This window comes from Butyricicoccus porcorum, assembly GCF_002157465.1.
In the GTDB taxonomy this organism is placed as follows: domain Bacteria; phylum Bacillota; class Clostridia; order Oscillospirales; family Butyricicoccaceae; genus Butyricicoccus_A; species Butyricicoccus_A porcorum.
On the sequence record NZ_NHOC01000003.1, the window covers coordinates 57,672 to 115,342 of the forward strand.

54 protein-coding genes and 1 pseudogene (2 of these 55 cut by a window edge) are annotated in these 57,671 nt (G+C 49.9%); 52 read left to right on the top strand and 3 right to left on the bottom strand.

Annotated elements, in window-relative coordinates:
* The 8 genes from CBW42_RS03735 to CBW42_RS03770 form a co-directional block, all read left to right on the top strand.
* Positions 1 to 1,687, top strand: the 3' portion of a protein-coding gene (locus tag CBW42_RS03735) for a DNA polymerase (RefSeq protein WP_087017920.1). The gene continues 305 nt to the left of window position 1, outside the view; the window shows 1,687 of its 1,992 coding nt (coding positions 306–1,992); the start codon falls outside the window, past its left edge; the stop codon is at positions 1,685 to 1,687.
* Between the two features lie 15 nt (positions 1,688 to 1,702).
* A complete protein-coding gene (locus CBW42_RS03740; protein WP_133058251.1) occupies positions 1,703 to 1,921 on the top strand; it encodes a hypothetical protein in 219 nt (72 codons plus the stop codon).
* On the top strand, positions 1,908 to 2,210 hold the full coding sequence (locus tag CBW42_RS03745; protein WP_087017924.1) for a VRR-NUC domain-containing protein: 303 nt from the start codon (positions 1,908 to 1,910) through the stop codon (positions 2,208 to 2,210). Before CBW42_RS03740 ends, CBW42_RS03745 begins: the two co-directional genes overlap by 14 nt.
* Positions 2,207 to 3,577, top strand: coding sequence for an SNF2-related protein (locus tag CBW42_RS03750; RefSeq protein ID WP_087017926.1), 1,371 nt, complete (start codon positions 2,207 to 2,209; stop codon positions 3,575 to 3,577). The genes CBW42_RS03745 and CBW42_RS03750 overlap by 4 nt, the downstream gene beginning before the upstream one ends.
* Positions 3,578 to 3,608: 31 nt before the next feature.
* Positions 3,609 to 4,151 (top strand): hypothetical protein, encoded by a 543-nt coding sequence (locus CBW42_RS03755; protein WP_087017928.1) that lies wholly within the window; start codon positions 3,609 to 3,611, stop codon positions 4,149 to 4,151.
* 175 nt (positions 4,152 to 4,326) lie between these two features.
* On the top strand, positions 4,327 to 4,851 hold the full coding sequence (locus CBW42_RS03760) for a type II toxin-antitoxin system PemK/MazF family toxin (protein WP_087017930.1): 525 nt from the start codon (positions 4,327 to 4,329) through the stop codon (positions 4,849 to 4,851).
* Positions 4,848 to 7,385: a phage/plasmid primase, P4 family gene (locus CBW42_RS03765; protein WP_242969776.1), complete on the top strand. Its 2,538-nt coding sequence runs from the start codon at positions 4,848 to 4,850 to the stop codon at positions 7,383 to 7,385. The genes CBW42_RS03760 and CBW42_RS03765 overlap by 4 nt, the downstream gene beginning before the upstream one ends.
* 140 nt (positions 7,386 to 7,525) lie before the next feature.
* The gene (locus tag CBW42_RS03770) at positions 7,526 to 7,885 is read left to right on the top strand and encodes an HNH endonuclease (RefSeq protein ID WP_087017932.1); all 360 of its coding nucleotides are present in this window, start codon (positions 7,526 to 7,528) and stop codon (positions 7,883 to 7,885) included.
* Positions 7,886 to 7,950: 65 nt separating this feature from the next.
* On the opposite strand, the gene CBW42_RS14430 is transcribed toward CBW42_RS03770, so the two are convergent.
* Complete coding sequence (locus CBW42_RS14430; protein ID WP_133058252.1) at positions 7,951 to 8,640, bottom strand: hypothetical protein; 690 nt, start codon at positions 8,638 to 8,640, stop codon at positions 7,951 to 7,953.
* Here CBW42_RS14430 and CBW42_RS03780 point away from each other — a divergent pair.
* From CBW42_RS03780 to CBW42_RS03925, 33 genes and pseudogenes are all read left to right on the top strand, one after another.
* The gene (locus CBW42_RS03780; RefSeq protein WP_087017936.1) at positions 8,602 to 9,858 is read left to right on the top strand and encodes a site-specific DNA-methyltransferase; all 1,257 of its coding nucleotides are present in this window, start codon (positions 8,602 to 8,604) and stop codon (positions 9,856 to 9,858) included. The two genes, CBW42_RS14430 and CBW42_RS03780, sit on opposite strands and share 39 nt — an antisense overlap.
* Positions 9,859 to 10,000: 142 nt before the next feature.
* On the top strand, positions 10,001 to 10,696 hold the full coding sequence (locus tag CBW42_RS03785) for a hypothetical protein (RefSeq protein WP_087017938.1): 696 nt from the start codon (positions 10,001 to 10,003) through the stop codon (positions 10,694 to 10,696).
* 114 nt (positions 10,697 to 10,810) lie between these two features.
* Positions 10,811 to 11,731: an amidoligase family protein gene (locus tag CBW42_RS03790; protein WP_087017940.1), complete on the top strand. Its 921-nt coding sequence runs from the start codon at positions 10,811 to 10,813 to the stop codon at positions 11,729 to 11,731.
* A 35-nt stretch (positions 11,732 to 11,766) separates the two neighbouring features.
* Positions 11,767 to 12,252, top strand: coding sequence for a gamma-glutamylcyclotransferase family protein (locus tag CBW42_RS03795; RefSeq protein WP_087017942.1), 486 nt, complete (start codon positions 11,767 to 11,769; stop codon positions 12,250 to 12,252).
* 176 nt (positions 12,253 to 12,428) lie between these two features.
* A complete protein-coding gene (locus tag CBW42_RS03800; protein WP_087017943.1) occupies positions 12,429 to 12,629 on the top strand; it encodes a hypothetical protein in 201 nt (66 codons plus the stop codon).
* A 37-nt stretch (positions 12,630 to 12,666) separates the two neighbouring features.
* Positions 12,667 to 13,140, top strand: a complete 474-nt coding sequence (locus CBW42_RS03805) for a phage terminase small subunit P27 family (RefSeq protein ID WP_087017945.1) — start codon at positions 12,667 to 12,669, stop codon at positions 13,138 to 13,140.
* A gap of 1 nt (position 13,141) precedes the next feature.
* Positions 13,142 to 14,770 carry a terminase large subunit gene (locus tag CBW42_RS03810; protein ID WP_205703608.1) on the top strand — a complete coding sequence of 543 codons (1,629 nt, stop codon included), beginning with the start codon at positions 13,142 to 13,144 and terminating at the stop codon, positions 14,768 to 14,770.
* A gap of 15 nt (positions 14,771 to 14,785) precedes the next feature.
* Positions 14,786 to 16,057, top strand: coding sequence for a phage portal protein (locus tag CBW42_RS03815; RefSeq protein WP_087017947.1), 1,272 nt, complete (start codon positions 14,786 to 14,788; stop codon positions 16,055 to 16,057).
* A gap of 1 nt (position 16,058) precedes the next feature.
* A pseudogene (locus tag CBW42_RS03820) lies at positions 16,059 to 16,391 on the top strand (ATP-dependent Clp protease proteolytic subunit); the annotation flags it as partial.
* A gap of 550 nt (positions 16,392 to 16,941) precedes the next feature.
* Positions 16,942 to 18,738 carry a reverse transcriptase/maturase family protein gene (locus CBW42_RS03825; RefSeq protein WP_087017951.1) on the top strand — a complete coding sequence of 599 codons (1,797 nt, stop codon included), beginning with the start codon at positions 16,942 to 16,944 and terminating at the stop codon, positions 18,736 to 18,738.
* A gap of 148 nt (positions 18,739 to 18,886) precedes the next feature.
* Positions 18,887 to 19,345: an ATP-dependent Clp protease proteolytic subunit gene (locus tag CBW42_RS03830; protein WP_242969777.1), complete on the top strand. Its 459-nt coding sequence runs from the start codon at positions 18,887 to 18,889 to the stop codon at positions 19,343 to 19,345.
* A 54-nt stretch (positions 19,346 to 19,399) separates the two neighbouring features.
* Positions 19,400 to 20,605 (top strand): phage major capsid protein, encoded by a 1,206-nt coding sequence (locus CBW42_RS03835; RefSeq protein WP_087017955.1) that lies wholly within the window; start codon positions 19,400 to 19,402, stop codon positions 20,603 to 20,605.
* A gap of 24 nt (positions 20,606 to 20,629) precedes the next feature.
* Entirely contained in the window at positions 20,630 to 20,944 is a 315-nt protein-coding gene (locus tag CBW42_RS03840) for a head-tail connector protein (RefSeq protein ID WP_087017957.1), read from the top strand.
* Position 20,945: 1 nt separating this feature from the next.
* Entirely contained in the window at positions 20,946 to 21,272 is a 327-nt protein-coding gene (locus tag CBW42_RS03845; protein ID WP_087017959.1) for a phage head closure protein, read from the top strand.
* 4 nt (positions 21,273 to 21,276) lie between these two features.
* Positions 21,277 to 21,654, top strand: coding sequence for an HK97 gp10 family phage protein (locus tag CBW42_RS03850; protein ID WP_087017961.1), 378 nt, complete (start codon positions 21,277 to 21,279; stop codon positions 21,652 to 21,654).
* A gap of 1 nt (position 21,655) precedes the next feature.
* Complete coding sequence (locus tag CBW42_RS03855) at positions 21,656 to 21,976, top strand: hypothetical protein (protein ID WP_087017963.1); 321 nt, start codon at positions 21,656 to 21,658, stop codon at positions 21,974 to 21,976.
* Positions 21,977 to 21,979: 3 nt separating this feature from the next.
* Positions 21,980 to 22,561, top strand: a complete 582-nt coding sequence (locus tag CBW42_RS03860; protein WP_087017964.1) for a major tail protein — start codon at positions 21,980 to 21,982, stop codon at positions 22,559 to 22,561.
* Positions 22,558 to 22,932 (top strand): hypothetical protein, encoded by a 375-nt coding sequence (locus CBW42_RS03865; RefSeq protein WP_087017966.1) that lies wholly within the window; start codon positions 22,558 to 22,560, stop codon positions 22,930 to 22,932. The genes CBW42_RS03860 and CBW42_RS03865 overlap by 4 nt, the downstream gene beginning before the upstream one ends.
* Complete coding sequence (locus CBW42_RS14610; RefSeq protein WP_165761044.1) at positions 22,929 to 23,093, top strand: hypothetical protein; 165 nt, start codon at positions 22,929 to 22,931, stop codon at positions 23,091 to 23,093. Before CBW42_RS03865 ends, CBW42_RS14610 begins: the two co-directional genes overlap by 4 nt.
* A gap of 91 nt (positions 23,094 to 23,184) precedes the next feature.
* Positions 23,185 to 23,424 carry a heavy-metal-associated domain-containing protein gene (locus CBW42_RS03870; protein WP_087017968.1) on the top strand — a complete coding sequence of 80 codons (240 nt, stop codon included), beginning with the start codon at positions 23,185 to 23,187 and terminating at the stop codon, positions 23,422 to 23,424.
* A 140-nt stretch (positions 23,425 to 23,564) separates the two neighbouring features.
* Positions 23,565 to 23,699 (top strand): hypothetical protein, encoded by a 135-nt coding sequence (locus CBW42_RS15145; protein WP_278308576.1) that lies wholly within the window; start codon positions 23,565 to 23,567, stop codon positions 23,697 to 23,699.
* A gap of 45 nt (positions 23,700 to 23,744) precedes the next feature.
* The gene (locus tag CBW42_RS03875) at positions 23,745 to 24,668 is read left to right on the top strand and encodes a tocopherol cyclase family protein (protein ID WP_087017970.1); all 924 of its coding nucleotides are present in this window, start codon (positions 23,745 to 23,747) and stop codon (positions 24,666 to 24,668) included.
* Positions 24,646 to 26,631 carry a thioredoxin domain-containing protein gene (locus CBW42_RS03880; protein ID WP_087017972.1) on the top strand — a complete coding sequence of 662 codons (1,986 nt, stop codon included), beginning with the start codon at positions 24,646 to 24,648 and terminating at the stop codon, positions 26,629 to 26,631. The genes CBW42_RS03875 and CBW42_RS03880 overlap by 23 nt, the downstream gene beginning before the upstream one ends.
* 149 nt (positions 26,632 to 26,780) lie before the next feature.
* Positions 26,781 to 29,933 carry a phage tail tape measure protein gene (locus CBW42_RS03885; protein WP_087017974.1) on the top strand — a complete coding sequence of 1,051 codons (3,153 nt, stop codon included), beginning with the start codon at positions 26,781 to 26,783 and terminating at the stop codon, positions 29,931 to 29,933.
* Entirely contained in the window at positions 29,930 to 30,580 is a 651-nt protein-coding gene (locus CBW42_RS03890; RefSeq protein ID WP_087017976.1) for a hypothetical protein, read from the top strand. The genes CBW42_RS03885 and CBW42_RS03890 overlap by 4 nt, the downstream gene beginning before the upstream one ends.
* Positions 30,577 to 32,016, top strand: a complete 1,440-nt coding sequence (locus CBW42_RS03895; protein ID WP_087017978.1) for a phage tail spike protein — start codon at positions 30,577 to 30,579, stop codon at positions 32,014 to 32,016. Before CBW42_RS03890 ends, CBW42_RS03895 begins: the two co-directional genes overlap by 4 nt.
* 4 nt (positions 32,017 to 32,020) lie before the next feature.
* A complete protein-coding gene (locus CBW42_RS03900) occupies positions 32,021 to 33,844 on the top strand; it encodes an autotransporter outer membrane beta-barrel domain-containing protein (protein ID WP_087017980.1) in 1,824 nt (607 codons plus the stop codon).
* A gap of 9 nt (positions 33,845 to 33,853) precedes the next feature.
* Positions 33,854 to 34,825 carry a hypothetical protein gene (locus CBW42_RS14615; protein ID WP_165761045.1) on the top strand — a complete coding sequence of 324 codons (972 nt, stop codon included), beginning with the start codon at positions 33,854 to 33,856 and terminating at the stop codon, positions 34,823 to 34,825.
* 5 nt (positions 34,826 to 34,830) lie between these two features.
* Positions 34,831 to 36,693 carry a DUF859 family phage minor structural protein gene (locus tag CBW42_RS03905; protein ID WP_165761046.1) on the top strand — a complete coding sequence of 621 codons (1,863 nt, stop codon included), beginning with the start codon at positions 34,831 to 34,833 and terminating at the stop codon, positions 36,691 to 36,693.
* A 69-nt stretch (positions 36,694 to 36,762) separates the two neighbouring features.
* Positions 36,763 to 37,185, top strand: coding sequence for a phage holin family protein (locus CBW42_RS03910; RefSeq protein WP_087017984.1), 423 nt, complete (start codon positions 36,763 to 36,765; stop codon positions 37,183 to 37,185).
* The gene (locus CBW42_RS03915) at positions 37,178 to 37,969 is read left to right on the top strand and encodes an N-acetylmuramoyl-L-alanine amidase (RefSeq protein WP_165761047.1); all 792 of its coding nucleotides are present in this window, start codon (positions 37,178 to 37,180) and stop codon (positions 37,967 to 37,969) included. Before CBW42_RS03910 ends, CBW42_RS03915 begins: the two co-directional genes overlap by 8 nt.
* A 146-nt stretch (positions 37,970 to 38,115) precedes the next feature.
* Positions 38,116 to 39,384: a recombinase family protein gene (locus CBW42_RS03920; RefSeq protein WP_242969778.1), complete on the top strand. Its 1,269-nt coding sequence runs from the start codon at positions 38,116 to 38,118 to the stop codon at positions 39,382 to 39,384.
* Entirely contained in the window at positions 39,347 to 40,654 is a 1,308-nt protein-coding gene (locus tag CBW42_RS03925; protein WP_242969779.1) for a recombinase family protein, read from the top strand. Before CBW42_RS03920 ends, CBW42_RS03925 begins: the two co-directional genes overlap by 38 nt.
* Positions 40,655 to 41,127: 473 nt before the next feature.
* Here the strand turns inward: CBW42_RS03925 and CBW42_RS03930 are convergent, their stop codons facing one another.
* Positions 41,128 to 41,331, bottom strand: a complete 204-nt coding sequence (locus tag CBW42_RS03930) for a helix-turn-helix domain-containing protein (RefSeq protein WP_330395839.1) — start codon at positions 41,329 to 41,331, stop codon at positions 41,128 to 41,130.
* Between the two features lie 191 nt (positions 41,332 to 41,522).
* On the opposite strand from CBW42_RS03930, the gene CBW42_RS03935 reads away from it, so the two are divergent.
* The 9 genes from CBW42_RS03935 (at position 41,523) to CBW42_RS03975 (ending at position 50,825) form a co-directional block, all read left to right on the top strand.
* On the top strand, positions 41,523 to 41,885 hold the full coding sequence (locus CBW42_RS03935; protein WP_087017990.1) for a DUF6809 family protein: 363 nt from the start codon (positions 41,523 to 41,525) through the stop codon (positions 41,883 to 41,885).
* 33 nt (positions 41,886 to 41,918) lie between these two features.
* Positions 41,919 to 42,452 carry a hypothetical protein gene (locus CBW42_RS03940; protein ID WP_087017992.1) on the top strand — a complete coding sequence of 178 codons (534 nt, stop codon included), beginning with the start codon at positions 41,919 to 41,921 and terminating at the stop codon, positions 42,450 to 42,452.
* Positions 42,453 to 42,733: 281 nt separating this feature from the next.
* The gene (locus tag CBW42_RS03945; RefSeq protein WP_087017994.1) at positions 42,734 to 44,986 is read left to right on the top strand and encodes a DEAD/DEAH box helicase family protein; all 2,253 of its coding nucleotides are present in this window, start codon (positions 42,734 to 42,736) and stop codon (positions 44,984 to 44,986) included.
* A 1-nt stretch (position 44,987) separates the two neighbouring features.
* Complete coding sequence (locus CBW42_RS03950; RefSeq protein WP_087017996.1) at positions 44,988 to 45,590, top strand: class I SAM-dependent methyltransferase; 603 nt, start codon at positions 44,988 to 44,990, stop codon at positions 45,588 to 45,590.
* A 68-nt stretch (positions 45,591 to 45,658) separates the two neighbouring features.
* Positions 45,659 to 46,381, top strand: coding sequence for an HNH endonuclease (locus tag CBW42_RS03955; protein ID WP_087017998.1), 723 nt, complete (start codon positions 45,659 to 45,661; stop codon positions 46,379 to 46,381).
* 82 nt (positions 46,382 to 46,463) lie between these two features.
* Entirely contained in the window at positions 46,464 to 47,966 is a 1,503-nt protein-coding gene (locus tag CBW42_RS03960) for a class I SAM-dependent DNA methyltransferase (protein WP_087018000.1), read from the top strand.
* Positions 47,956 to 49,164 carry a restriction endonuclease subunit S gene (locus CBW42_RS03965; RefSeq protein ID WP_087018002.1) on the top strand — a complete coding sequence of 403 codons (1,209 nt, stop codon included), beginning with the start codon at positions 47,956 to 47,958 and terminating at the stop codon, positions 49,162 to 49,164. Before CBW42_RS03960 ends, CBW42_RS03965 begins: the two co-directional genes overlap by 11 nt.
* Before the next feature lie 110 nt (positions 49,165 to 49,274).
* Positions 49,275 to 50,258, top strand: coding sequence for a site-specific tyrosine recombinase/integron integrase (xerA, locus tag CBW42_RS03970; RefSeq protein WP_087018004.1), 984 nt, complete (start codon positions 49,275 to 49,277; stop codon positions 50,256 to 50,258).
* 12 nt (positions 50,259 to 50,270) lie between these two features.
* The gene (locus CBW42_RS03975) at positions 50,271 to 50,825 is read left to right on the top strand and encodes a restriction endonuclease subunit S (protein WP_087018006.1); all 555 of its coding nucleotides are present in this window, start codon (positions 50,271 to 50,273) and stop codon (positions 50,823 to 50,825) included.
* Here the strand turns inward: CBW42_RS03975 and CBW42_RS03980 are convergent.
* Entirely contained in the window at positions 50,822 to 51,475 is a 654-nt protein-coding gene (locus CBW42_RS03980) for a restriction endonuclease subunit S (RefSeq protein ID WP_087018008.1), read from the bottom strand. The genes CBW42_RS03975 and CBW42_RS03980 overlap by 4 nt on opposite strands.
* Positions 51,476 to 51,499: 24 nt before the next feature.
* Between CBW42_RS03980 and CBW42_RS03985 the strand changes: the two genes are divergently transcribed.
* Both CBW42_RS03985 and CBW42_RS03990 read left to right on the top strand, forming a co-directional pair.
* Entirely contained in the window at positions 51,500 to 54,577 is a 3,078-nt protein-coding gene (locus CBW42_RS03985) for a type I restriction endonuclease subunit R (protein WP_087018010.1), read from the top strand.
* 363 nt (positions 54,578 to 54,940) lie between these two features.
* Positions 54,941 to 57,671, top strand: partial view of an AAA domain-containing protein gene (locus tag CBW42_RS03990; RefSeq protein ID WP_087018012.1) — the 5' portion only. Its footprint extends 188 nt past the window's final position; 2,731 of the gene's 2,919 nt are visible here — the first part of the coding sequence; the start codon lies at positions 54,941 to 54,943; its stop codon lies off the right edge, out of view.

Genomic DNA, 57,671 nt, shown 5'->3' on the forward strand with positions numbered 1-57,671 from the left:
TTTGAACCCGGACGGTTGGTACTGCACGATGGTGCAGGCGGCTGAGCTGGGGTTGCCGTTTTCGCTGGACGGTGTGGCAACCGTGCTGAAAACCGGGGAACAGAAGGACAAACGGGGCAAAGACCTGATCCGGTACTTTTGTGTTCCGTGCAGGCCGACAAAAGCCAATGGAGGCAGAACCAGAAACCTGCCGGAGCATGATCCGCAGAAGTGGTCAGAGTTTAAAGCCTACTGCGTGCAGGATGTTGCGACTGAGCGGGACATTCACCGGAGGATGCAGCATTTTCCGCTGTCAGAAGCGGAACTTGCGTTCTATCATATGGATCAGCGCATCAATGACCGCGGCTGGAAAATAGACCTTCCGTTTGTCCGGCAGGCGATTGCCTGCGACATGCTGCACAGCGAGCAGATGACTGCCCGGGCATATGAGCTGACCGGATTGGAAAATCCAAACTCGGTGTCCCAGCTCAAGGGCTGGCTGGAAGTGCGGGGCATCCAGATGGACAGTCTGTCCAAAAAAGCGGTTGCGCAGGCGGTAAAGGAACTGGACAGCGGCGGGTGCGATGCGGAGGTACTGGAAATGCTCAAGCTCCGGCAGAAGCTGGCAAAATCGTCTGTAAAGAAATATGAAGCCTGCGAGCGGGCGGTCTGTCAGGACGGCAGGGCAAGAGGGCTGTTCCTGTTCTACGGTGCCAATCACACGGGACGGTTTACCTCCCGCCTGATTCAGGTGCAGAATCTGCCGCAAAACCATCTGGAACCGCTGGAAATCGCGCGCAATCTCGTGAAAACAGGACAGTTTGGCGCGCTGGAGTATTTTTTTGGCAATACGCCGCAGGTGCTTTCCGAGCTCATCCGCACGGCGTTTGTGCCGAAGGAGGGTTGCCGCTTTATCGTCGCGGACTTCTCTGCGATTGAAGCGCGGGGACTCAGCTGGCTGGCGGGAGAGGAATGGCGTATGGAGGTTTTTCGGACGCATGGCAAGATTTACGAAGCGACCGCCGCCAATATGTTCCATATTCCCATAGAATCCATCACCAAAACCAGCCCGGAGCGGCAGAAAGGCAAGCAGGCGGAACTGGGATGCGGATACGGCGGTTCGGTCGGCGCTCTGATCAGCATGGGCGCACTGGAAAACGGTCTGAAGGAATCCGAACTGCAGGACATTATCGACGCATGGCGGCAGGCAAATCCGAAGATTGTACGGCTCTGGTACGATATTGACCGCGCGGCACACAAGGCAATTCGCACCGGACAGCCGCAGACCGTCGGCAAAATCTGTATCGCGTATCAGGGCGGTATGATGCTGATCCGCCTGCCGTCCGGCAGAAGACTGGTGTATATCCGTCCGAGACTGGAGCCCAACCGGTTCGGGCACATGTCAATTACCTATGAGGGCATCGGTATCGGAAACAAGTGGGAGCGGCTGGAAACCTACGGGGCAAAGCTGGTGGAGAACATTACGCAGGGCATGTGCCGGGATATTCTGGTCGAAGCCATGCGGCGCGTGGAACAGGCGGGCTTTGATATTGTAGCCCATGTGCACGATGAAATGATTGTAGAGGTTCCAAACGGCGTGAGCAGTGTGGAGGAGATCTGCGGTATTATGTCGGTTCCGCTGGAATGGTGCGCAGACCTGCCGCTGCGGGCGGACGGCTATGAATGCCGGTTTTACAGGAAGGATTAGGGTGAGGATATGACAATGTTAGAAAAAGACAGCTGTGGATATATTCAGATCGAAACCGATGCCGTACAGTATACGCCCTGCTGTGGGCGCAGTGACCCGACCGCGTGCATGGCAATTGCGCATGTTATCCGGGAAGAAAAACAGAGAAAGCAGCGGTCGGCAAAGCACCGATATCCCAGAGTCGGTGTCTGGCGTGCGCCGGAGCTTCGAGGTGGCAGATATGCGGGAAAGTAAGATTGAGAGAGCCCTTGTAAATGCCGTGAGAAAACAGGGCGGCATTGCGTTCAAGTTCACCAGCCAGACCATGAACGGCATACCGGACAGGCTGGTTCTGCTGCCCGGCGGACAGATCGGCTTTGTGGAGCTGAAAGCGCCGGGAAAACAGCTGCGGCTCTTGCAGAAAAAGCGCAAAGCACAACTGGAAGCGCTCGGCTTTCCGGTGTTTGTCGTGGACAGGCTGGAGCTGATCGATAAGACCATACACGCCATTGCGCATGGGAGAAAGAGAGGGGATGTCCCGTGATATTTGAGCCGCATGCGTATCAGCAGTTCTGCATTGAATATCTCAAACAGCATGAGACTGCCGCTCTGTTTCTGGATATGGGACTGGGAAAGACAATTATTACGCTGACTGCAATCCATGATCTGATGCTGGATTCCTTCGATGTGAGCCGGGTGCTGGTTGTGGCACCTGTCCGAGTAGCAAAAGATACCTGGCCGAAGGAGTTGGAAAAGTGGGATCATCTGCGGCATCTTACCATAGCGGTGGCGGTCGGAACACCAAAACAGCGAGAAGCCGCCGTCCGGCAAGATGCAATGATTACCGTCATCAACCGCGAAAACCTGAAATGGCTGGTAGAATTTCTGCATCAAAACCGCATGCCATTCCGCTATGACATGCTTGTGATTGACGAACTGTCCGGCTTCAAATCCTACAAAAGCCAGCGCTTCAAAATCATGCGGCAGTTGCGGGCAAAGGTGCGTCGGATTGTGGGGCTGACCGGAACGCCCGCCCCGAATGGTCTGATGGATTTATGGTCGGAAATTGGGCTGTTGGACAGGGGTGAGCGGCTCGGCAGGTTTATCAGCCCGTACCGGGAACGGTATTTTACGGCATCCTCCTATAATCCGCAGACCGGAATCGTCTATCGCTACGAACCGAAGCCGAATGCGGAGCAGGAAATCTATGACCGGATTTCTGATATCAGCATTTCCATGAAAGCCCTCGACTATCTGGACATGCCCGCGTGCGTCATGAACACCGTGCCAGTGTATCTGGATGACAGAGAGCACCGGGTGTATGAACGGCTGAAAAAGGAATATATTCTCCCGATGGCAGAAGGCGGGGATGTGGATGCCGCCAATGCCGCGGCGCTGTCCGGAAAACTCCTGCAACTGGCGGGCGGCGCGGTGTATGATGAATGCCACCATGTGAGGGAATTCCACAGTAGGAAGCTGGACGCGCTGGAGGATTTGATCGAAGCGGCGAACGGACAGCCGGTGCTGGTCGCGTATTGGTATCAGCACGAGCATGACCGTATCCATGCCCGGTTTGCGAAAGCCAGGGTGCGAGATCTTCGGGCGGAAGCAGACATCAGCGACTGGAACGCCGGAAAAATACCGGTGGCGCTGATCCATCCCGCCGCGGCTGGACACGGATTAAATTTGCAGGAGGGCGGGCATATTCTGGTCTGGTACAGCATGATCTGGAATCTGGAGCTGTATCAACAGACGAACGGCAGGCTCTGGCGGCAGGGACAGACGGAACGGGTATCAATTCACCACATTGTCACGGCGGATACGATGGATGAGGATGTGATGGAAGCGCTCAGGCAAAAGAACATGACACAGGAAAAGCTGATGGCTGCCGTCCGGGCGCGGGTCATCTGAGGAAAAACGTCAGCCGGAGGAGGAACAACATATGGGCAGACCAAAGAAGCAAAAAGTTGAGATTTATGAGGGTTATATGCAAAAAGCCCGCCATCTGGCTGACATTTATCCTGATTTGCTGCAACAGCGGGAGGAATACCGGCAGGCATTTCTGGACAGGCCCGTGTGTACATGGGAGGATGCCTTTACTATTCTGACCAGTGCCGGAAACAATAATGCCGGGCGAGTGCAGACCAGCGGGACATCCGACCATACGGCGCGCATTGCCCTGAACATTGACTCCGTCATGGAACGGGAGAACCGGGATATTGTTCGAGCGTATCTGGCACCGTATCAGAGGGTGTCAGACGAAATTGAGATGTTTGAGCTGGGCATGAACCGGCTGAACGGGCGAACGCTGTGTGTCGCCCGGCAGCTTTTTGTGGAACGGAAACGCTGGAATGATATTACAGATGAGGAAGGCTATCTGTTGGGGCGTTCCTCTGTGCAGTTCGAACGAAACCGGGCGCTGGAGACCATTGCCGCTGCCATTGCCGACTGGACGGAACGCAGGCTGTATGCCATATACGGGTAAAAACAACTGTACTGTCAGGCATTTTACTGTACTAAAACTGTGGTGGAAGTGTACGGAAATGTGTGCTATGATTATCATGCGAAAAACAGATAAAAACAGCTGTGAGAAACGGAGCAGGAGCAATCCTGACTCCGTTTTTTGATGCAAAAAATCATCCGAAGGGAGGAAACAGTTCGTGGGCAGAAAGAACAGGGCAAGGAGAAAGCCCAATGGAAAGAGATATAAGCGGATACATCGCATTCCGTATCTGGAAGGTGCGGCGTGCCAGCGCTGGCTCGACCGGAGACAGCACAAAGCAAACAGCTATGAAGAGGAACAGATTGTTTTTCGCGGCGAAGTGTGGTATGCAGATTTGGGCGCGCATCCGGATACCAGCATTCAGGAGGGTTGCCGCCCGGTGCTGGTCGTCAGCAACAACGCCAACAACAGCAATGCGCGCACACTGACGGTCGTCCCGCTCACCGCGAGGCTGAAAAAATTGTCGCTCGCAACGCATGTTTTGATAGAAACAGTGGAAGCGTGCCCACTGGAGCACGATTCGATGGCTTTGGTTGAACAGATCACGATCATTGATAAATCCATGCTCCGCGAAAAAATTGGACAGTTGGATGGCGGTACTATGCGACGGGTGGACTGCGCCATTCGTGTTCAATTGAGCCTGCTTCCATCGGATTCTCCGAGGGGAGGCGGTGCAGCGTGAAGTACGTCAATCTTACTGCATTGGAGCATATCCCTTCGGAACTGCGGGAAACCGGGCAGTTTTGCGTGTGGAAATACGAACAGCGCGACGGGAAAATGACGAAAGTCCCGTACAATCCGAAAACCGGAAAATATGCGATGGTCAACCGTCCGAGCACCTTTTCTTCCTATGAACGGGCAGTGCAGGCGTTGAAAACCGAATCAAATGGCGTTCCTGTGTATAACGGTCTGGGATTTCGGGTGTCCGGTTCGGTCGGTGCGCTCGATCTGGATCACTGTTTTGCAGAAACCGAACAGCGTGGTATCGACGAGGAGCTTCGGGAGCTGTTCGGTGATGATGCGCTTTTTGATGCGTGCCGGCAGGAAGCCGGACTTAAGCCATGGGCGGCGGATATTGTCCGGACAATGGATGGCTGTTACATGGAGAGATCCCCGTCGGGTACAGGGCTGCGCATTCTGTTATCGGTACCCGGATTTTCCTTTGATAAGGAACGGTATTATATCAACAATCGCAGGCTCGGACTGGAAGTCTATGTTCCGGGCGCTACCCGGCGGTTTGTGACGCTGACCGGCGATGTGTTCCGGGAAGGCGGTCTGCCGGACAAAAGCCGCGAACTGCAAACAATTCTGGATCAATATATGAAGCGTCCTACGGTGGAAACCGCACACGAACCGATGGAACCGCATTCGTATTTACAGGATGACGAGGTAATTGCGAAAGCATCGGCATGCGCCAGCGGCGCGAAGTTCCGCGCATTATACGCCGGAGACCTGACGGGTTACGATTCGCCCAGCAATGCGGATATGGCGCTTTGTGCCTATCTTGCATTCTGGTGCGGCTGCGATGAGGAACAGATGGATCGCCTGTTTCGTTCCTCCGGTTTGTACCGGGAAAAGTGGGACAGACCGCAGTCCGGCTCGACGTATGGTGCGCTGACAATTCAGAAGGTTATCCGGCATTGCCATGACTGCTACAACCCGGTCGGGCATCTGGTGCCGCCGGAGGATGAATTTCAGAAGCTGTTGGATGACGGGTATTCGGCGTTCGGGGAGGACACTTCCCTGACGGAGGAAGAAAAACGCTCACTGGCACAAACGATCCGTCTTGTGGATATGGATTTGCAGCAGATGAAGCCGCATTCCAATCCCAGATATTCGTGGAGCGAAATGGGCATGGGCAGGCTGTTCGCGGATTACTACCAGAGGGTGACACGGTTCGTCCCGGAACGCAGGCACTGGTATGTATTCAACGGGAAGGTCTGGAAGCACGATCAGGGCGGCCTGCTGGTCATGCAGCTCGCCAAGCATCTGGTAGATGAACTGCTCCGGTATTCGCTCACAATTGAGCGGGATGTGGAGCGCGCGGATTATATCGCGTTCATCAGCAAGATGCAGACCCGCCGGAAGCGGCAAATCATGGTGGACGATGCACAGGATGAGAATTTTGCTTCTATACAGGTGTTTGACCGGAATCGCTATCTGTTCAACTGCCAGAATGGGACGTTGGATCTCAGCATGATGGAATTTCATGCGCACAGGCCGGAGGACATGCTGACCATGCTGGCGGGCGTCACCTATTCGCCGGATGCGGTCTGTGAGCGGTGGAATACCTTCATTACAGAGGTCATGGTCGGAGATGCGGAGCTGGCGGATTTTCTCCAGCGTGCGCTCGGATATACTCTGACCGGAGATACCAGTCTGGAATGCCTGTTTATCCTGTATGGCGCGACCTCCAGAAACGGCAAGGGAACAACCATGGAAACCTTTTTGAAGATTATGGGCGACTACGGAAAGACCTCAAATCCGGAAATGCTGTCCGCAAAGTTCGGCGCCAGCAACAACGGCGGGCCGTCGGAGGAGGTGGCGCGGCTGGCAGGCGCACGCTTTGTCAACATTTCCGAGCCGGAGAAACGGATTTCCTTTCATGCCGCGCTGGTCAAGCGGCTTACGGGAAACGATACGATCAATGCGCGGTATCTGCATGAAAACAGCTTTGATTTCAAGCCGATGTTCAAGATATTCATCAACACCAATTATCTGCCGAATGTCAGCGACATGACGCTGTTTGACTCCGGACGTTTAAAAATCATCCCGTTCAAACGGCATTTTTACGAAGCGGAACAGGACAAGGGCTTAAAGCATCTGTTTGCTGAGCCGGAATCACTGTCTGGTATCCTGAACTGGTGTCTGGAAGGGTATCGGAAATTCCGAAAATACGGGCTGGAGGCCCCGTCTGCCGTGCTGGAAGCGACGGGCGCTTACCGCAGGGAATCCGACCGTGTTGGGCAGTTCATCGAAGCGTGGCTGGAACCGGGTGAAGGCTATGAGGTGCGTTCTGCTGCGGCGTATCGGGTGTATTGCCACTGGTGCGCGGAAAATGGCTTCAACCCGGAGAATGCAAAGAACTTCAACCGCGCTATTGCAACGCATTTTGAACTGGCGAAGAAACGCCCGAAGGATGGCGGCGGCGCTACCACAATGCTTGTTGGATGCCGGCTTCGCGCGGAAGAGGATGGCACAATTCCAGAAAATTGACCGGACATGGGAAGGTCTGATTTTCTGCTGTAGCGAGCAGTTGCAGGTAAAATATATAGTTTTCTTATATTATCCTCACGTGAGAATAAATAGAAAAAACCTGCTACGTATTGCTACGTCACTTGGAGAGGAGAAAGTAAATGCCATACAGACCCAACACACCCTGCAAGCATCCCGGTTGTCCGGCATTGGTTCCATACGGACAGAAATACTGTGCAAAACACCGGGCACTGCATCCGGAAGAGGTGCGGTCAGCGTCCAGGCGCGGCTACAACAGCCGGTGGCAGAAGGCGAGCAGAGCATATTTGCAGGCACATCCGCTGTGCGTTATCTGCATGAAACGGGGGAGATACACCAGAGCCACTGTGGTTGACCACATCGTGCCGCACCGCGGCGATCCAAAGCTGTTCTGGGACCGGACGAACTGGCAAAGCCTCTGCAAGCAATGCCATGACAGAAAAACGATGACAGAGGACAGACATCCGCTTTACCACTATTGAACGGTTTGCTACCCGGGGGGCGGTCTGGATCTCTGTGGCATGGGAACAGCAAGACCGGCGCCCCCTCAAATGTGTAAAACCGCGAATTTGACAGCCCGGGGGTCTGACAATCCCGGCGCAGAAGGAAAGCAGCAAATCGGGAGCATGCGGGAAGCACTTGTATTTCGACTGACAACGAACGAAACAGGAAACAAAATCAGGTATTTTTTCTGAAATTGCAGGTATTCCATGTGATTTTGTTTGCAATGAAAGGAGAAAACAACAAACGGAGGCTTCTTTTCCCCGCAAATACGCCCGATGAAAGTGATGTGTGAAACTCCCGTCATTTTCAGGGCGTTTTTTCCTGCTTTTCGTAAAAAGCACAGGGGTTTCGCTGCAAGATGAAGCATCAAGGGGAAACACGATGGAACAAAACGAACAGAAATTTCTGGATGGTGTGGTGCATCAGTTCTGCCCGCAGTGCGGCAGAGCCATTGTGCAGAACCGGATAGGCAGGCACAGAAAATTTTGCTCCGATGTATGCCGGAGGCTGTGGTGGAATCACCACCCGATGCCGGAGCATTGGAAGTCCGTAAGAAAAGCCGTGTGCCCGGTCTGCGGGAAGGAATTTGTCGCCAGTCGGGAATACGGCAAATTGCGGGTTTATTGCAGCCATGCCTGCGCAAATCGTGGCCGGTCTGCACGCCGCCCACCGAAAAACAAAAAAGGAGAAGATCATGCGTAAAACAGCTGAACTGAAAATCCTGCCGGTTCATGTACTCAAGCCGGCGGCATACAACCCACGGAAAAAACTGAAACCGGGGGACAAAGAGTATGAAAAAATCAGGCAGTCCATCGAAGAATTTGGGTTTGCCGACCCACTTGTGGTCAATGCGGATATGACGATAATCGGCGGGCATCAGCGGCTGACGGTTGCCGTTGACCTGGGATATACCGAAGTGCCCTGTGCAGTCGTGGATGTTGACAAGGTGCGGGAAAAGGCACTGAACATCGCACTCAACAAAATCACCGGCGCATGGGATGACAATCTGCTGGCAGAGCTGTTGCAGGACATTGAAAACAGTGACTTTGATGTCGGCAAGACAGGCTTTGACCCGCCAGAGATTGAAACGCTGTTCAATAAGGTGCACAGCAGGGAGGTCGAGGAGGACAACTTCGATGTGGAATCCGAGCTGAAACAGCCGGTGTTCTCCAAACCGGGCGACCTGTGGACACTCGGACGGCACCGAGTGCTCTGCGGCGATGCCACACTCCCGGAGAGTTATGCAGTCCTGATGGATGGGGTGCAGGCAAATCTTGTCCTTTCCGACCCGCCGTACAACGTGGATGTGGAGGAAACCGCAGGAAAGATTCTGAATGACAACATGGGAGACACGGAGTTTTATGAATTCCTGTTTGCCGCCTTTCGGCAAATGCATGAGAACCTCGCCAATGACGGCTCGATTTATCTGTTCCATGCGGACACTGAGGGGCTGAATTTCCGCAGGGCATTCAAAGACGCCGGGTTTTATCTGTCCGGGTGCTGTATCTGGAAGAAAAACGCGCTGGTGCTCGGGCGGTCACCGTATCAGTGGCAGCATGAGCCCTGTCTCTATGGCTGGAAGCAGGGCGGAAAGCATCAATGGTATTCTGACCGGAAGCAGACAACCATCTGGGAATACGACCGGCCGAAGTCCAATAAAGATCATCCCACCATGAAGCCTGTGGGCCTGATGAGCTATCCAATCCGCAACAGCACCATGACCAATGGCATTGTGCTTGACCCGTTCCTTGGCTCCGGCTCTACACTGATCGCCTGTGAGGAAACCGACCGCGTATGCAGGGGCATGGAGCTCGACCCGAAATTTATGGATGTCATCGTCAAACGATATATCGGGCATCAGGATGGTAGGTATGACGATGTGTTTGTCCTGCGTGACGGGCAGAAGCTGCGGTTTGATGAGCTTGCAACCGTGGAAGCCGAAACAGAGTGAGAAAAGCTGTCCGGTCTGGCACAACTGTGTAGAGTACACAACACAAAACGCACATATTTGGCGAGAATTTTGACATAAATGGCTGGATATTATGTTTTTTCAGAGCGATACTACACGTACCAAAAAATAGGAGGTTTTGAATATGACATTGCATTTTCATGCGGCGGGAGCAGAGCGCAAACGGCTGGCGCACGCGATTGGCGAGCTGATCGGAGAAAAGCCGGTTTACCAGTTCATGCCGACCTGCGCTTATCAAATCGGTAGCTATGTGCTGGACAGGGAAGGAAACCTGCATTGTGACAATGACGCAGAGCTCGGCAGTCTACTCGGCGCGCTGGAAAAACAGGGCTTTAGCGCCGAAAGACCGGAGCAGCAAGATTCAGCCGCGGCAGAACCGGCGAATGGTCTGGTAATCCAGCTGCCAAGGGACGGCTTTACCGACACCGCGCTGAGCAATCTTCACCGGCTGCTTGCGTCCAAAGGAACGCTGATCCGCAAGGCGCTGGGGGTTGATGACCTGCCGGTTGAAGTCACGGACACATGCATTTCGTTTCCATGGTTCCATGGCGACCTGGACGATGCTTCTGTTCAGGCACATATCCACTTTGTCACAGCACTCGCCGACATGGCGAAGAAACAGAAGCGTGTGAACGCGCGATCCGGCGAGCCGGAGAATGAAAAGTACGCGTTCCGCTGCTTCCTCATCCGGTTGGGCTTTGTCGGGAGCGAGTACAAGAACGAGCGCAGAATCCTGCTCCGGAATCTTTCTGGAAATTCAGCATTTAAGAAGGATAACCGGACAAAACAGCAACAATCCTGTACAACATACACAGCGTAATCTACACATATTTGGTGCATTTATGATGGTATTTTCCTTGCTATTATCCGCGATAAGAGCGAATATACACATGCCGAAAGGAAAACGCAAAAAGATATAAAGGAGACATACATCATGAATGAAAAGACCAGAGTACAGATTGAGAACATGAAGAAGCAGACCATCGGCGTTGAGATCGAATTCAACGGCATGACACGGGAAAAGGCCGCCGGAGTGGTTGCAAAGCACTTCGGCACCGAACCCTACTACGCAGCGGCGGAATACGGCTACATGACCTGGGCCTGCCATGACAACCTTGGCAGAGTGTGGAAAATTCAGCGGGATGTAAGCATTGAAGGGCCGGACAGCGAAAAGTGCGAGCTGGTCACACCGATTCTTACATATGACGACATAGAGACCCTCCAGCAGATTGCCAGAGAGCTTCGGCACGCAGGGGCGAAGAGCTGCCCTTCCCGCGGATGCGGCGTGCACATCCACATCGGCAAGGGCGACCATACACCGCAGAGCCTGCGCAATCTCGTCAATATCATGGCGGCGCATGAACAGCAGATTGCCCGGGCTATCCGGCTGGATGCCTACCGCCAGAGAAGATACTGCCAGATCGTCGACCGGGATTTTCTGAACCGGCTCAACACCAGCAAGCCGAAAACCTTTGAAGCGATGCAGCGGCTTTGGTACAACGGCATGGATGGCAGCCGCCAGCATTACAATTACAGCCGGTATCATATGCTCAACCTTCACGCGACATGGAGCAAGGGAACGATTGAATTCCGCCTTTTCCAGTTCGCAGAGGCAGGCAACGGCAGAAAGGGCGGCATTCATGCCGGCGAATTGAAAGCATACATCCAGCTTTGCCTTGCAATGAGCGAACTTGCCAAGGAACTCCGGTACGCAAGCCCTAAGCCGCAGCAGACGGACAACGAAAAATACGCATTCCGCTGCTGGATGCTCCGGCTTGGCTTCATCGGCAAGGAATTCGCAACAGCAAGAGAAATCCTGCTGCGGAACATGGAAGGCAATGCGGCATGGCGTTAAGCCTGCCGCACAACCTGAAAGGAGAAGAACACGATATGAAATACTACTTAGCTTATGGAAGCAACCTGTCGGTCAGGCAGATGCTGCACCGGTGCCCCGACGCAGTCTATGTGGGCACAGCGGAAATTCCGGACTATCGGCTGTTGTTCAAAGGAAGCAAGACCGGAAATTACCTGACAATTGAACCGAAGCCAGGATGCAGGGTTCCGGTTGTGGTATGGAAGATCAGCGACAGCGATGAGCAATGCCTGGATGTTTATGAGGGATACCCGCGCTTTTACTACAAAGCCATGATGCAGGTCACCGTTTATTCTCTGCTCGACGGAAGGGAAAGCGGCACAGTTGAAGCACTCGTTTACATCATGCACGAAGACCGCGAACTGGGCTGTCCAACCGGGCATTACTTTGATGTTTGTCTGGAAGGATATCAGCGGTTCGGATTTGATCCGGCATACCTCGGGAGGGCGCTGGCAGACAGCATCGGACGGAAAGCTGCAAAGCGATTTCTGGAACAAAGCTGAGAAAAAGTCGCAAAATATATGCGCAGGCAGCCCTCTGGGGCTGTTTGCCGTTCACACAGAGTTCAGGCTTGCCGCAGGGCAGGTCTTTCTTTTTGCCCATTCACGCAGGATGAACCATCGTTTGTCCTGCGTTTTACATAGATCAGCATTCATTTTGGAAGAGAAAGGACATTTAAATGAAACAACACAGCAAACACATCGCTGTCATCGCAAGACTTACCGTTGCATTTGTCGCGGCACTTGTTATCGTCACGGCACTGACCGGATGCACGCAGACCGAAAGCTCGTCTGACGTGGCAAAACAACAGTCTGTACAGGACACGTTGTCACGGAATCAGGCGCCGGATATTGCAATGGAATTGCAGTATTTGGAGTAAACACGCACATTTTTATTGGGAAAGGAGGGCGCTGAGCATGGCAACCAGAGGAAGAAAACCGACACCCACCGCAATTAAGCTACTGGAGGGGAATCCGGGGAAGCGTTCGTTGAATGCCAACGAGCCGAAACCGGCGAAAAAGGCGCCCTCCTGTCCCAAATGGCTGGAGCCGGAAGCCAAGAAGGAATGGCGCCGTTTGGCGAAGCAGATGGAACAGATCGGTATCCTGACGCAGGTAGACATGGCGGCATTCGCCGGCTACTGTCAGGCGTATGCGCGGTGGAAGGAAGCGGAGGAATTCATCACCCAGCATGGCACGATTGTCAGAACGCCGTCCGGTTACTGGCAGCAGGTGCCGCAGGTGTCCATTGCACAGACGTATCTGAAAATCATGAACCGGTTCGCCGAGCAGTTTGGACTGACACCGGCATCCAGAAGCCGGATCATTGCCGCGGACAACAGTACGGATACACAGGACGAAATGGAAGCGTTGTTGGAGGGAAGCAGCTGATATGGCGGAAGCAAGACCAAAGGATTACCCAAAGCTCAAACATTACACACCGACCCGGTTCATGCTGCCGATCTCACGCTACGACAAAGCAAAGGCGGATCGCGCCGTGAAATTTATCGAAAACCTCCGGCACACCAAGGGAAAATGGGCGGGCAAACGCTTCTGGCTTCTGCCGTGGCAGGAACAGCTGATCCGGGACATTTTCGGCGTGGTGAAACCGGATGGAAACCGCCAGTTTCGCACCGCCTTTGTCGAGATACCGAAGAAAAACGGCAAAAGTGAGCTGGCAGCCGCGGTTGCGCTGTATCTGCTGTATGCGGACAACGAACCCAGTGCAGAGGTATACGGCGCGGCGGCAGACCGCCAGCAGGCATCCATTGTCTTTGATGTGGCAAACCAGATGGTGCAGATGACGCCTGCGCTCATGAAGCGAAGCAAAATTATGGGCGCTACCAAGCGCATTGTCAATTACAGCAATGCGGGTTTTTATCAGGTGCTTTCCGCAGAGGTCGGCACGAAGCACGGGTTAAATGTGTCCGGCCTGGTCTTTGACGAACTGCACGCACAGCCCACACCGCATCTTTATAATGTCCTGACCAAAGGCTCCGGTGACGCACGGGAACAGCCGTTGTTTTTCCTGATTACCACTGCCGGTACGGATCGAAACAGCATTTGCTATGCGATACATACCAAGGCAAAGGACATTCTGGAAAACCGCAGGGTGGATGCATCGTTCTATCCTGTCATTTATGGAATCGAGGATGACGATGATTGGTCGGACGAAGAAAACTGGAAAAAGGCAAATCCGTCATTGGGATACACGATTCCGCTTGACCGCGTCAGGGACGCTTACCGGGAAGCATCGCAGAACCCGGCGGAGGAGAATGTATTCCGGCAGCTCCGTCTGTGCCAGTGGGTGACCAGTACAGTGCGCTGGATACCGGAACACATTTATGAGCAGGGCAACCGTCCGATTGATTTGGAGAGCCTGAAAGGGCGTGACTGCTATGGCGGGCTTGACCTCTCCAGTTCCGGTGATATCACGGCTTTCGTTCTGATGTTCCCACCGCGCACCGAAACCGAACCATATTACATGCTCCCGTTTTTCTGGGTACCGGAGGATACGATCCCACTGCGGATAAAACGGGCATCCGTTCCGTATGATGTCTGGGTCAGGCAGGGGTATCTGATGTCAACCGAGGGCAATGTCATTCACTATGGATTTATTGAAAAGGTGATCGAACAGCTCGGTGAGCTGTACCACATCCGGGAAATCGCGTTTGACCGCTGGGGCGCGGTGCAGATGGTGCAGAATCTGGAAGGTGCCGGGTTTACCGTTGTCCCCATCGGACAGGGCTACAGGGACATGAGCCCGCCGACAAAAGCCTTTTATGAACTGCTGATGAAGGGGGAAATCATCCACGGCGGCAATCCGGTGATGCGCTGGATGGCGGGAAATGTGGTAGTGGAAACCGACCCGGCAGGCAACATCAAGCCGACGAAAGCAAAATCGGCGGAGAAAATTGACGGCATTGTTGCGGCGATTATGGCGCTCGACCGCTGTATCCGGAATGCGGGACAGCAGGGAAGTGTTTATGATGCCCCGGAGCGGGGACTGCTGGTGTTTTGACAGAGGAGGACTGAAATGGGATTTTTGAAATGGCTCGGATTGGGCAGGCCGCGGGATGCGCCGCCGGTACAGGACAATGTGCGGGATTCTTCCGGCACATTCCTGTTCGGCACGGCAAACAGCGGAGAGCGCGTGGACGAAAAATCTGCCCTGCAAATTTCCACGGTGTACGCCTGTGTCCGCCTGCTGGCAGAGACCATTGCCAGCCTGCCATTACATCTGTACTGCTATATCGATGACGGAAAGGAAAAAGCAACCGACCATCCGCTGTATAAGCTGTTGTACCGGCAAAGCAACCCGGAAATGACCAGCTTCGTCTTTCGGGAAACCATGATGACGCACTTACTGCTATGGGGCAATGCGTATGCACAGATTATCCGGGACGGGCGGAACAACATTCTCGGACTGTATCCGTTACTGCCGGAGAATGTAGAGGTCGACCGGAATGAAAACGGCGAGCTGTACTATATCTATCACGCCTATACGGACGATGTGCCGGGTGAGCGCGACAAAGATATCTATTTCCGGCGGGATGAAATCTTTCACATTCCGGGCCTTGGCTTCAACGGTCTGGTTGGCTTCAGCCCGATTGCCATGATGAAAAACAGCCTCGGCACAACGCTTGCGGTAGAGAAATATGGGGCGTCCTTTTTCAAGAATGGCGCACAGCCGTCCGGTGTGCTGGAGCATCCCGGCGTGTTAAAAGACCCGGCAAAAATTCGGGAGAACTGGTCTGCTGTCTATGGCGGCGCAAACAATGCGCACCGGGTTGCCGTGCTAGAGGAGGGGCTTCAATACAAGCCGATTTCTCTCCCACCGGAGGATTCACAGTTTCTGTCCACGAGGGAATTTGGCGTGGAGGAAATCTGCCGCATGTTCCGCGTGCCGCCGCATCTGGTGCAGAGTCTGAAGCACGCGACGTTCAGCAACATCGAGCATCAGGCGATTGACTTTGTACAGCACAGCATCACGCCGTGGGCGGTTCGGTTTGAACAGGCAATCATCAAAGACCTGCTGTTGGAAACAGAACAGGACAGTTATTTCCCGAAATTCAATCTGGATGGACTGCTCCGCGGCGATTACCAGAGCCGCATGAACGGCTATGCCACCGGCTTTTCCAACGGCTTTCTTTCACCGAACGACATCCGGCGGCTGGAAAATATGGATCCGATTCCGGACGAAATGGGAGGGAATTTCTATATGGTAAACGGCAGTTATGTACAGCTGAAGGACGCGGGAATTTACGCGAAAAACGGTCAATCCAATACGGAAGAAAGGAACAGCTGAAATGAAAAAATTTTGGAACTGGCTTCGCAACAGCGAGGGGGAACGCACGCTCCGGCTGGAAGGCCCGATTGATGAGGACTCTGTCTGGGGCGATGAAATCACGCCGAAGGCGTTCCGCGCGGAGCTGGAGGAGGACGCAGGCGATATCACGGTTTGGATTTGCAGTCCCGGAGGGAATGTCTTTGCCGCGGCGGAGATTTACACGATGCTTCGGGAGTATCCGGGCACTGTGACGGTCAAGATTGATTCCATCGCGGCATCCGCCGCCAGCGTGGTTGCGATGGCAGGAGACCGCGTGCTCATGAGCCCCACCGGGATGCTTATGATTCACGATGTGCGTCCAGATAGGGCGTTTCTGATAGCAGGTTAATGGTACCTGTTCCCCACAGTTACGGGGAAGTCAACCCACCTAACCGAAAGGCGAAAGCTGACACGGGAACATAGCACGGTGGGAAAGCGGTAAGTTGCCAAAGATTCCAAGGCACTACTGAACTGCAATGACAAGAGGATATGAGGATGAACTTGTAATAGTGAATGCGAGATACAGTGTCCATTATCATTGGAACGGGAAACGGAATCTAATATCCCGTGGACAGCGCCAGCCGATAGGGTTGTGGTCGGCGTGGGTAACTGTAATGCTGTCCCACAAGCTGGAGAACCAGCCGAAAGGTCTAAAGCACATCCGACAATCCTTATACCAAGCAGAAACGTTAACTGGAGATTGCCTAAGTCAGAATGCTTATAAAGCTATGTACACAGGTACTGAATATCTGATATGGCAACGGAGTCCCCATAGTAGTCTGAGGTGGGAACACCCACTACACGGCGAAGGGGGACAGTTCTAACGATTCAAAATAAGAAGATGAAAGGGAGGAGAAGCCTCAATGAATCCAACATCGGATATTTTGGAACGAATAGCAGAAAGTTCTAAGTCGCATACTGACGGCGTGTTTACGAGGTTGTACAGATATCTTCTCAGAGAGGATATTTATTTCACTGCCTATAAAAACTTATACGCTAACGCAGGAGCGTCAACAAAAGGTACAGATGACGATACAGCGGACGGATTCGGTGCTAAATATGTTTCAGATATTATCGAGTCATTGAGAAATCTGGAATATAGCCCGAAACCAGTGCGGAGAATCTACATTCCGAAGCACAACGGAAAACTGCGTCCTCTGGGAATACCATCATTTCGAGACAAGCTTATACAGGATGCCATAAGGCAGATACTGGAAGCGATTTATGAGCCTATATTCAGTGACGATTCGCACGGATTCAGACCTGGCAGGAGCTGTCACACAGCATTTGACAGGATAAAGTACGGATTTAACGGAACAAAATGGTTCATAGAAGGCGATATCAAAGGGTGTTTTGACAATATCGACCATAAGGTGTTGCTGAATATTCTCTCGAAAAAAGTCAAGGACTCAAAGCTGATTAACCTGATAGGTGCTTTCCTGAAAGCTGGCTATATGGAGGAATGGAAGTATTTCCAGACCTACAGCGGCACGCCACAGGGCGGCATACTTTCCCCAATTCTTGCAAATATATACTTGCACGAATTGGATAAGAAAGTTGCGGAGATAAAGCAACGGTTCGACAGCAATGAACCCAAGAAATATACCGAGGAATACGGCGGAATATGCCACAGAATCAGCACGCTGCATAGGAAGAGTAAGAATAACCCTGATTCCCCAGACCGTGAAAAGTGGATAGCCGAAGAGGTGGAACTGAAACGTCAGCGCGTCAAGATACCAGTATATCAGGACAATAACAAGCGTATCTGCTACGTCAGGTATGCGGATGATTTTCTGATAGGGGTGGTAGGCTCAAAAGAGGATTGTGTGGAAATCAAGGCTGAACTGAAGGATTTTTTGGCAGCTGAACTGAAGCTGGAACTTTCGGATGAAAAAACCAAGATAACACACAGTTCAGAGTCAGCAAGATTTCTGGGATATGACGTAAGTGTCCGAAGGTCGCAGGAACTGAAGCGCAGGAGTGACGGGGTCAAGCAGAGGACGTTAAATGGGACGGTCATGCTGAATGCTCCGTTGAAGGATAAAATTGAAGAATTTCTGATTAGCAACGGGTACGGGGTCAGGACTGCCGATGGCAGGATTGTTCCGATAGCCACGAAAGGATTGCGAAACAGAAGCGACTTTGAAATTGTCTCAACCTACAATTCACAGATGCGGGGAATCTGCAACTACTATCGGATGGCAAGCAACTTCCCGAAGCTGGATTATTTCGTTTATATCATGGAATACAGTTGTCTGAAAACCTTGGCAAGCAAGCACCAAACAACTATGGCAAAAGCAAGAGGCGACAGGCGGACGGGCAAACGATGGGGTGTCCCGTATGAGACTAAGACAGGCACAAAAACGCTTATCTTTCTCAACATGACGGATATCCGAAAGAGCCGTAAAGCCAAGCTGGATAATGTCGATGCCGTTCCTAAGAGTGTATCGAAGCAAAACGAGATAAAGAACAGGCTGAATGCTGGAATTTGCGAGTTATGCGGATGCGACAGCGAACCAGTTGTAGTGCATCACGTTCAAAGCCTTAAGGCACTCAAGGGGAAATCTGCGTGGGAGCGGAAAATGCGTTCTATCCGCAGGAAAACTTTAATCGTGTGCGAAACTTGCCATAACAAGATACACAATAAGACTTTTTGTTAATCGTCAGTAATTAGAATGGAAAGCCGGATACTCGGAGACGGGTACGTCCGGTTTGGAAGGGGGACTGTGCAAACCTACTACAGAAATGTAGCAAGGCGGCACTTTCCTACCTTACCCCAGCACCATTGCCATGGGGAACAGCGAGGATATGCGCAAGGCGATTGATGTGCTCAATGAGGTGAAAGAGTCCATTATCAACGCGTATATGGCGAAAACCGGGCTTTCTCATGCCAGAATTGCCAATCTCATGAGCAATGAGACATGGATGAACGCGAAAAAAGCCGTGGAGCTTGGATTTGCCGATGGGATTCTGTTCGAAGATGCTGATTCGGATGACGATCCGGACGAAGAGGAAGACACCGGTGAGGACAATGATGAAGAACCTTTGCGGATGGAAGCACAGATGTATTCCACACGCCGGATGGGACAGGTAATTCTGAACCGGCTCGGCGTGAGCGATCAAGTACAGCAGGAGCCTGTGGACACATCCCTTGAAAAACTTGACGGAGGAGTTCTGTCTCAGCCAATCATTGGCATGGACGGCACAACCGAGGATGGCAGTGTGCCGTATTTGATTTTACAAAAACAGCTGGAATGCCTGAGATAAGCTCAGTGTTCCGGCTGTCTGCATTTTTTTACGATACTGTATGGAGGAAAGGCAATGAACAAGATTTTAGAGCTTCGCGGCAGGCGCAATACGCTCTGGGAGCAGACGAAAGCATTTCTGGAGGAGCATCGCGGTGAGAACGGGCTGGTGGCATCGGACGCTGTGGAGCAGTATGACAGGATGGCACAGGAGGTCAAAGACCTCGGCACAGAGATTGAGCGTCTGGAACAGCAGGCACAGGTAGATGCACAGCTGGCGGCACCCACTTCCAGACCTGTATCCGGCAAGCCGATGATTATGACAGAAGAAAGGGCGGCTACAAAGACCGGTACGAAGGAATATACCGAAGCGTTCTGGAATATGATCCGCAACCGCGGCAATTACGGCGAGGTACACAATGCCCTGTCCGTCGGTGAAGATTCCGAGGGCGGCTTTACTGTGCCGGATGAGTTTGAACGCAAGCTGGTAGAAGCACTGGAGGGCAACAACATCTTCCGCGGCATGGCAACGGTCATCCGTACCAGCTCCGGCACGCGCAAAATTCCGATTGCCGAGGACACCGGTGAAGCGAGCTGGATTGACGAAGGCGAGGAAATCCCGGAGAGTGATACGACCTTCGGACAGACCATGCTGTCTGCGTACAAGCTGGGCACGATGATTAAGATTTCCAATGAACTGCTGAATGACTCGGCATTCGATCTCGCGTCGTATATTGCACGCCGTTTTGGTGTGCGTATGGGCAATGCGGAGGAACGCGCGTTTATTACGGGCGACGGCGTGGGCAAGCCGCTGGGCCTGCTGGACGATGCCGGCGCAAAAATCGGCGTGACTGCCGCAAAGACAACCGCAATTTCCTTCGATGAGGTATTCCAGCTGTATTATGCACTCAAAGCGCCGTACCGCAAGAAAGCGGAATTTCTGTGCAGTGAAGCGCTGGTGCTCCAGCTCATGACGATCAAGGACAACAATGGGAATTATATCTGGAAGCCCGGTCTGGACATCGGAAAGCCGGATACCCTGCTCAACCGTCCGCTGAAGACCTCGGCATTTATGCCGGAGGTTGCGGCAGGCAATAAGGTCATGGCGTTCGGCGATTACAGTTATTACTGGATTGCGGACCGCCAGAACCGCACGTTCCGCCGCCTGAACGAGCTGTATGCCCGCACGGATCAGGTGGGTTTCCTGACCACCCAGCGTGTAGACGGCAAGCTGATCCTGCCGGAAGCCGTGCAGGTGCTCCGGATGAAGGCAGGGGCATAACACCTGAGGAAGGAGGACGCTGACATGGCGCTGATTTCACTGGAGGAAGCGAAAACCTATCTCCGGGTCGATGCGGATGACGAGGACGCTTTGATTGGCGTCCTCTTGTCCTCTGCGGAAAAGCTGTGTGCAGATGTAGCGCGTCTTTCGGAGGAGCAATGGAGTGCTGTAAACGGAACAGATGACAAGGAACAGCTCATTTCTCTGCGGGCTGTCCTGCGCGTGGCGATTTTGTACACACTCGGTTATCTCTATGAGCACCGGGAGCAGGCGGATCATCACGCACTCACGCTGACCCTGCGAAACCTGTTATTTTCTGTCCGGGAGGGGATTGTCTGATATGAAAATTGCAGAAATGAACGAACGGATTGTGATTCAAAAGAGCCGCATGGACACCGACACCATCGGGAATCACACGCTGAAATGGTTTGATTATTATTACTGCTGGGCATGTGTGGACCATGTGTCCGGCAAGGAATTCTGGGAAGCGGCACAGCACAATGCGCAGGATTCTCTGTTTTTTACCATCCGGCAGTTCAGCCCGGTGCGCGATCTCGACACCACGCATTACCGTGTCAAATTTCACGGAGAGATTTACAATATTACGTTTATCGACCATTCACAGTACAAAAATAAAATGCTCCGGCTGATGGCGGAGCGGAAATGACACTATGGCAAAGAAAATCACAGTGGACCGGTTGTCTGATGAAATCATGGACGCACTGGAGGAATACAAGGAGATGACAGACGAGGTGGTGCAGACAGCTGTCGATACCGTTTCCAAAGAAACGAAAAAACTTGTACAGGCAGGCTCGCCTGTCCAAACCGGCGGATACCAAAAGGGCTGGGCGGTAAAGAAAACCTCCGCAAAAGCGGGTCAGGTCAGCATCACGGTTTATAACCGGAAAAAGCCCGGTCTGACACATCTGCTGGAAAAAGGACACGCCAAACGCGGCGGCGGGCGTGTCGCGGGACAGCCGCACATCGCTCCGGCGGAGCAATACGCCGTCAGCGAGCTGGAAAACAAAATCAAAAGGGGGCTGAGCTGATATGCTTTCCTATGAACAGATTACAGACCTGCTCCGTCAGACCGGTCTGCCGTTCGCCTATCATCATTTTTCGGAAGGGGAATCGCCTGACCCGCCATTCCTTGTGTATCTGATACCCGGCAGTCACAACTTTTCGGCGGACGGTATGGTCTATTGTCGGGTCGATCAGCTGGATATCGAGCTGTATACAGACAAAAAACAGCCGGAACAGGAAGCAAATCTGGAAGAACTATTTGATGAAGCCGGGCTGTTTTACAACAAAACGGAGCAGTTTATCCGGTCGGAACAATTATATGAAGTGCTGTATGAGATGGAGGTGTAGCGCATGGGAAACAAAGTAAAATACAACCTGAAAAATGTCCATGCCGCCAGGCTGACGGAAACCGTCACGGAAAGTGTGCCATCGTTTGCGTATGCCAAGCCGCAGGCCATTCCCGGTGCGGTCAGTATCAGTCTGGACGCAGAGGGCGAATCCAGTCCGTTTTATGCGGACGGCATTGTATATTTCCGTTCGGCAACCAACAACGGCTATTCCGGCGATCTGGAAATTGCCTTGATTCCGGAGTGGTTCCGCACGGACATTTTACAGGAAAAACTGGACAAAAATGGCGTGCTGGTAGAAAACAGCACAGTCGCGGAGAGCGTGAAATTTGCCCTGTTATTCGAGTTCGACGGCGACATCAATGCCATCCGGCACGTGCTGTACAATTGCAGTGCATCGCGCCCGTCAATTGAATCGGAAACGAAGGAAGATACCATTGAACCGGGTACGGAAAAGCTGTCCATCACGGCAGACCCGCGCTCGGATGGTCTGGTCAAAGCCCGTACAGGTGATACAACTGATCAGACGGTGTATGACGGCTGGTATCAGTCGGTCTATCTGCCAACGGAGGAGGATGAGGGATGATCAAGAGAGAAATCGAAATCTGTGGCAAGCCGGTGCCGTTTCGTTCGTCTGCGACTGTGCCGCGTCTGTATCGCGCCAAGTTCAAGCGCGATATTTTCAAGGATCTGAGCAAGCTGGAAAGCTCGTATAAGGGGAACACTGAAAACGGAGAAGAATTTCAGATTGAAGATTTGGAAATCTTCGAGAATGTCGCATATATCATGGCATATCACGCGGACAATTCGATTCCGCAGGACATCAACGACTGGCTTGACCAGTTCGATATGTTTTCGATTTACGAGGTATTGCCGCAGATTCTGGAGCTGTGGGGCGATAACATGCTGACAGATGTGACGGCAAAAAAAGAGTTGGCAGAAGTGAACGGGAAATGACCACGCCGCTGTTCCTTCTGCGCTGTGTGGAGCTCGGCATTTCCGTTCGCGATCTGGATTTGCTGACCATCGGATTGGTGCTGGATCTGTGGACGGAAAAAGCCAATGACGGCGTGAAGTACAGTCGCATTGCGACGCAGGAAGATTTTGATAAGTTTTAGCTGTCTATCAGAAAAGGCGTTTTGAAACGGGCACTCATCTTTTGTATAAAACGATTGGACAACACGCATACTGACGTTGAGGTGAACGTGAATGTCAAAAGCAAGCGCCTATTTTACGCTGGACGGCTTAAGCGATAAGCACGATGTAAAAGCAATCAAGCGGGAGCTTGACACTCTTCCGGGAGTGCTTTCCGTCAGCATCAGTGATGACTCCAAACGAGTCGCTGTGGATTTTGATACCACAGGCGTGCAGACTGACCGCATCGGAAAACGGCTTGAAAAAATGGGGTATCAGATTCGTGATACCAAAACGGAAAACCATGTGATGTAGGAGGCAGACAGATGCCACAGACACAGGAAAATAAAAAAGCAGAGGGCAACAAACCGCTGAAAAACCACAATCCGAATGAACAGCACAATGTCAAAAAAGAAGCACTCGGCCCCAATACCAGACGATGAGGAGGACATGCCATGCCGAAGGACAGCCAGCCCGATCCGAAGGAAGTCAGAAAAGCAAAAGCGAATGGACAGACGCCCCTGACCCGTGAAAATCAGAATCACAACAGGAACGCCAAAAAGAAGTCCATTCGGAATAACGATGTATGATACAACCCAGTTCGCGCAGGGCGCAGTGTTCATGTGGGTGAAACTATGATAAAATACTATCATGGAACAGGAAAGCGCGGCCTGTATTTTGAAGGATGGTATCTGAAGCACCAGACCAAAGAGGGCGGCGCGCTGGCTTTGATTCCGGCGGTTCATATTGACCGTACGGGACGGCGCAGTGCGTCGCTTCAGGTCATTTCAGACAACCAGGCGTGGTGGCAGGAATATCCGGACACGGAATTCTGGGCTTCGGAGCAGGCATTCCGGATTCAACTGGGGAAAAGTCTCTTCACAAGCCAGAGAATGTGGCTGAATGTGGAACAAGAGGGGCTTTCTCTGTGCGGCACTCTGCGCTACGGGCAGTTTACACCACTCAAATCGGATATTATGGGCCCGTTTCGTTTTCTTCCCGGCATGGAATGCTCGCATGGCGTCATCAGTATGGGGCATTCACTGGAGGGAACACTGGCGCTGAACGGGAAAAAGCTGGATTTTTCCGGTGGCACGGGATACATTGAAACCGACCGCGGCAGATCGTTTCCCAGCGCCTATCTCTGGACACAATGCATCTGGCAGGAGCCGCAGAGCGTCAGTCTCATGCTTTCGATTGCGACCATCCCCATGGCAGTGGGGAACTTTACCGGGTGTATCTGTGCAATTGTTTGCGATGGACGGGAATACCGTCTTGCCACCTATCGCGGCGCGCGGGTGGAGCAATGGTCGGAAAACGGCGCAGAGATTCGCCAGGGTAAGTACAGATTAGAGGCAGAACTGCTGGAAGAGCATAAATGTCCCCTGCATGCTCCTGTGGAGGGAAACATGGGACGCACCATCCACGAAAGTCTCTGCGCGAAAGTGCGGTACCGCTTCTGGTGCGGAGAAACGCTCCTGTTTGAACACACAGACTGCCATGCCAGCTTTGAATACGCGGACGAAAGGAATCATCATGGCCAATCAACTGCAATATGAAAAATCACCCTACCTGCTCCAGCATGCGGAAAATTCTGTGGACTGGCGTCCGTGGGGGACTGCCGCGCTGGAAGAAGCCAAACGGGAAGACAAGCCCATTTTTCTGAGCATCGGTTATTCCACCTGCCACTGGTGCCATGTCATGGCGCATGAATCCTTCGAGGCGGAGGAAGTAGCGGCAGTGCTCAACCGCGCCTTCATCCCGATAAAGGTTGACCGGGAGGAACGCCCCGATGTGGACGCGGTTTATATGGCGGCGTGTATTGCCATGAACGGTTCCGGCGGCTGGCCGCTTACTGTGCTTCTGACACCCGACCAGAAGCCGTTCTGGGCGGGCACGTATCTTCCGAAACCGCAATTGATGTCTCTGCTGGAACAGGCAGACCGGCGCTGGCGGGAAAATCGCGGGCAGTTGATTTCTGTGGGAGATATGCTGACCGAGCATCTGCGGCAGGAGGAAGCAGTACGGCCCGATGCACCCAGCCGTGCGCTTGTACAAAAAGGCGTATCTTTGTTTGTCCAGGGCTTTGACCGGCAATGGGGCGGCTTCGGACAGGCTCCCAAATTTCCGACCGCGCACAATCTGCTGTTTCTCCTGAGGTATGCCCGCCTGACCCAAGACCGTCAGGCACAGGAGATGGCAGAGCTGACTTTGGAGCATATGTACCGCGGCGGGCTTTTTGACCATGTGGGCGGCGGATTCTCCCGATATTCCACCGACCGAAAGTGGCTGGTGCCCCATTTCGAGAAGATGCTCTATGACAATGCACTGCTGGCGCTTGCTTATACGGAGGCCTGGAATCAGACCCACCGGGATTATTGCCGGGAGGTAGTCTGCCGCACGCTGGATTATGTCCTCACGGAGCTGACAGACCCACAGGGCGGCTTTTACTGTGGACAGGATGCGGACAGCGACGGTGTGGAAGGGAAATACTATGTCTTTTCACCGGGGGAAATTGCCGCAGTTGTCGGCGAGAAACAGGGCGAAGCCTTTTGCCGGCGGTTTGGCATTACCTCTGCCGGCAATTTTGAAGGAAAGAGTATCCCTAATTTGATCGGTACGCCGGACTGGGAACAGGAATCGGAGGAAATCAAAGCGCTGCGGAAACAGCTGTATGCATACCGCAAAAAACGGACAAGCCTGCATCGGGACGATAAGGTGCTCACTTCATGGAACGGCCTGATGATCGCAGCGCTTGCCCGTGCGGGATTGATTCTGGATGAGCCTCGCTATCTGGACGCGGCAGAACAGGCAGTTGCCTTTATCAGAAAGAATCTGAAAGACAGCAACGGACGCTTGCTGGCCCGCTGGCGTGATGGGGATGCGGCCCATCCGGGCAAACTGGAGGACTACGCATTTTACACATGGGGCTTGCTGGAGCTTTACGAAGCGTCCTTCCGCGTCGATTATCTGGAGCAAGCCTGCGCATTGGCGGAGCTGTTGCTAAAGCTCTTTTTCGATCACGAGCAGGGCGGCTTCTATCCGTATGCGAAGGACGGGGAACAGCTCATTACCCGCACCAAAGAGGTCTATGACGGCGCGATGCCCTCGGGCAATTCCGTAGCGGAGCTGGTGCTTTCCCGTCTGGCGCGCCTGACCGGAGAAACACGTTGGATACAAGCGCAAGAACGTCAGTTCTCTTATCTGGCGGGAGCAATTCAGGGATATCCAGCGGGATATAGCTTTGCGCTTCTGGCATTGCTGGAGGAGCTTTGGCCGACAGCGGAGCTGGTATGCGCGGCGGAAAAACTCCCGAAAGAACTGACAGATTTCCTCAGGGAACATGCCTGTGGGCTTACGGTGCTGGTGAAAACACCGGCGGATGAAACCCGGCTTGCCGCGCTGGCACCATTCACTTCGGAATATCCGGTTCCGGCGGCAGGAGTCCGGTACTATTTGTGCCGGGGAAAAACCTGCGAACGACCGGTGGAAACCATCGCAGAACTGGAAAAGTTAATGTAGTGTAAGAAAAGTCGCCGTATTGATCGGCGATTGGTTTCAATACAATTTGTTTTGATATAGAAAGCATCAACCGGTGACGGTTGGTGCTTTTTTCATGCCCGGAGCAATCCGGGCTATTCTTTTGCCCATTTTCCGGAGGTGATTGACACATGGCGAGCAGAATCAAGGGTATCACAATCGAAATCGGTGGCGATACAACCGGACTGGACAAGGCACTGAAGTCAGTCAACTCCTCGATTCGCACGACACAGTCCGCTTTAAAGGATGTCAACCGCCTCCTGAAGCTCGACCCATCCAACACACAGCTGCTTACCCAGAAACAGAAGCTGCTGAAGGATGCCATCACCGCCACGAAAGAGAAACTGGACTCGCTGAAGGAAGCACAGATTCAGGCGAAGCAGCAACTGGAAAGCGGCACGCTCGGTCAGGACAAATATGATGCGCTGGAGCGTGAAATCATCGAGACCGAGCAGGAACTGCAGCGATTGCAGCAGCAGGCAGTCACGACCAATGCGACGCTGGAAAAGATCGATGTGGTGGGCGGCAAAATGGAAAGCGCCGGCAATTCGATTGCGAGTGTCGGAAAGAAGATGTCAATTGCGTCGACTGCGGTTGCCGGTCTGGGCGTGGCGGCAGTCAAAACCACAGCAGACTTTGATTCTGCTATGAGCCAGGTTGCCGCTGTGTCCGGCGCAACTGGGGATGACCTGCAGGCGCTTCGGGACAAAGCACGTGAAATGGGAGAAAAGACGAAGTTCTCCGCATCCGAAGCCGCAGAAGCTATGAATTACATGGCAATGGCAGGCTGGAAAACCAAGGATATGCTGAACGGCATTGACGGCATTATGAATTTGGCGGCGGCTTCCGGTGAGGATTTGGCGACAACCTCGGATATCGTCACAGATGCCCTTACCGCGTTCGGATTGTCTGCCAAAGATTCCGGTCATTTTGCGGATATTCTCGCCGCAGCATCATCCAATGCGAACACCAATGTCAGCATGATGGGCGAGACCTTCAAATACTGTGCTCCGGTTGCCGGTGCGCTGGGCTACAGCGCGGAGGATACGGCGGAAGCAATCGGCCTGATGGCGAATGCAGGCATCAAATCCACGCAGGCAGGTACAGCACTGCGCTCCATTCTGACCAAGCTGCAGGGCGATATCAAACTGACGGGAGCAAATTTCGGAGAGGTCACCGTGGCGACCACCAACGCAGACGGCAGCATGCGCTCGCTGGGCGATATCCTCGGAGACCTGCGCGGCTATTTTGCCCAGATGACAGAATCCGAAGCGGCAGCGACCGCCGGAACGCTTGTCGGGCGGGAAGCCATGTCCGGATTCCTCGCCATCATGCAGGCAGCTCCGACTGATATCAAAAAGCTGAACTCTGCCATTTCAAACTGCGACGGTGTCGCAGAGAAAATGGCAAATACCATGCAGGACAATCTGTCCGGGCAGATCACAATTCTGAAAAGCCAGCTGCAGGAGCTGGCAATTTCTTTTGGCGAAATGCTGATGCCTGCAATTCGCGCCGCTGTCACTGCGGTTCAGGGCTTTGTGGACAGGCTGAATAATATGGATGAAGGCACGCGAAAGGCTGTGCTCGCTGTCCTGATGATTGTTGCCGCTATTGGGCCGCTTCTGGTGATTCTGGGAACGGCGATATCCAAAATCGGCGTGGCAATGCAGGGCTTTGTCAAACTGGCAAAGGGATTCGGAAAGCTCCAGCTTGCAATTCAAAACGGGACAGGCCTGATTGGAAAACTGGCATCTGCACTCGGCGGCATCACCGCTCCGATTGCTGCAATTATCGCGGTGATTGGGGTGTTGGTTGCCGCTTTTGTGCATCTGTGGAACACAAATGAAGGCTTTCGCAGTTCGATCATCAACACATGGAACCAGATAAAGTCGGCGTTTCAGACATGCTGCACGGCAATTGTCGGGATGCTGAACAGTCTGGGTTTCAACTTCACCGGCATTACGGACATGCTGCGTTCCATCTGGAATGGTTTCTGTTCACTGCTGGCTCCCGTGTTTGAGGGCGCGTTCCGTGCAATCGCAGCGATTCTCACAACCGTACTCGGCGTGATTACCGGAATTGTGCAGACGTTTACCGCAGTCTTTCAGGGCAACTGGAGCGGCGCATGGCAGGGTGTCAAAACCATATTTTCCTCCGTCTGGAATGGCATGTCATCGATTGTCAGCACGGTTCTGCAAACCATTCAGGGCATTGCGGATGCCATGCTCGGCTGGTTCGGCACGAACTGGCAGACCGTGTGGACAGGGATCAAAACCTTTTTTGAAGGTATCTGGAACGGCATGTCGGCATTCCTTTCCACGGTCTGGACAACTATCTGCAATGTCGTGCAGACAGCGGTCATGCTGTTGGGCTCGATCCTGCAGGCGGCGTTTGATATTATTACACTGCCGTTTCAGCTTATCTGGCAGAATTGCCACGATACGATTGTTTCTGTATGGGATGCCATCAAGAGCAAAGTTTCTTCGGCGCTTAACGCCGTATCCGGTGTGATTTCCTCCGTTATGTCCGCCATTCTGGTTGTCATCAGCAGTATCTGGTCTGCAATTCTGGCGAAGATCAGCACGGTTTTGAATGCGGTCAAAAGCGTGGTCACTACAGTGTTCAATGCGATCAAGGGTGTTGCGTCTACCGTCTGGAATGGCATTAAATCCGTGATTGCTTCTGTTGTGGATGCTATCCGAAGCAAGGTTTCTTCTGTCTTTGATGGGATGAAATCCTCGGTATCAGCGACGTTCAATTCCATCAAAGCAACGGCATCGTCTGTCTGGAACAGCATCAAAACAGCGATCACTAAGCCGGTGGAGGAAGCAAAGGCTAAGGTGAAAGCCTGCGTTGACGCAATCAAGGGATTTTTCTCCAGCATGAAGCTGTCCCTGCCGCATATCAAACTGCCGCATTTTCATGTTTCCGGCAAGCTGTCCATCGACCCGCCGAGTGTTCCGCACCTGTCCATCGACTGGTACAAGGAAGGCGGCATTCTGGCAAAGCCCACGATATTCGGCATGAACGGCAGTTCCCTGATGGCAGGCGGGGAAGCCGGAGCAGAGGCAATCCTGCCGCTGTCAGCATTCTATAAGCATCTGGAATCCATCCTCGCATCCAAGCTGGACATGACGCGCATGGAACAGTATCTTGCTATTATCGCAGACAACAGCGGAAAGGGGATTTATCTGGATGACGGCACGCTCATCGGCAGGCTGCTGCCCGGTATTGATGCCGGACTGGGCAGACTGCAAAAGCAGAAAAGGAGGGCAACGATATGATTCCTGACATTTATTTTGATGATATTTCCATGCTGTCGTGCGGCTGGCTTCGGGAATCGGTCGACTTTCCTGCGCCGCAGCCACAAAACGACATTCTCACGGTGCCGGGACGGAATTCGCCCATCCGCTATGCCGAAGCACTTGGCAGGATTTCATACCAGCCGCGGGAATTTACCGTGGTTCTGTCGATGCTCGGAACGCACGCTCGTTTTATCGAACGAAGTTCTGATATGGTAAATCGGTTCAATGGGCGGCTGGTGCACGTGACAAAAAGCGAAGACCCGGAGGTCTATGCGGTTGGCACACTCCTGATTCAGCCGTCCTATGACGCACTCGCCGGAAAAGGGATTCTGACTATCTCCTGCACGGATGCCGACGCCTATCTGTACCATATCACCGAGACTGTGCAGTCCGTGATCGGAAACGCCTCGATTGTCCTGGACAATGATTTCATGCCGGTTGTTCCGACGGTTACGACAACTGCCCAGACAACACTGTCGTGGTCGGTTTCCGGAGATTCCTTTACCAAGACGCTGAGCGCAGGCACATGGACGATTCTGGAGCTGGAGCTTCAGGCCGGAAGCAACACAATTACCGTTTCCGGCGCAGGCACGACCACCTTCCGCTATCGGGAGGGACGGTTATGAAGCTGTTTCGCGTCTATGTGGACGGTGCGTTGTTTTACCATCCGCATCTGTCTCAGCTGTCCATCACAGAAGCAAAGCTGACAGAGGACGCAGAGGGCGTGGACAGCTTCACGCTTTCCGCGCCGCATGACCATCCCTATCTGTCGCGGATTCAGCCGATGGCATCCGAAATCATGTGCAAATATGGCGATGCCATTGTATTTAAGGGCAGGGCGTTGGACATCGGAACGGATTTTTACAACACGCATTCATGGCAGTGTGAGGCGGCGCTGGCGTATCTGCGCGACAGTCAACAGCCGCCGTTTTCATATACCGGAAGCCTGTGCGGCCTGCTGGAGCTGTTCCTAAACAACCACAATTCCTCCGTCGAAAGCCGGAAACAATTTATTCTGGGTGATGTCACCGTCACGGATTCCAATGATTATATCAACCGCAGTTCGTCGGAGTATCTGGACACCATGAGCGCGGTCAAGTCCAAACTGCTGTATACGCACGGCGGATATCTGCGGGTGCGGTATGAGAGCGACGGGAATTATCTCGACTGGCTTGCGGATTTTGATGTGCGTTCCGCGCAGACAGTGGAGTTCGGAAAGAACCTGCTCGATGTGAAAATAGAAGAATCCCACGAAGACCGTGTGACGGCGATCATCCCGTTCGGCGCAAAGATCACGGAAACCGATGAAGACGGCAACGAAACCGAAACGGATCAGCGCGTGACCATAGACTCTGTTAACGATGGGAAAAATTACGTCTGCGACGAAGCGGCGGTGGAGGAGATCGGCTGGATCTGGACAACGGAAATCTGGGAGGATGTCACACTTCCGCAGAATCTTCTGACCAAGGCGAAGGTGCGGGTGAAAATCCTGTCCAAAGGCATCAGCAGTATCGAACTGACCATCATAGACGAATCCATTACCGGCGCGGATATCGATGATATTCACGCCAGACAGTATGTGGTCTGCAAATCCGCTCCCCATGGGCTGGATGACACCTTCCTGTGTACCGGCAGGACGCGGGATTACCTGAACGCTTCGGGCAACACCATCACCATTGGCGCGGAGCGCGCCGGAATTGCGTCCATCACAGCGAAGCAAAACCCGGAAAAGCTCGTGCAAAACGTAAAAATCGAGCTGGAAGAGCAGATTTCCTCGACGGAGCGCAAACAGCTGTACCGGGTCGAAATCATCACCAAAGGCTCTTGTATTTTCACAGACAAGGGCATGACGGCGGTACTGTCCGCCCATGTGTACGCGTGGAATACAGAGATCACTGCAAAGCTGGATGCGTCCTGTTTTGCCTGGCACCGCAGTTCTTCGGATGAAGCCGCCGACGCGGAATGGGACAGTTATCATGTCGGAATGAAATCCATCACAGTCACAACGGAGGATGTACAGGACAATGCGTCTTTTCGCTGTGAAGTCAATATTCAGGAGTGAAAATATGGCAGTTTTAACCTCATCTCAGCAGACATTTGTAGATATTACAGACCAGCGGAAGCTGTCCGCGTATATCACATCCAATCTTCCGAAAACGCAGGTGGAAGACCCAAATGTCCTGCCGCACACCTATGCGCCGAGCTGGGACTCCGGCAATCTCAAGCTGACACCGGTTATATTTCTCGATCAGACCAGCGTTGCGCTCGGATCGACCGGATTGACCATCACATGGAAGCGCAAAGACGGTGCGGGCGCGGAATCGGCGCTTGCGTCCGGGGAATCGGCATCCGGCGGTATTTTAACCGTCAGTGAAAACAAGCTGTCTGCGGCGGCTTCCGGCATGCTGACCTATCTCTGTTACATCAGCTATTACGATGCGGAGACAAAAAACACCGTCAATATTACCTCGGATATCACGTTTACGCTGGTGAAAAATGCGGAAAATGCGCGGCTTGCCTATGTCACAGCGGACACCTATGTATTCAAATACAACACCAGCTCCACCCTCGTCGGCGCAACGCAGGCGACCTTGACCGCACAGGTGCAGGGCGTGTCCATCAGCAAGTGGCAGTACAAAAGCAGCGCGGATGTGTGGGCAGATTATCCGACTACTACGGATAACACCAGCATCACCGGCGGCACGCTGGTAGTCAAGCCGTCCCACGCGGTATTTGTGGACAACGTGGCACAGATCCGGCTGGTGACGGACGATGCGGATGTGTATGATACCGTCACAATCACAAAAATCTATGACGGCGCGAAGGGCGATACGGGCGCGGCAGGTGACAAGGGAGACACCGGAACAGGTGGCCTTTCCGTCATCCTGGGCAACGAATCACAGACCATTGCCTGCACGAATGGCGGGCTGGTGCAGTCAGCTGTTGATGTGACCATTCCATTTACCGGATATATCGGTATCACGCAGACCGCGTGCACGTGTGCCGTGGGCACCCTGCCGTCCGGCGTAACCACCAAATCCAACACAGCCGCGACAGCAAGTGCCTCCGGCTCGGTTGTCCTGACCTTTGCGGCGAACGGTACGCTGGGCGGCGCGAGCGTGATGAACGGCACGATTGACCTGACCTTTACCATCTCCGGTAAATCGGTAGTGAAGAAATTTGGCTGGTCAAAGTCCGTCAAAGGTAACACCGGCGCGAATGCCATCGTGTTTTCTGTTTACGCGCCGAACGGCACAGTCGTACAGAACCAGTCCGGCACACTCACGCTGGCAACTGCGGCGTACAACGGCAGTACAGAAATTACGAGCGGTGCGGCTTATCAATGGGCGAAATATGTATCTGGCAGCTGGCAGGATATCTCCAGCGCGGCCTCTGCCACATACACGGTCAGCGGCGCTGATATCGTGAATATCCAGTCATACCGCTGTACGATGACATACAACAGCAAAGCCTACGTCGATGTTATCACTGTGGAGGACAAATCCGACCCATATGTGTCGGAAATGCTCTCGATTGGCGGCTTTACAGTCAAAAACAACCTCGGCGGTGTCGTGCCATACGTAATTGTGCGCACCAACCAGCAGGAGGTTGATGCCTTGAAGGGTGCGATTTCAGAAACTGCCCCGTCCAGCCCGGCATCTGGCGCGTTCTGGTACAAAATTGACCATACAGCAAAGACTGTCACGCTGATGAAATACAGCGGCTCCGCTTGGGCGGCGGCAACCGAAACACAGGAGCTGACCTACACCTGGTACAAGCAGGACAAGAACGGCAATGCCGCCGCTTTTGATAAAACCGGGAAGGTCATCTACCTGTCAGCAGATGAGATCGACAGCCTTGCGACGCTGCAATGCGATGTGTCAAAGTAGGTGATTGGCGTGGCGATTTTAACCTCCTGCCAGTCGACCTTTACAGACATGACAGATATTGAAATCGGTGGCAGAAATTTGGTTCTGAACTCTGACACTGAGCTTTCAGTGAAAAATATGTACCGAACCTATGCACTTTCAGAGTATGGCAAAAAAGCTGTTTCCGGCAGGACAGTGACTGTTTCACTGGATACCTGCTCTGATATCGATGGAGTGACGATTGACGTATATATTCGGAAGGTCATAGACGGCACCGGAAGCAGCTGTAACAAAAAAGCAAGCATTCGGAATGTCGGGATGGAATATCAGCGTTTTTCCGTCGTGATTGATGTACAAACGAGTGATTTTATTGAACAGGTTGCTGTCCGCAGTAATTCCGCCAGCGGAACAGGATACAGCACCACTGCGACGGTATACGCTAAGAATATTAAAGTGGAAATCGGAAATGTACCGACTGACTGGACGCCCGCTCCGGAGGATACCAGGCAGGTCATTGATACAACCGCAGAAGAACTCCGCGAAAGTATTGTGGAACAGAGCACCTCTCTGGTTAACACCTGTCAGGAAATACTTTTTTCTGCTCTGACGGATTACACCGAAACAGGTGATTTCACACAGTTCCGGGAATCCACCGAAGCACAGCTGAAGATTCTGTCAGACCAGATTTCATTGAATTTCTCTGATGTCACTTCGGAGCTGACCAGAATCAACGGTGATTTACAGGAGAAGTTCAATACAATCACGAAATATTTCACATTCAGCGTCAATGGTCTGACGATCGGACAGGTAGATAACCCATATAAGGTCATTATCGACAATGACCGCTACAGCATGACAGTCAATGATGTGGAAGTGCTATGGATTGCAGGCGGCGAAGTGCATACGCCGGAGCTGACGGTCACAGACCGGCTCAAGCTGTTCGGCTATCAGCTTATGCTGGACAGCTCCGGCAATCTGAACTGCGAATATGTAGGAGTGTGATTGACATGGCAGCATCAGGAAGTTTTTCTAAGGTATTCAGCACAGGCTATACGCTGCTTGTGGAGTGGACAGAAAGTAATGTGGACGCACCGAACAATCAGAGTGATATCACGGTTACGGCAAAGCTGAAAGCCACAGGATCATATCATATTTCTTCCTCTGCATCCAAGACAATAAGCCTGACAATCAACGGAACAAAATATTCAAGCACCTGCACAGTGGGCATCAGTGGCGGCGAAACAAAGACGCTGATGACCAGGACGGTAGCAGATATCACACACGGCACAGATGGCAGCAAAACAATTTCGATCTCATGTTCTCTTGATATTCAGGTAACGCTGTCCGGCAGCTATGTATCGAATGTGTCAACCTCCGGCTCGGCAACGCTGACAAAAATTGCACGATCCAACACGTTATCTGCCAGCAACGGCACATTGGGAACAGCGCAGACATTGACTGTGACCAAAGCAGATTCCAGCTTTACGCATACCATCACATATACGTGTGGTTCCGCATCCGGTACCGTCTGTACACAATCCGGCAGTACAAGCATCTCATGGACACCTCCGCTCACACTGGCTTCTCAGGCACCGTCCGGTACATCAGTGTCTGTGACGTTTACCATCCAGACCTATTCCGGCAGCACAGCACTGGGAAGCTCATCGAAAACGATTACCTGTGCTATTCCGGCGAGTGTGAAGCCGTCGATTTCCATCGCAGTTTCAGACAATAACGGCTATGCATCGACATATGGTGCATATATTCAGGGATTGTCCTGTGTGAAGGTCACAGCAACGGTTACGATGCAGTACAGCGCGACAGCATCCGGCTATGATGCGACAATTGACGGGAAGAAATATACAGCCGGAACGTCAGCGGCGGTGGTTTCTGATGCACTGACGAGTACGGGAAGTCTGACGATTACGGCATCTGTGACGGATTCCCGTGGGCGCACGGCGAGTACAACACAATCGATTACGGTTGTTGCATATTCGCCGCCGGCAATCACGGCATTTACCGCAAAGCGGTGTGATTCGTCTGGAAATTTGTCTGCTACAGGCACATATCTTAAGGTCACATTTTCGGCATCCATCACAGACTTTGGTGCTGCTGCAAGTACAGCAAATACGGCGGCGTACAAGCTGCAATACAAGAAAACAACGGCAGCAAGCTATACGGCCGTTACTTTGACCAGCTATGCCGGAAAATTTTCCGTTTCAAATGGCACATACAAGTTTTCAGCAGATAAAGCTGCGGCATATGACATTATTTTGACTGCAACCGATGCTTTTCGGTCTTTCGCCTGTACCGGCAAAGGCCCGGCTGCGATGACACTGTTTTCTTTCCTGAAGGGCGGTATGGGAATTGCATTCGGCAAGGTTGCGGATACAGAGGGCTTTGACGTCAATCTGCCTGCCATCTTTCGCGGAAAACTGGCGTTTAATTCCGATGCGGCAACCTCCATGCTGGATTACTGCCATCCGGTCGGCACAATCTATGAAACAACCGATGGAAATTTCGACCCGGCAACGGCATGGGGCGGCACATGGGAGCGCATCAAGGATAAATTTCTGCTTTCTGCCGGTGACACGTACACAGCCGGAAGCACAGGCGGCGAAGCGACACACAAGCTGACCACCTCTGAAATGCCGTCACATTCCCATCGGTCTTACGTGTACAACAGCTCCGGCACAACGAGCTGGACACCGACTTATGGAACCTATGCACTCACGGTAGGTTCTGTGAACAATTCGTCTCCGGTCAAAACATGGGGTGCGACGGTTGCGCTGGACAAAACCGGAGGGTCTTCTGCGCACAACAACATGCCACCGTATCTCGCGGTCTACGTCTGGAAGCGCACGGCATAACAACACAGGCGGCTGTCTTCGGACAGCCGCTTTTCAGATAGAAGAAATCAAATAATGGAGGAATTGTTTATGAAGGAATTTTGGAATGGAATCCAGCTGGTGTTTGCCGTCATTGGCGGCTGGCTGGGCTGGTTTCTGGGCGAATGCGATGGACTGATGTATGCGCTGATTGCATTTGTCATCGCGGATTATGTCACCGGCGTGATGTGCGCCGTTTCGGACAAACGGCTGTCCAGCGAGGTCGGATTCAAAGGAATCTGCCGGAAGGTACTGATCTTTGTTCTGGTGGGCATGGCAAATATTCTGGATATGCATGTGATTGGCACCGGCTGTGTTCTTCGCACGGCGGTGCTGTTTTTCTATATCTCGAATGAAGGCGTATCTGTACTCGAGAACGCCGGTCACTTAGGCCTGCCGGTTCCGGCAAGGATGCTGAATGTACTGGAACAGCTGCATGAGGACGCGGAACAGGAGGATATTGACAATGAGTAAAACAATTACAACTGGATGGATTTCCGATAAAATCAATGGAATCGCGGTGACACAGTCTGCCTGCTCGTCTCAGAATTATGCGGCTTGCGCGAGCCGCGTGGCTTCCTATATCGTGATTCATTACACGGGAAATTCCAGTGATACCGCAGCCGCAAACTGCAATTATTTCAAAACAGGCGGACGCGGCGCATCAGCACATTTCTTTGCGGATGATACGCATATTATGCAGTCTGTCAAGCTGAAGGATCGTGCATGGCATGTCGGCGCAAATTCTTATAAGCACAAGACCTGCCGCAACACGAATTCCATTGGCATCGAAATGTGCACCAGCGGCGGCTATAAGGTCAGCGCGAAGACGAAACAGAATGCGGCATATCTCTGTGCGTATCTTTGCAGGCTGCTGGGCATTACGGCAGGGCAGGTAGATACCTATGTGCTCCGCCACTGGGATGTCACCGGCAAAAACTGTCCGGCACAGATGGCAGGAAACGGCAATGCGGAGTGGACGGCGTTCAAGGCGGAAGTGAAATCGATTCTGAACGGCAAGCCGAATGCATCCACCAGCGCTCCCGTCTCAGCGTCGTCATTCAAGGTTCAGGTCTCTATTTCGAATTTGAACATCCGCAAGGGGCCGGGTACGAACTATGCCAGGACCGGAAAAAAGACCGGCAAGGGCGTGTTCACGATCACCGAAACAAAGTCCGGCACAGGCTCAAAAGCCGGATGGGGCAAGCTGAAATCTGGCGCAGGCTGGATTTCGCTGGACTACGCGAAGCGCATTTGAGGAAATGGGGCGGTGCAGCACTGCATCGCCCGGTTTTCTTTTTGCGCTGACCTGTTTCCGAAAACAGAGAAAAAGGATGAAAATGCTTGACTTTCAGGCCGGTTTGAGTGATATATGTCATACCAAAAAAACAGGAGGAAGGCAACGTGAAGATTGAGATTTTAGGGGCGGATACGCAGGCAAAACGACCGAAGCTCCGAGTCTGCGCCTATGCCCGTGTGTCCACGGCCAGTGATGCACAGGAGGACTCACTGGACAATCAGAGCATAACCTATGAACGGCTGATTTCCTCAAATCCGGAATATGAGTTCGTGGGGGTTTACGCCGATCAGGGCATTTCCGGCTACAGTGAGCATCGGCCTGCATTTCAGAACATGCTGCAGGATGCAAGGGAGCATCGCATTGATTTAATTCTGACAAAGTCCATATCGAGATTCGCAAGAAATACCGTCACCGTCCTGAAGTACGTCCGTGAGCTGAAGGAACTGGGTGTCGGTATTTTGTTTGAGGAGCAGAATATCCACACGCTTTCCCATGAGGGCGAACTGATGCTGGCTGTCCTTGCATCCTTTGCGCAGGAGGAATCCCGCAGTACAAGCGAGAACAACCGGTGGACGGTGCGCAAACGGTTTGAACACGGGGAGCCTATCATTAACACAACCTGCTTCATGGGATATGATAAAAACGAATACGGGGAACTGGTGGTCAACCCGGAACAGGCGGCAATCGTCAGACGGATTTTCCACATGTACCTGAGCGGATACGGCGCGTTCCGTATTGCGCAGATATTCAATCAGGAAGGCGTGCCGACTGTGCGCGGCGGCAAATGGGCAGACCGGACGATTTTGGACATGCTCCGCAATGAGAAATACAAAGGCGATTATCTGCTCCAGAAATATTACACGCCGGAAAATATACGCAACCGGAGCGTGCGCAACAACGGCGAGGTGCAGTCCTATTATATTGCGGAGGATCATGAACCGATTGTGACCGTGGAGGAATGGGACGAGGTACAGCGCATTATGGCGGCGCGAAGAGAAAAGCGCGGCATGTCCGGCTCTCAGAAATACAGCAACCGATATCCGCTGAGCGGGATGCTGTTCTGCCCCTACTGCGGCACAACGCTCCGGCGCAAGCAAGTGCACAATAAGCGCATTGAATGGTGGTGCAGTACGTATATCCTGCACGGAAAAGCCGCCTGCAAAGGCGTTCATGTGCGGGACGAAGAGATTCCCCCAATTACAGAAAAAACAGTTGTAGAGGAGGTTATACGCGATGGCGAGAAGCATTACTGTTATACCAGCAAAGCAGACTTTGACGCAGGCATCCACAGAGAACCGGTTATCCGAGAAGATCCGGGTAGCCGCATATTGCCGAGTGTCAACCGACCAAGAAGAACAGCAATCAAGCTATGAAAATCAGGTTTCCTACTACAGGAAATATATTCAGAGCAATCCCCAGTATGAATACGTTGATATTTATGCGGATGAGGGAATCACAGGCACCAGTACAAAGAAGCGGGATGCTTTTAACCGTATGATTGAAGACTGCCGGGCACATAAGATCGACCTGATTATCACGAAATCCATCAGCAGGTTTGCCCGGAATACGCTGGATTGTCTGAACTATGTCCGTGAGCTGAAAGGGATTGGAATCGGCATAATATTTGAAAAGGAGAACATCAACACGCTGGATGCAAAGGGAGAGGTTTTGCTCACAATCCTCTCCTCGCTGGCACAGGATGAGAGCCGGTCAATTTCAGAAAACTCCGCATGGGGTATCCGCCGGCGCTTTGAGCAGGGGCAGTATACGATTGCAACCAAGCGCTTTCTAGGCTATGACCGGGATAAGAACGGCAATCTGGTAGTCAATCCGCGGCAGGCGAAAATTGTGCAGAGATTGTATCGGGAATTTCTGGATGGCAAGACCACAAATTACATCGCCCGTATTTTTGAACAGGAACATATTAAAAACTGGGATGGCAGGACGAAATGGCAGACCACTACGCTGGAGAGTATGCTGAGAAACGAAAAATATAAAGGCGACGCAATCCTCCAGAAAAGTTATACCGTAGATTTCCTGACCAAGAAGCGCAAGAACAACGATGGAGAACTGCGGAAAACCGTGATTCATGACGATCATGAAGCGATTATCGAGCCGTGGATGTGGGAGGCAGTTCAGCTGGAGCAGGAACGGCGGAGGAAATACCGGGAAGAGCACGGCTTGAAATTTTATTCCCAGAACACGGCACAAAATCCGTTTTCCGGCAAGGTTATATGCGGGAGCTGTGGAAAGGCTTATGTGCGCAAAGGCTGGACCAGCACAAAGGGCGTGCGGAAGGTCTGGCAGTGCAGTGAACGGTATCGGGTCAAAGGCGTGATTGGCTGTGAAAACCGGCATCTGGATGAAGCTGTTCTGGAAAAAGCATATCACATGGCGTGGAATGCGATATTGGAAAATCAGGATGCGCTTATGCAGAAATGGCGCCGTATGGAGAATGATGAAAACCCGCTTGTACGCTATCGGGGAAAACGGTTTCAGGAATTATCTGCCGGAGCCAGTGAGAATGATGCAATGGACATAGATGTCATGCTGGCTACGCTGAGCCACATCGTTGTGTATGAAGATGGCGTGCTGAAGGTTGTCTTTCTGGATGGCACTGAGGTTGCGTGCGGCGGGGAATAATGAAATGATTTGTAGAGTGAACGGACGATAGGACAGCAGAAAACGCTGTACCGTCGTCCGTTTCCTTTCGGGAAGGGAGCGATACAATGGAACGAATTGATACAACAGCTGTCAGACTGTGTCCGAATTGCGGTGAGAAAGTGATTCAGCCGAAAACAGGACGGCGGAGGAAATTCTGTTCGGAGCGGTGCAGGAGGGAATGGTGGTCGGCACATCCAGAGGATATCATGCGGCAGGAAAGCGCCAATTACCATTTAACCTGCGCATACTGTGGCCGTCAGTTTATTTCTTATGGAAATAAAGAGAGAAAATACTGCTGTCATTCCTGCTATATTCATGACCGGTTCTGGCGGACAGAAGAAAACAGAAAAACATCGTGAAAGCGAACCGGCAGGTACGGCATCGAGAAATAGGCCGCATCTGCCGGCTTTTTTTTGCGCAAAAAAAAGCCGCCGAACAAAAATTCGACAGCATTACTCGTTATCCACAAATTGAACAATATCATTGGGGGTACAGTCTAAAATCCGGCACAGCTTTTCCAAGGTGAGCAGGGTGATGTTTTTGTTTTTCTTAAAGGAATCCAGCGTTTTGTTATCAATGCCCTGCTTGAGAAGCTGGTATTGTGTCACGTTCTTTTCCTTCATGGTACGCCATAGTGGGCTGAAATCTATAATCACAATCACCGCCTTATGTGGGATACGTTCATTATAGAATGCCCAATATAAATTGGATATTGTGGATATATTCACAATATAGTATAATGGCTCTGTCAGGGGAATAATTCGGCAAATTAGCTACTGGATATTGACTTAAAACAGAGGTAACATCATCACACCAAATCAAGAGACAGGTGGAGGCTGATGTGAAAATGAAACGAAACGGTTTGTGTTCCGGTGCAGCCGGAGAGGTTATGAAAAAATGGAGAAGCTATCTCGCCGAACATCCGGTGGATTACCATGGGGATGTGGATTCCATGCTTGAGTTACTTTATCATTTCTTTACGGAATATGAGCCCGTGGAAAATGAGGAGCTTCGCAGGCAATTTGCAGAACTGGAACATCAGCTCATGAGTTCTCTGGGGGAAACGGGGGATTCCTGCAGAGAAACCGTAGAATCCCTCATGACAATCGTTAGCAGTGTTTGTGCGGAGTGCGAGCGTGCAGCGTTTATGGAAGGTGTAAAAGTTGGAGTAAGGCTGATACTGGAACTGACGGAAGATCAGTCTCCGTAACATCTATCATATTCTGATCGGGAGGCGGCAGCAATGAAGATTGAACGGTATTTTTATTCAGAAGCAAAAGCGGAATGGGAACAGCAGCTGGAGAAAATGCGCCGACATCAGGAAGCTCTGTATTTGTCAGAGGACAGATCAGATGCCGGGGCTGAAGAGACAGATGTTGAGGAAGAGAGTGCTTATATGGAATGGATCTCCGAGGTCATGGATGAATCGAAGAACACATTTCCGGCTGACCAGCCGCCGATTTGTACGATTGCCAATCCGAAAAAATACAGCGAGTTCAGGGGACTGGTGAACGAAGCGATTGAGCTGGCAAGGGCAGTCAGAGCAAATCTTCTGGTAAATGTGGAAAATCTCACAGCTTCCATTATTCTGGTCGGCGATGACATGGCCTTTGCTGGTGAAGAGAAACAGATACTGGACAGGCTGACTGAATCGGCTGACGATGTAGATGTAAAGCTGTCTGTGGATGTGGGGGATGGCAGTCCCACGGATATTGATGGAATTGTGCAGATGGAGTTCTGGTTTGATTTTTATGAGGAAGTGGAGATGGAGGAATGAAAAGAACGGTGTAGTTACTTGATAATGAAAGATCATATTATATTCACAAAATGTAAAAATTAATTAATTTGATGAAGGAACCCGAAGATTTCTTTTACTGATCATCGGGTTCTTTTATATGAAAGTATTTTTGACAGCATATGATCAGATGCACATTGAGCGATTACTTAAAGAAATATAAGTCGAGTTGTATTTACTACTAAAATTTGGTATAATATATATATTATACTTTGTTGTATTTGAATCATTCGATGTATCTTTGTGCGGTAATGGAGAAACATATGCCTACCAAATATGCAAGCAATGCAGGAAACAGCAGCGCAGAAGAGAAATTTGTACAACTGTTTTGTGACGTATTTGGCCCAGAAAAAGGTCAATACGTCTATTTGCAGTTTCCATTTCTTGATATTTACGGAAAACACCGTACAATTGACTTTGCGATTAGAGATAAAGAGGGAAAGATTGCCTTTGAAATAGACGGAAATACATGGCATAACCCTGCTAAAGTGTCGGAAGATAAATATTTAGATGATTTGTTAAAACAGAACAGTCTGATTTATGACGGCTGGAAGGTGTATCGCTGGACAGATGCGCAGTTGGAAAAAACTCCGGAACGTGTAAAGGACGAATTGGTTACCTTCCTGGGCACATCTCCGGCGTTGTTTTTTATTGATGATATAATGCCGGAACAGAAAGGGAAAGTTTTTTCGCTGCGTGAGCATCAAGAAGAGGCATTGGATAATCTGAAACAGATGCGCATGGATGGGCACACGATTGCTCTTGTCCAAGGCGCAACAGGTTCAGGTAAATCTGCTATTGGTATTCTTGATGCAAAAGCGGTGGGAAAACGAACACTTTTTCTCGCTCATACGAAAGAATTAGTCCTTCAGGGCTATCATAATTTCTTGAAGTTATGGCCGGAAGTAAGCGTGGGAAAATATATCGAGGACGAGCACGATACAGATACATATGTGGTTTGCGGCAGCATTCAAAGCATAGTTCGTAATTTAGATGCGTTTAACGCAGATGAATTTGGATATCTTATCATTGATGAATGCCATCACGCATCAGCAGATACATACAAAAAGATTCTGTCTTTCTTTAAAACCAGATTCACTTTGGGATTAACAGCCACGCCGGAAAGAGCAGATGGAGAAGATTTGCTGGATATTTTTCAACATGTAGCGCATAAACTGGATATTCAGGAAGCGGTTGAAAACGGCGTGCTGGTACCGGTGCGCTGTATTCGCGTTAAGACTAATATTGACCTGCAAGATGTAAGAATAAACGGCTTTAGATATAATTCACTTGACCTGGAAACAAAGATTATGGTCCCCGGCCGAAATCAGCTTATTGTGGATACCTATCTGGAATATGTGAAAGGTAAATCCACGGTTGTTTTTTGCACATCAGTAAATCATGCAAATCAGGTAGCCAATTTGTTTCGACAGAAGGGGATTCGGGCGGAAAGTATTTCCGGTTCCGTGAAAACCATAGAACGGAAAAAGATTTTGCGCGATTATGAGAATGGAGATATTTCAGTACTTTGCGCCTGCGACTTATTAAATGAAGGTTGGGATAGTCCGCATACAGAAGTATTGTTTATGGCGCGTCCAACCATGTCGAAGACAATCTATATACAACAGTTAGGCAGAGGAATGCGGACGTGTGACGGGAAAGAATATCTTATGGTGTTTGACTTTGTGGACAATGCAAATATGTTTAATTGTCCGTATTCAATGCATCGATTATTTCATGTTGCTGAGTATTGCCCGGGAGGCATGATCCTTGGCAAAAAACATGACATTCAATGGGATAAATCTTTGTTTACCAAAGGTGAGAAACCGGAAGCATTGGTCGATTTCCCGATTCATGCCATGGATTATGAGGTTATTGACTTATTTAATTGGCAGGATAAAGCTCAGAATATGATTTCACAATTAGAGTTGACTAGACGTGTCAGCGCGCAAAGTGAAACAATTGACCGTTATATTCGTGACGGAAAAATAAAACCGGATATGGAAGTCCCGATTAGCGAGCATCGAACGTTTAAATATTTTGAGCCCCATCGTATTCCACAACTGTGTAAAGAATTTGGCTGGAAGCAGATTACATCCGCGAACATCAAGCAGATGTTTATGGATATGGCCAAGAAGATGAATATGAGTTATTCCTATAAACCCGTATTTATCAAAGCTTTTTTAGAGCATATGAATGAAGATGGTGAAGCACGGATTGAAGATGTCGTTCAGGAATTTGCAGCTTTTTATGAAGAGAGAATAGAACGGGGATTGCCGGCCGAAAAGAAGAAGTGTATTTTCACCAAAGGCGGATACACTGAGAAGGATGTGGAACGATTGATATTGGCAATGCCTTTTAAACGATTTGAAGACATGAATTTCATGCACCATTCAAAATACATGGGAGTAATTCAACTGGACAAGCAAATTGTTAAACAGCTGACGGATGATAATATTCGGGAACTGCGCCAATATTGCGATATTGCACTAGAACGTTATTTCGGTAATCAATAATATGAATACAACGGAAGCAACAATTTCTTACTATAATCACAACACAGACAAATTTATTCAGGAAACTGGAAATTTGCAATTTTCCTCAGTTCAAGAGATGTTTTTACAGTATGTTCCGGACGGGGGACTGATTCTGGATTTAGGATGTGGATCAGGAAGAGACAGTAAAGTATTCCTGGAAAAAGGATATCGTATTGTAGCTGTTGACGGCTCAGAAAAAATGTGCAGAGCGGCACGTGAATATATTGGACATCCGGTGATATGTTCCTTGTTTCAGAATTATCAGCCTGCTGAAAAATTCGATGGCATTTGGGCTTGTGCCTCTTTGCTGCATTTACAGGAGAAAGATATTATATCGGTTATACGAAAAATGTCTGATGCACTTAAAGTGAATGGTGTATTCTATATGTCATTCAAGTATGGCATTGGAGCTGAAATGCGATTCGGAAGATATTATACTGATTTTACAGAAGATACGATGCAAAATATGATTCGTGGGATCTCGGAATTATCGTTGATAAAAATGTGGTTTACACAAGATATAAGGACAAACAATGATACGAAGTGGTTGAATATTTTGTGCTCAAAATCATACTTCAATTAATTAGCTGATTATAGTTTGAAGTAATATAGTGATGTTTTTAAACAGATATAGACAGTGAGGCATTTAATATGGCATTTGATCCAGGATATGATATTGGACAAATTGTTTCCAATAAAGATATTGTAAATACATTTGCATGCGGAAATATGGGCGGTATGCGTCGATCTCATAAAACCAATACGCTGGTTCTTGTAACTGATTATACAAAAGGGCTTTACCATGATAAATGGATTGGCGGAGTTCTGCATTATACAGGAATGGGAAAACGTGGTGATATGGATATACATTGGTCCCAGAATGCTACGCTGGCTGAATCAGGAAGTAACGGTGTTGATCTTCACCTTTTTGAGGTTATAGATCCTGGTCAGTATATCTACTGTGGTCGAGTCCAACTTGTTGCACAACCTTATACAGAGATTCAACCGGATGAGGATGGAAACAATCGACTTGCATGGATGTTTCCGGTTAGGCCTGTACCAGATAACGATGTGACAAAGCCAAAGAATTATGTATTTAAAGATATAGAAGATTATAAGGCACGCGGCAAAAATATTGATGTCAAGTTGATAAAGCAACAAACAAAAAATGGATCTACGAAGAGGCGAAGGAATTCCAATAGTAGTGGAAAAATAGGATTAAAAGGAAAGACAGTAAAGCATATAGTTTATGGCATAGGGGTTATCATGGGATATGATGGAATAATTATGACAGTTAAATTCTCTGATTGTGCTGAGGTTAAGAGTTTAAATTATCAGTTATGTATGGAGAAAAAGTTGATTGAATTCACGTAAAAATTCAATATAATGATATGGATGAACGACGTACAACTTGCATGTTGGTAATATCTATTCTGAAAATAATGGAGAAATAACAATGGCTGATAAAAATACTGCCAATATTGGTTTTGAAAAACAAATATGGGATGCTGCCTGTGTACTACGTGGCAACATGGATGCATCTGAGTATAAAAATGTGGTTTTGGGCCTGATTTTCCTGAAATATATATCAGATCGCTTTGATGAGAAACATCAGGAACTAGCGGCCGAAGGCGATGGATTCGAAGAGGATATTGATGAGTATACATCCGAGGGAATCTTTTTCGTTCCTGCCGGTGCGAGATGGAACGAAATTGCAGCCAAAGCGCATACACCGGAAATTGGCACTGTCATTGATGATGCCATGCGGGCAATTGAAAAAGAAAATAAACGTCTGAAGGATATCCTTCCGAAAAATTTTGCACGTCCTGAGCTGGACAAGCGCCGCCTTGGAGATGTCGTGGATCTATTCACAAATATTCAGATGATCGAGCACGGAAGCGAAAAAGACATCTTAGGCCGCACCTACGAATACTGCCTTTCTATGTTTGCGGAGAAGGAAGGTAAGCGTGGCGGTGAATTCTTCACGCCTTCTTGTGTTGTGCGAACATTGGTCGAGGTGCTCCAGCCGTTTAAGGGGCGCGTATATGATCCCTGCTGTGGTTCTGGCGGTATGTTTGTGCAGTCGGCAAAATTTGTAGAAAACCACAGTGGAAACATCAGCAATATTTCTATCTACGGTCAGGACTCCAATCCAACTACATGGAAGATGGCGCAGATGAATCTGGCGATCCGCGGGATCGAACCAGATCTTGGTGCGTATGCGGCAGATACGTTTCTTGAGGACCAGCATCCGACCATGCGTGCAGATTACATTATGGCCAATCCACCATTTAATCTCTCGGACTGGGGTGCCGACAAATTAAAGGATGATGTTCGCTGGCAATACGGTATGCCTCCGGCAGGCAATGCTAACTTTGCATGGTTGCAGCACATGATTTATCACCTGGCTCCTGCCGGAAAAATTGGCATGGTGCTTGCCAACGGTTCCCTCTCCTCCCAATCTGGCGGCGAAGGTGAAATTCGGAAAAATATCATCAACGCGGATCTGGTGGAGTGTATTGTTGCGATGCCGACGCAGTTGTTTTACACCACCCAGATTCCGGTTTCTCTGTGGTTCCTGAACAAACAGAAAAAGCAGCCGGGCAAGACTTTATTTATTGATGCGCGGAAACTGGGAACAATGGTGAGCCGCAAGCTGCGGGAACTGACGGATGAGGACATTGCAAAGATTGCCGATACCTACAAAGCGTATGTTGCAGGCACTCTTGATGATCAAAAAGGATTCTGCGCGGTTGTCAACACGCAGGACATTGCCAAGCAGGACTATATTCTCACGCCGGGTCGCTATGTTGGTATCGAGGAACAGGAAGATGGCGGCGAACCGTTCGAGAAGAAGATGAGCCGTTTGACGTCTGAACTGTCTGAACTCTTTGCAAAGTCTCACGAGCTTGAAGCTGAGATCAAGGAGAGACTAGGAGCGATTGGGTATGAACTATAAGAAAATCTTTGGTGAATTGCCCAGAAACTGGACGGTAGGCACACTCGATCAGTATGCCGAAGTTATTGATCCTCATCCCAGTCATCGCGCACCTTCAGAGGTATCTGATGGCTACCCATTTTTGGGGATTGGTGATTTGGATTACTACGGAAATGCAACATTTGATAAAGCGCGCCATGTGGGATTGGAAATCATCGAGGAACATGAGCATAATTACAAAATAACAGAAACTTCTATCGGCTATGCAAAAATGGGTAACACTATTGGTAAAGTGGTATCCTTCCCCAGCAGACAAGGAAAGACCCGTTTTGCAGTAAGTCCTGCACTTTCTGTTATTAACCCTAATGATCAAATCAACCCATATTACCTAAGAGCAGTAGTTGAGTCCAATGCTTTTTGGGGACAAGTTAACGGAAAAATTACCGGGTCTACGCGTCCAAGTATTGGAATACAACAACTCCGTAAAATACTGATTCCTCTCCCCCCTGAGGCTATACAGGAGCGAATCGGCGAAATTTGGAAGGCTATATATGACAAGATATCTGTCAATACAAATATAAACGATAATTTACAGCAGCAAGCAGCAGCTTTGTTTGCCAACTTCTACGATCACGCAGAAACAGAAGTGGGCTTTACAGAAATAATTCAAATTCTCGGTGGTGGTACACCTAAAACCGGTGAAAGTTCGTATTGGAACGGCAATGTACCATTCTTCACTCCTAAAGATGTAGGCTTACCTTACACGCTCTCCACCGAAAAGACAATAACCGAGGAAGGTCTGGCTCATTGCAATAGCCGTCTCTATCCCGTAAACACTGTTTTTGTTACAGCGCGAGGCACAGTGGGCAAAGTAGGTTTGCCTGGTGTCCCTATGGCAATGAATCAGTCGTGCTATGCACTCGTCGGCAAAGAAACACACCAGCTTCTTGTTTACTTCTATACCCTTAAAGCAGTTGATCGACTTAAACACAAAGCAAGCGGAGCTGTGTTTGATGCTATTACAACCAGAGATTTTGAGTCAGAGATTATCATGAAGCTCTCTGATGAAGACGCACAAGGCTTTCTGGATGTAGCTGAGCCTATCTATCAGGCAGTGTTAAGTAATTCTATCGAGAATTTGCGGCTTGCTGCGCTAAGAGATTCCTTGCTGCCCAAGCTGATGTCTGGTGAGATTGATGTCTTTGACATTCAACTCTAAGCCGCTAAATTATCGTTTACCGCTTTAATAACTCTCACCAGTGGCGAGAGTTCTACCAAAGGAACTGCCACTGATTGTCGTTCTCTTAATCTACACGAAGGAGATACGACATGAACGAAGAAATCATTCAAGAGATCGAGCGTAGAATGCTGCCTCATCTCAACAACGAACAGCTCAAAAAGCTGAAAAATGTGCTGGAGGACACGCTCCACGGCTTTACTGTACTTCCAAGCGAAGATGCACCGAAGCCAAAAGAGCGAGATGCGGTTGACGCTTTTATCGTTGCAAAACGCATTGAAGGATGCTCCGAGAAGACCCTGACCTATTACCGAAAGACTATAGAGGCGATGATCTCCGGTATTGGAAAAACACCGCAGCAAATCACAACAGATGATCTCCGCAAGTACTTGACGAGCTATCAGGTCCAACGGAAATCCAGCAAAGTCACGATTGATAACATCCGCCGCATTCTGTCTAGTTTCTTCTCTTGGCTGGAAGACGAAGACTTTATTGTGAAAAGTCCGGTTCGCCGGATTCACAAAATCAAAACAGCTAAGGTTATCAAGGACACTTATACGGATGAGGCGTTGGAGCAGATGAGGGATAGCTGCACTACGGCAAGAGATTTGGCGATTATTGATCTTCTCGCGTCCTCTGGGATGCGTGTTGGTGAGATGGTTACGCTCAACCGTGATGACATCAACTTCAACGAACGAGAGTGTGTAGTTTTCGGAAAAGGCAATAAGGAAAGGCTTGTCTACTTTGATGCCAGGACGAAAATTCACTTGCAGAACTATCTTGAAAGTCGCACAGATGACAACCCCGCCTTATTCGTCTCGCTTAAAGCCCCCTATGAACGCTTGATGATTGGTGGCGTGGAGACCAGACTCCGAGAACTCGGAAAACGCTTGAACCTCCCGAAGGTTCATCCGCACAAGTTCCGCCGGACGCTGGCTACATCAGCCATAGACAAAGGAATGCCCATAGAGCAAGTCCAGCAGCTCTTGGGACATCAGAAGATCGACACCACCATGCACTATGCGATGGTGAAACAACAGAATGTGAAGCTGGCGCACAGAAAATACATCGGATAGGATGGTGAAATCATGGAAATACACGAGGTAAAACTAGGTGATGTCGCTGCGGTCAAGGGAGGAAAGAGACTCCCAAAAGGTATCAACCTCATCACCAAACCAAACACCCATCCGTACATAAGAGTACGAGACTTGAGCGGAAAAAGAACTCTCGAATTGGATAGCTCGTTTGAGTTTGTTGACGATGAGACGCAGAAGACTATTTCCAGATATATTGTCAATGATGGAGATATTGTTTTATCAATCGTCGGAACAATAGGTCTTGTAGCTATTGTTGGTAAGTCCTTGAATGAAGCAAACTTAACCGAAAACTGTGTCAAACTGACTTCTTTGTCTGGAGTTGATAGGGACTTCTTGTACTATTTCTTAAAGTCCCCCTATGGGCAGCAGGAAATTACTCGAGGCACAGTTGGAGCAGTTCAGGCTAAGCTACCCATCAAGAATATTCAAGACATCACAATCCCTTTACCAGATGAACTTACACAGAGTAAGATCGCAGCCGTTCTTTCGTCGCTTGATACAAAGATCGAGACAAACCAAAAGATAAACGATAATTTAGCGGCTTAGAGTTGGATGTCAGAGACATCAATCTCACCTGACATGAGCTTGGGCAAGAGCGCATCGCGCAGTTCGGCCAACCTCATGTTTTCAAGAGAGTTATAGCGCATTTTTAAGAACATTGGTGTTACCGCTTCTCTAAATGCCGATAGGCTTTGTTTAACAAATTTCGGAAGATGGAATTGTCCTATTGTTTCAGCAGAAACACGCTGTCTTCCGCTGCTACCATTCATGTTTTTGACTGCGTAATCGACAAATGCAGGGTAACGAGCCAGACAGTACAGCATCTCAGGTGGTACACCATTTCTGGGTGCAAGAACAATATACTCTGTCGAGCCAAACGCAACCTCGTCTTTATCAAGAAAGTCAACGAAGGCAGTCTTGCCGTTTTCAAGACATGGGGTAATACGTGCTAAAAGGGTATCACCATTGGCAAAACGCATTCCTCCGTTAAATGGTTTTGTATCCCATCCCAAAGGGAATGCTCCGCTTGTTGATAATTGACTCATGTCAATACTTCGGGCAATCTGATTCTTTGCCAATACTCGCTTCGGATTGAGATACGCATAATCAGATACCGTACATTCATCATTGTCAGCGTCAATCATGAGCTTGTCAAACAGAGCGAATGCTTGCTGCTGTAAATTATCGTTTATCATTCATTTTATGAACGGAGGTCGAATATGCCAAGTTTATTTACAGAGGATACCTACGAGCAAGCTATCATCGAATTGTTCGAGAATATGGGCTATGAGCACCTCTATGCTCCGGATTTGGACCGGGATTATACCAGTCCTCTTTTGGATGCAGTTCTGCAAACCAGCTTGGTGCGCATAAACCGTGGCCTTCCTGTCGAAGCCATTGATGAGGCAATTTCCAAGCTGCGCAATTTCGACACGGGCAGCCTTGTCCAGAAAAACGCCATCTTCATGGATTACTTACAGAATGGTATCACGGTCAAGTTCTTTGTAAAGGGCGAAGAGCGGTCCTCGATTGTTCGCTTGATTGATTATATAAATGTGGATCATAATACCTTCTATGCAGTCAATCAATTCACCTATATAGAAAATGGAAATAATCGCCGGCCAGATATCATCCTCTTCATCAACGGTCTTCCGCTGGTTCTGATAGAACTGAAAAGCCCTTCAAAGGATGAAGTGGGCGCGGAAAATGCATATCATCAGATTCGTAACTATATGCAGGACATCCCGTCTATGTTCTACTACAATGCAATCTGTGTGATCAGCGACCTGTCCACCAACAAGGCAGGTACGATCACTTCCGGTTTAGATCGCTTCATGGAGTGGAAAACAAAAGACGGCAACTACGAGAATACCGCCTATGCCCAGTTCGACACATTTTATGAAGGAATGTTCCAGAAGGAACGGCTACTGGATATTCTGAAGAACTTTATTCTCTTCTCCGGCAGCGGGCAAGGCCGCTTCAAGGTTCTGGCGGGCTACCATCAATACTTTGCCGTACGCAAAGCAATCGAAAAAGCCAAAGTCGCTACGAAAACAGACGGGAAAGGCGGCGTATTTTGGCATACGCAAGGCAGCGGAAAATCCCTGTCTATGGTTTTCTATGCCCACTTGCTGCAGGATGTGCTGGATAGCCCTACAATTGTGGTGATGACGGATCGAATTGATTTGGATGATCAGCTTTATATGCAGTTTTCGCAATGTGCGGATTTCTTGCGTCAAACACCGGTACAGGCGGAAAGTAAGGAACATTTGAAGTCGCTTCTGGATGGGCGCAGTGCAAACGGGATTATCTTTACTACCATGTTCAAGTTTGAACGAGGCGAGAAGCCATTGTCCGAGCGGAGAAATATCGTTGTGATGGCCGATGAAGCGCATCGCGGACAATATGGCTTCGATGAGAAAATCGTAATGTCCGAAAATGAGTATGGTGAGAAAGAAGCGCATACTGTGATCGGCAACGCTCGGATTATCCACGATGCCCTTCCGAATGCAACCTTTATCGGCTTTACCGGTACGCCCATCTCCGCAAAGGACCGCAATACCCGTGAGGTTTTTGGCGACTATATTGATATCTATGATATGACCCAAGCTGTAGAGGACGGCGCAACCCGTCCGGTTTATTATGAGAGTCGTGTTGTCCACCTGAAACTTGACCAGAACACCTTGGCGCTGATTGATTCCACATATGATATTCTTGAGCAGCAATCGGATGCAGTTACCATCGAGAAAAGCAAAAAGATGCTGGGCCAGATGGAAAGCGTGCTAGGTGCCGATTCTACAATTGAGTCACTGTGCGATGACATTGTAGAACACTATGAAAAATATCGCGCAAACCTGTTGACCGGAAAGGCCATGATTGTTGCCTATTCCCGCCCTATTGCCATGAAAATATTCCGCAGAATTCTTACGATCCGGCCAGAATGGAAAGAGAAAATCGGTGTGGTTATGACCAGCGGTAACAACGACCCAGAGGATTGGAAAGAAATTATCGGCACAAAGTCTCACAAGGAAGAATTGGCGCGCAAATTCAAGGATAACAATGATCCGATGAAGATTGCCATTGTTGTAGATATGTGGTTGACAGGCTTTGACGTACCCTCTCTGGCCACCATGTACATTTACAAGCCTATGCACGGGTATAACTTGATGCAGGCTATCGCCCGAGTCAACCGTGTATTTAAGGACAAAGAGGGTGGACTCATCGTTGATTATGTGGGTATTGCTTCTGCACTAAAATCCGCAATGAAGGAATATACCAAGCGCGACCAATCTAAGTACGGCGATATGAATATCGCTAAAGTTGCCTACCCGAAATTCCAGGAGAAGCTACAAGTCTGCAAAGATCTTCTGCACGGTTTCGATTTCAGCGGATTTGTTGGCGGTTCGCCTCTGACTATGGCTAAGCTCATTACCGGCGGTGTAAACTTTGTCCTGGATGCAAAGAAGCCGGAACGAAAAGATTTGTTTCTGAAAGAGGCCATGCTCTTAAAGCAATCTCATTCCCTGTGTTCCAGCATGACTACGGACACCGAAAGGCATGAAGCAGCCTATATGGAAGCTGTTCGCTCTACAATCATTAAAATTACGTATGGCGGAGTCGGCGGCAAAACGCTTTCACTGAAAGAAATCAACGATCAAATCAATGAACTACTGAAAGCGGCAGTTCAGAGCGAAGGCGTCATCAGTCTGTTTGATAGCAAGAAAACTGCTGGAGAGAATTTTAGCTTATTTGATCCTGCAGTACTCGAAGAGATCTCCAAGATGAAGGAGAAGAACATTGCCGTTGAGATCTTGAAAAAGCTAATGGCAGAACAGGTATCTCTGTATAAGCGGACAAACGTTGTCCAATCCCAGAAATTTTCTGAAAAAATTTCGCAGTTGATGAACGCTTATTACAACGGCCTGATTTCCAACGAAGAGGTTATTAAAGAACTTCTGAAGACAGCCGAGGAAATATCCAATCTATATAAAAACGGTCAAAAGCTCGGACTTTCTCAGGAAGAATTAGCATTTTATGATGCTCTCACAAAGCCTGAACATATCAAGGATTTTTACGAGAACGATGAGTTAGTGGCCTTAACAAAAGAGTTGACAGAAATGCTCCGTAAAAATCGCACGATTGACTGGCAGAAAAAAGAGACGGCAAGAGCAACGATGAGGAAAATGGTCAAACGGCTGTTGAAGAAATACAAGTATCCGCCGGAAGACTACGATTTTGCAATCAATACTGTTATCAGCCAGTGTGAATTATGGACAGATAATGCTTCGATGGTATAACCGAGGCGGCAGTTTGACGAAGAATACCAAGGAGAGATAGGATATGGACGCACGGAAGGGAAACATTTTCGAGATCTTGAACAGAAGCAATCGGGTCTTGATTCCGGTATATCAACGATACTATAGTTGGGATATTGAGTAATGCAACGGGCTCTGGAACGATATTGTGGATATGCAAAAAAGGAACAAAGTCGGGCATTTCGTTGGTTCCATTGTAAACATCGCCGAGCAGGCTATGCCGTACCAAAGGACAAATCTTCAGACGCTAATTTCGGTAAGCTAGCAGGGCATATTTCTCATTTTAACTTGTACGAGATCTTGACAGAACACCAATAGCTTAATTTAGGAAAGGAGCTCTCCACCATGAATGTGGTAGGTAAGAAAGTTAGGCATAATAAGTTCGGAGAAGGGACGATTGTAGAACAAGATTCCTCGTGTGTTTCTGTCAAGTTCGTGACGGAGTCTGATCCTAAGAAATTCATGTATCCCACCTGCTTCAAAAATTTTCTGAAGTTATTGGATGCGGAAGCAGCTGCTCAAACGGATGCCACCGTAAAATATCAAGAAGATCAAGAACGTAAGAAAAAGCAGCAGGCTATGGAAGAAGCAGAAGCCCGTCGCTTTGAAAAGAAGATACAGGAAACTAGTTCCAATCCGAGGAAAACTGTAGAAATTCGCCCGTTCAATTCTATTTCGGCTTTCTGCAATGAATATAAACGAGCGATAACCGCTGAGATCGTTTATCTAAAGACTACAGGTGGCAAACGACAGCATATTTTTGATGGTAAACGTATTGAGGTCAAGAACGGACGATATGTTTATACCTTTGAAGCTGACGACGAGCTGACTTACCCCGAAGGAACTCAGATCAGCATTTGGCAAGGAGACACGAGTATTTCCGGTCACATTGTTGGATGTGAAGATTTCACCGTCATAATTGCTAGTAGTAGAGATTTGGGAGCCGATGTCCCTACTCTTGAGTTTTCCGCGGAGCCTTGGCGACTGCTGGACTCTTTGGTTGATCGCCTGGACGGTATTTTAGAAAATCCGTCTGAAATTGTTAGAGCATTGATTTGTGATGGTCAGAAGTCTATTGACTACGGCAATTACAAAATCGCGACAGGACAGCAGACCGCTGTTCAGATGTCGAAAAATCAATCGATTACCTTCGTCTGGGGGCCTCCAGGAACTGGCAAGACCCAGACATTGGCGAAAATTGCTTTGGCTCATATTGAGCAAGGCAGCCGTGTACTGATGCTGTCTTACAGTAATGTATCTGTAGATGGCGCTATTATGCGAGTACATAAAATAAAGCCGAACTTGAAACCAGGAACTCTTGTGAGATATGGCTATGCAAGGAACAAAGACCTGCTTGCACATAGGTATTTAACTTCCTACAATTTGGCAATTCGCAATCATCCTGAACTGCTCAAAGAACGCCAGGATCTAATTGCGGAGCGTAAGAAGCTACCCCGAACTTCTCCTAGATATGTTCAGATTGGGCGCAGACTCACGCAAATCAGAAACAAATTGTCATCTGAAGAAAAAGAAACAGTAAAGAACGCACAGTTCGTTGCAACCACCGTTTCAAAGACTGTCGTTGATAGCACAGTTAGAGACTGTGGGTTTGATGTAGTCATTTTTGATGAAGCCAGTATGGCTTATATTCCACAGATTGTTTTCGCTGCCAGCCTTGCGAAGAAGCATTTTGTCTGTATGGGAGACTTTAGACAGCTTCCTCCTATTGTGCAAAGCAACGGAAATTCTCCGTTGAACGCCGACATTTTCCAGTATTGTGGGATTACTTCTGCAGTAGACAGCGGAAGAAACCATAAGTGGCTGTGTATGTTGGACACTCAATATCGTATGCACCCTCGAATTGCTGATTTTGCTAGCCGAACCATGTATGGTGGCCTTCTCCAATCCGCAGAGGATTTGGAAAAGAAACGTCGTGGTATTGTAGATCAGAAGCCTATCAATGGTCATGCAATGGCATTTGCAGACTTGTCTGGAATGATGTCGGTTTGTACTAAGACTGGTGATAATTCGAGAGTTAATGTACTGAGTGCCTTAATGTCCTTCTCCTTGGCATTAGATGCTGCCAAGGATCACGAAGTTGGTATTATTACTCCGTATCATGCACAATCTCGCTTGCTTCATGCAATGGCACGAGATGTGGCAGATGCGAATCCGGAATTAAAGCCGATTACCTGTGCTACGGTTCACCAATTCCAAGGTTCTGAAAAGGATGTTATTGTTTACGATGCAGTTGACTGTTATCGTATGCCATATCCGGGGATGCTACTTACTTCAACCGGAAACAATTATGCCAACAGACTTTTCAATGTCGCTCTAACCAGAGCAAAGGGTAAGTTTATCGGTGTGGCAAATATCGCCTACATGGACAACAAGAACCTATCTAGTAGCCTTATGTTTGAGCGTATGATTGAAGGGCAACGAAAAAAACCAAGCTGCCTGAGCGGGCAGGAGCTTTCTCAGAGGCGCTCTGCTATCAGCGGAAGCACCATGAGTTTCTTTGATAATGATGATGGAAATCGTCGGTTCCTTAAAGATGTATCTGAAGCCCGACGTGAAATTAGAATAGATATTCCAGACAAGCCTGTGGAAGATGCGTTTTCCGGACAGTTGGCCACAGCGTTGAAGACTGCCATGGGAAAAGGCATTAAGGTTTATCTCAGAGCAGAAAATAAGCAAGGATTGTCTTCTGCTCTGAAGCCCCTTGCAATAGAGAACCCATTTGTCACAAATCCGGTGGTATTGATTGACAAGAAGATTGTGTGGTTCGGTATGCCAAGCTCTGATGCGAAATTCAAATCAGAGGGAAGTATCCTCCAGACAAGATACCGTCCAGTTATCCGCTTTAAGGGTTCACATACAGTGGCTTCTCTCTATGGCTTTATGGAAATGAGTAGGACTGTAGATCAAAGTAAGACTATCAGTACCGATAATGAAGGAAAAATAACTGATACTTTCGCAAGCTATGTGCTGGCAAATAAAAAGTGTTCTTCCTGCGGTAAACCGATGAAGTTGCAAAAAAGTAAGAAAGGCAAGTTCTTCTTAGCCTGCACGGGTT

What these genes read in the sequence shown, in the direction of transcription:
- CBW42_RS03740 (WP_133058251.1), top strand. Translation starts at nt 1,703, where the DNA reads ATGTTAGAAAAAGACAGCTGTGGATATATTCAGATCGAAACCGATGCC.
- CBW42_RS03745 (WP_087017924.1), top strand. Translation starts at nt 1,908, where the DNA reads ATGCGGGAAAGTAAGATTGAGAGAGCCCTTGTAAATGCCGTGAGAAAA.
- CBW42_RS03755 (WP_087017928.1), top strand. Translation starts at nt 3,609, where the DNA reads ATGGGCAGACCAAAGAAGCAAAAAGTTGAGATTTATGAGGGTTATATG.
- CBW42_RS03770 (WP_087017932.1), top strand. Translation starts at nt 7,526, where the DNA reads ATGCCATACAGACCCAACACACCCTGCAAGCATCCCGGTTGTCCGGCA.
- CBW42_RS03780 (WP_087017936.1), top strand. Translation starts at nt 8,602, where the DNA reads ATGCGTAAAACAGCTGAACTGAAAATCCTGCCGGTTCATGTACTCAAG.
- CBW42_RS14430 (WP_133058252.1), bottom strand. Translation starts at nt 8,640, where the DNA reads ATGAACCGGCAGGATTTTCAGTTCAGCTGTTTTACGCATGATCTTCTC.
- CBW42_RS03785 (WP_087017938.1), top strand. Translation starts at nt 10,001, where the DNA reads ATGACATTGCATTTTCATGCGGCGGGAGCAGAGCGCAAACGGCTGGCG.
- CBW42_RS03790 (WP_087017940.1), top strand. Translation starts at nt 10,811, where the DNA reads ATGAATGAAAAGACCAGAGTACAGATTGAGAACATGAAGAAGCAGACC.
- CBW42_RS03795 (WP_087017942.1), top strand. Translation starts at nt 11,767, where the DNA reads ATGAAATACTACTTAGCTTATGGAAGCAACCTGTCGGTCAGGCAGATG.
- CBW42_RS03800 (WP_087017943.1), top strand. Translation starts at nt 12,429, where the DNA reads ATGAAACAACACAGCAAACACATCGCTGTCATCGCAAGACTTACCGTT.
- CBW42_RS03805 (WP_087017945.1), top strand. Translation starts at nt 12,667, where the DNA reads ATGGCAACCAGAGGAAGAAAACCGACACCCACCGCAATTAAGCTACTG.
- CBW42_RS03810 (WP_205703608.1), top strand. Translation starts at nt 13,142, where the DNA reads ATGGCGGAAGCAAGACCAAAGGATTACCCAAAGCTCAAACATTACACA.
- CBW42_RS03815 (WP_087017947.1), top strand. Translation starts at nt 14,786, where the DNA reads ATGGGATTTTTGAAATGGCTCGGATTGGGCAGGCCGCGGGATGCGCCG.
- CBW42_RS03825 (WP_087017951.1), top strand. Translation starts at nt 16,942, where the DNA reads ATGAATCCAACATCGGATATTTTGGAACGAATAGCAGAAAGTTCTAAG.
- CBW42_RS03830 (WP_242969777.1), top strand. Translation starts at nt 18,887, where the DNA reads ATGCGCAAGGCGATTGATGTGCTCAATGAGGTGAAAGAGTCCATTATC.
- CBW42_RS03835 (WP_087017955.1), top strand. Translation starts at nt 19,400, where the DNA reads ATGAACAAGATTTTAGAGCTTCGCGGCAGGCGCAATACGCTCTGGGAG.
- CBW42_RS03840 (WP_087017957.1), top strand. Translation starts at nt 20,630, where the DNA reads ATGGCGCTGATTTCACTGGAGGAAGCGAAAACCTATCTCCGGGTCGAT.
- CBW42_RS03845 (WP_087017959.1), top strand. Translation starts at nt 20,946, where the DNA reads ATGAAAATTGCAGAAATGAACGAACGGATTGTGATTCAAAAGAGCCGC.
- CBW42_RS03850 (WP_087017961.1), top strand. Translation starts at nt 21,277, where the DNA reads ATGGCAAAGAAAATCACAGTGGACCGGTTGTCTGATGAAATCATGGAC.
- CBW42_RS03855 (WP_087017963.1), top strand. Translation starts at nt 21,656, where the DNA reads ATGCTTTCCTATGAACAGATTACAGACCTGCTCCGTCAGACCGGTCTG.
- CBW42_RS03860 (WP_087017964.1), top strand. Translation starts at nt 21,980, where the DNA reads ATGGGAAACAAAGTAAAATACAACCTGAAAAATGTCCATGCCGCCAGG.
- CBW42_RS03865 (WP_087017966.1), top strand. Translation starts at nt 22,558, where the DNA reads ATGATCAAGAGAGAAATCGAAATCTGTGGCAAGCCGGTGCCGTTTCGT.
- CBW42_RS14610 (WP_165761044.1), top strand. Translation starts at nt 22,929, where the DNA reads ATGACCACGCCGCTGTTCCTTCTGCGCTGTGTGGAGCTCGGCATTTCC.
- CBW42_RS03870 (WP_087017968.1), top strand. Translation starts at nt 23,185, where the DNA reads ATGTCAAAAGCAAGCGCCTATTTTACGCTGGACGGCTTAAGCGATAAG.
- CBW42_RS15145 (WP_278308576.1), top strand. Translation starts at nt 23,565, where the DNA reads ATGCCGAAGGACAGCCAGCCCGATCCGAAGGAAGTCAGAAAAGCAAAA.
- CBW42_RS03875 (WP_087017970.1), top strand. Translation starts at nt 23,745, where the DNA reads ATGATAAAATACTATCATGGAACAGGAAAGCGCGGCCTGTATTTTGAA.
- CBW42_RS03880 (WP_087017972.1), top strand. Translation starts at nt 24,646, where the DNA reads ATGGCCAATCAACTGCAATATGAAAAATCACCCTACCTGCTCCAGCAT.
- CBW42_RS03885 (WP_087017974.1), top strand. Translation starts at nt 26,781, where the DNA reads ATGGCGAGCAGAATCAAGGGTATCACAATCGAAATCGGTGGCGATACA.
- CBW42_RS03890 (WP_087017976.1), top strand. Translation starts at nt 29,930, where the DNA reads ATGATTCCTGACATTTATTTTGATGATATTTCCATGCTGTCGTGCGGC.
- CBW42_RS03895 (WP_087017978.1), top strand. Translation starts at nt 30,577, where the DNA reads ATGAAGCTGTTTCGCGTCTATGTGGACGGTGCGTTGTTTTACCATCCG.
- CBW42_RS03900 (WP_087017980.1), top strand. Translation starts at nt 32,021, where the DNA reads ATGGCAGTTTTAACCTCATCTCAGCAGACATTTGTAGATATTACAGAC.
- CBW42_RS03905 (WP_165761046.1), top strand. Translation starts at nt 34,831, where the DNA reads ATGGCAGCATCAGGAAGTTTTTCTAAGGTATTCAGCACAGGCTATACG.
- CBW42_RS03910 (WP_087017984.1), top strand. Translation starts at nt 36,763, where the DNA reads ATGAAGGAATTTTGGAATGGAATCCAGCTGGTGTTTGCCGTCATTGGC.
- CBW42_RS03915 (WP_165761047.1), top strand. Translation starts at nt 37,178, where the DNA reads ATGAGTAAAACAATTACAACTGGATGGATTTCCGATAAAATCAATGGA.
- CBW42_RS03935 (WP_087017990.1), top strand. Translation starts at nt 41,523, where the DNA reads ATGAAACGAAACGGTTTGTGTTCCGGTGCAGCCGGAGAGGTTATGAAA.
- CBW42_RS03940 (WP_087017992.1), top strand. Translation starts at nt 41,919, where the DNA reads ATGAAGATTGAACGGTATTTTTATTCAGAAGCAAAAGCGGAATGGGAA.
- CBW42_RS03945 (WP_087017994.1), top strand. Translation starts at nt 42,734, where the DNA reads ATGCCTACCAAATATGCAAGCAATGCAGGAAACAGCAGCGCAGAAGAG.
- CBW42_RS03950 (WP_087017996.1), top strand. Translation starts at nt 44,988, where the DNA reads ATGAATACAACGGAAGCAACAATTTCTTACTATAATCACAACACAGAC.
- CBW42_RS03955 (WP_087017998.1), top strand. Translation starts at nt 45,659, where the DNA reads ATGGCATTTGATCCAGGATATGATATTGGACAAATTGTTTCCAATAAA.
- CBW42_RS03960 (WP_087018000.1), top strand. Translation starts at nt 46,464, where the DNA reads ATGGCTGATAAAAATACTGCCAATATTGGTTTTGAAAAACAAATATGG.
- CBW42_RS03965 (WP_087018002.1), top strand. Translation starts at nt 47,956, where the DNA reads ATGAACTATAAGAAAATCTTTGGTGAATTGCCCAGAAACTGGACGGTA.
- xerA (WP_087018004.1), top strand. Translation starts at nt 49,275, where the DNA reads ATGAACGAAGAAATCATTCAAGAGATCGAGCGTAGAATGCTGCCTCAT.
- CBW42_RS03975 (WP_087018006.1), top strand. Translation starts at nt 50,271, where the DNA reads ATGGAAATACACGAGGTAAAACTAGGTGATGTCGCTGCGGTCAAGGGA.
- CBW42_RS03980 (WP_087018008.1), bottom strand. Translation starts at nt 51,475, where the DNA reads ATGATAAACGATAATTTACAGCAGCAAGCATTCGCTCTGTTTGACAAG.
- CBW42_RS03985 (WP_087018010.1), top strand. Translation starts at nt 51,500, where the DNA reads ATGCCAAGTTTATTTACAGAGGATACCTACGAGCAAGCTATCATCGAA.